Annotated in this window: 58 protein-coding genes and 1 riboswitch (2 of these 59 only partly in view); of the genes, 43 read left to right on the top strand and 15 right to left on the bottom strand. The window is 50.7% G+C overall.

The genetic code is table 11. The annotated features are described in order from the left end of the window. Positions 1-400, bottom strand: partial view of a GNAT family N-acetyltransferase gene (locus PAEVO_RS27840; RefSeq protein WP_100540729.1) — the 5' portion only. The gene continues 710 nt to the left of window position 1, outside the view; 400 of the gene's 1,110 nt are visible here — the first part of the coding sequence; its start codon is at positions 398-400; its stop codon lies beyond the left edge, outside the window. 189 nt (positions 401-589) lie between these two features. On the opposite strand from PAEVO_RS27840, the gene PAEVO_RS27845 reads away from it, so the two are divergent. The 3 genes from PAEVO_RS27845 (at position 590) to PAEVO_RS27855 (ending at position 3,826) form a co-directional block, all read left to right on the top strand. Beyond that, positions 590-2,038 carry a potassium/proton antiporter gene (locus PAEVO_RS27845; RefSeq protein WP_207797541.1) on the top strand — a complete coding sequence of 483 codons (1,449 nt, stop codon included), beginning with the start codon at positions 590-592 and terminating at the stop codon, positions 2,036-2,038. A gap of 206 nt (positions 2,039-2,244) precedes the next feature. Continuing rightward, a complete protein-coding gene (locus PAEVO_RS27850) occupies positions 2,245-2,718 on the top strand; it encodes a Dps family protein (RefSeq protein ID WP_100540731.1) in 474 nt (157 codons plus the stop codon). Positions 2,719-2,917: 199 nt separating this feature from the next. After that, complete coding sequence (locus PAEVO_RS27855) at positions 2,918-3,826, top strand: EcsC family protein (RefSeq protein ID WP_100540732.1); 909 nt, start codon at positions 2,918-2,920, stop codon at positions 3,824-3,826. A gap of 114 nt (positions 3,827-3,940) precedes the next feature. Here PAEVO_RS27855 and queF read toward each other — a convergent pair whose 3' ends face one another. The 6 genes from queF to PAEVO_RS27885 all read right to left on the bottom strand — a co-directional run bounded on the left by queF (position 3,941) and on the right by PAEVO_RS27885 (position 7,944). After that, the gene (gene queF / locus PAEVO_RS27860; protein ID WP_100540733.1) at positions 3,941-4,438 is read right to left on the bottom strand and encodes a preQ(1) synthase; all 498 of its coding nucleotides are present in this window, start codon (positions 4,436-4,438) and stop codon (positions 3,941-3,943) included. Positions 4,439-4,505: 67 nt separating this feature from the next. Continuing rightward, positions 4,506-5,297: a 7-carboxy-7-deazaguanine synthase QueE gene (gene queE, locus PAEVO_RS27865; protein WP_207797542.1), complete on the bottom strand. Its 792-nt coding sequence runs from the start codon at positions 5,295-5,297 to the stop codon at positions 4,506-4,508. Beyond that, positions 5,290-5,781, bottom strand: a complete 492-nt coding sequence (gene queD / locus PAEVO_RS27870) for a 6-carboxytetrahydropterin synthase QueD (protein ID WP_100540734.1) — start codon at positions 5,779-5,781, stop codon at positions 5,290-5,292. Before queD ends, queE begins: the two co-directional genes overlap by 8 nt. Next, complete coding sequence (queC, locus tag PAEVO_RS27875; protein ID WP_100540735.1) at positions 5,778-6,455, bottom strand: 7-cyano-7-deazaguanine synthase QueC; 678 nt, start codon at positions 6,453-6,455, stop codon at positions 5,778-5,780. The genes queD and queC overlap by 4 nt, the downstream gene beginning before the upstream one ends. A gap of 134 nt (positions 6,456-6,589) precedes the next feature. Continuing rightward, positions 6,590-6,627, bottom strand: a riboswitch (PreQ1 riboswitch). Between the two features lie 105 nt (positions 6,628-6,732). Continuing rightward, positions 6,733-7,437, bottom strand: a complete 705-nt coding sequence (locus tag PAEVO_RS27880; RefSeq protein ID WP_100540736.1) for an AIM24 family protein — start codon at positions 7,435-7,437, stop codon at positions 6,733-6,735. 54 nt (positions 7,438-7,491) lie between these two features. After that, positions 7,492-7,944 (bottom strand): cell division protein ZapB, encoded by a 453-nt coding sequence (locus PAEVO_RS27885; protein ID WP_100540737.1) that lies wholly within the window; start codon positions 7,942-7,944, stop codon positions 7,492-7,494. A gap of 222 nt (positions 7,945-8,166) precedes the next feature. Between PAEVO_RS27885 and PAEVO_RS34015 the strand changes: the two genes are divergently transcribed. The 6 genes from PAEVO_RS34015 to PAEVO_RS27910 all read left to right on the top strand — a co-directional run bounded on the left by PAEVO_RS34015 (position 8,167) and on the right by PAEVO_RS27910 (position 15,934). Beyond that, positions 8,167-8,325 (top strand): hypothetical protein, encoded by a 159-nt coding sequence (locus tag PAEVO_RS34015; RefSeq protein WP_164817240.1) that lies wholly within the window; start codon positions 8,167-8,169, stop codon positions 8,323-8,325. Positions 8,326-8,648: 323 nt separating this feature from the next. Continuing rightward, a complete protein-coding gene (locus tag PAEVO_RS27890) occupies positions 8,649-9,302 on the top strand; it encodes a hypothetical protein (protein WP_243390959.1) in 654 nt (217 codons plus the stop codon). A 382-nt stretch (positions 9,303-9,684) separates the two neighbouring features. Continuing rightward, positions 9,685-10,218: a hypothetical protein gene (locus tag PAEVO_RS27895; protein WP_243390960.1), complete on the top strand. Its 534-nt coding sequence runs from the start codon at positions 9,685-9,687 to the stop codon at positions 10,216-10,218. A 114-nt stretch (positions 10,219-10,332) separates the two neighbouring features. Then, the gene (locus PAEVO_RS27900; protein ID WP_100540740.1) at positions 10,333-10,731 is read left to right on the top strand and encodes a helix-turn-helix transcriptional regulator; all 399 of its coding nucleotides are present in this window, start codon (positions 10,333-10,335) and stop codon (positions 10,729-10,731) included. Between the two features lie 324 nt (positions 10,732-11,055). After that, on the top strand, positions 11,056-12,255 hold the full coding sequence (locus PAEVO_RS27905; protein ID WP_100540741.1) for an S-layer homology domain-containing protein: 1,200 nt from the start codon (positions 11,056-11,058) through the stop codon (positions 12,253-12,255). A gap of 802 nt (positions 12,256-13,057) precedes the next feature. Beyond that, positions 13,058-15,934, top strand: a complete 2,877-nt coding sequence (locus PAEVO_RS27910; RefSeq protein WP_100540742.1) for a DUF5704 domain-containing protein — start codon at positions 13,058-13,060, stop codon at positions 15,932-15,934. A gap of 212 nt (positions 15,935-16,146) precedes the next feature. On the opposite strand, the gene PAEVO_RS27915 is transcribed toward PAEVO_RS27910, so the two are convergent. Continuing rightward, positions 16,147-17,250, bottom strand: coding sequence for a YheC/YheD family endospore coat-associated protein (locus PAEVO_RS27915; RefSeq protein WP_100540743.1), 1,104 nt, complete (start codon positions 17,248-17,250; stop codon positions 16,147-16,149). A 291-nt stretch (positions 17,251-17,541) separates the two neighbouring features. Between PAEVO_RS27915 and PAEVO_RS27920 the strand changes: the two genes are divergently transcribed. The 19 genes from PAEVO_RS27920 (at position 17,542) to PAEVO_RS28010 (ending at position 34,233) form a co-directional block, all read left to right on the top strand. After that, positions 17,542-18,687, top strand: a complete 1,146-nt coding sequence (locus PAEVO_RS27920) for a glycosyltransferase family 4 protein (RefSeq protein WP_100540744.1) — start codon at positions 17,542-17,544, stop codon at positions 18,685-18,687. Positions 18,688-18,769: 82 nt separating this feature from the next. Continuing rightward, the gene (locus PAEVO_RS27925) at positions 18,770-19,333 is read left to right on the top strand and encodes a WIAG-tail domain (RefSeq protein WP_100540745.1); all 564 of its coding nucleotides are present in this window, start codon (positions 18,770-18,772) and stop codon (positions 19,331-19,333) included. 322 nt (positions 19,334-19,655) lie between these two features. Further along, entirely contained in the window at positions 19,656-20,369 is a 714-nt protein-coding gene (locus PAEVO_RS27930; protein WP_243390962.1) for a glycosyltransferase family 2 protein, read from the top strand. Between the two features lie 82 nt (positions 20,370-20,451). After that, positions 20,452-21,447, top strand: coding sequence for a glycosyltransferase family 2 protein (locus PAEVO_RS27935; RefSeq protein WP_243390963.1), 996 nt, complete (start codon positions 20,452-20,454; stop codon positions 21,445-21,447). Then, positions 21,444-22,205, top strand: a complete 762-nt coding sequence (locus PAEVO_RS27940) for a glycosyltransferase family 2 protein (RefSeq protein ID WP_100540747.1) — start codon at positions 21,444-21,446, stop codon at positions 22,203-22,205. The genes PAEVO_RS27935 and PAEVO_RS27940 overlap by 4 nt, the downstream gene beginning before the upstream one ends. Further along, entirely contained in the window at positions 22,202-22,933 is a 732-nt protein-coding gene (locus PAEVO_RS27945; RefSeq protein ID WP_100540748.1) for a sugar phosphate nucleotidyltransferase, read from the top strand. Before PAEVO_RS27940 ends, PAEVO_RS27945 begins: the two co-directional genes overlap by 4 nt. Next, entirely contained in the window at positions 22,930-23,661 is a 732-nt protein-coding gene (locus PAEVO_RS27950; RefSeq protein ID WP_100540749.1) for a glycosyltransferase family 2 protein, read from the top strand. The genes PAEVO_RS27945 and PAEVO_RS27950 overlap by 4 nt, the downstream gene beginning before the upstream one ends. Positions 23,662-23,732: 71 nt before the next feature. Beyond that, positions 23,733-24,023, top strand: a complete 291-nt coding sequence (locus PAEVO_RS27955) for a nucleoside-diphosphate sugar epimerase (protein WP_100540750.1) — start codon at positions 23,733-23,735, stop codon at positions 24,021-24,023. A 32-nt stretch (positions 24,024-24,055) separates the two neighbouring features. Then, entirely contained in the window at positions 24,056-24,367 is a 312-nt protein-coding gene (locus tag PAEVO_RS27960) for an alpha-helical endospore appendage domain-containing protein (protein ID WP_411829540.1), read from the top strand. Then, positions 24,367-24,681: a hypothetical protein gene (locus PAEVO_RS27965; protein ID WP_100540751.1), complete on the top strand. Its 315-nt coding sequence runs from the start codon at positions 24,367-24,369 to the stop codon at positions 24,679-24,681. Before PAEVO_RS27960 ends, PAEVO_RS27965 begins: the two co-directional genes overlap by 1 nt. A 7-nt stretch (positions 24,682-24,688) precedes the next feature. Continuing rightward, positions 24,689-24,997, top strand: coding sequence for a hypothetical protein (locus PAEVO_RS27970; protein WP_100540752.1), 309 nt, complete (start codon positions 24,689-24,691; stop codon positions 24,995-24,997). A gap of 202 nt (positions 24,998-25,199) precedes the next feature. Continuing rightward, complete coding sequence (locus PAEVO_RS27975; RefSeq protein WP_100540753.1) at positions 25,200-26,291, top strand: CgeB family protein; 1,092 nt, start codon at positions 25,200-25,202, stop codon at positions 26,289-26,291. Between the two features lie 47 nt (positions 26,292-26,338). After that, a complete protein-coding gene (locus PAEVO_RS27980; RefSeq protein WP_100540754.1) occupies positions 26,339-27,463 on the top strand; it encodes a CgeB family protein in 1,125 nt (374 codons plus the stop codon). Between the two features lie 167 nt (positions 27,464-27,630). Beyond that, positions 27,631-29,013, top strand: a complete 1,383-nt coding sequence (locus PAEVO_RS27985; RefSeq protein WP_243390964.1) for a glycosyltransferase family 4 protein — start codon at positions 27,631-27,633, stop codon at positions 29,011-29,013. A 151-nt stretch (positions 29,014-29,164) separates the two neighbouring features. Beyond that, on the top strand, positions 29,165-30,259 hold the full coding sequence (wecB, locus tag PAEVO_RS27990; RefSeq protein WP_100540756.1) for a non-hydrolyzing UDP-N-acetylglucosamine 2-epimerase: 1,095 nt from the start codon (positions 29,165-29,167) through the stop codon (positions 30,257-30,259). Beyond that, positions 30,249-31,235 (top strand): polysaccharide biosynthesis protein, encoded by a 987-nt coding sequence (locus PAEVO_RS27995; protein ID WP_100540757.1) that lies wholly within the window; start codon positions 30,249-30,251, stop codon positions 31,233-31,235. The genes wecB and PAEVO_RS27995 overlap by 11 nt, the downstream gene beginning before the upstream one ends. Next, positions 31,232-32,059, top strand: coding sequence for a dTDP-4-dehydrorhamnose reductase family protein (locus PAEVO_RS28000; RefSeq protein WP_100540758.1), 828 nt, complete (start codon positions 31,232-31,234; stop codon positions 32,057-32,059). The genes PAEVO_RS27995 and PAEVO_RS28000 overlap by 4 nt, the downstream gene beginning before the upstream one ends. Then, positions 32,041-33,000 carry an NAD-dependent epimerase/dehydratase family protein gene (locus PAEVO_RS28005; protein WP_100540759.1) on the top strand — a complete coding sequence of 320 codons (960 nt, stop codon included), beginning with the start codon at positions 32,041-32,043 and terminating at the stop codon, positions 32,998-33,000. Before PAEVO_RS28000 ends, PAEVO_RS28005 begins: the two co-directional genes overlap by 19 nt. Positions 33,001-33,171: 171 nt before the next feature. After that, positions 33,172-34,233: a YhcN/YlaJ family sporulation lipoprotein gene (locus tag PAEVO_RS28010; protein ID WP_100540760.1), complete on the top strand. Its 1,062-nt coding sequence runs from the start codon at positions 33,172-33,174 to the stop codon at positions 34,231-34,233. A gap of 98 nt (positions 34,234-34,331) precedes the next feature. On the opposite strand, the gene nagA is transcribed toward PAEVO_RS28010, so the two are convergent. Genes nagA through PAEVO_RS28025 form a run of 3 tightly spaced genes read right to left on the bottom strand, consistent with a single transcriptional unit; the run spans position 34,332 to position 37,123 of the window. Continuing rightward, positions 34,332-35,519, bottom strand: coding sequence for an N-acetylglucosamine-6-phosphate deacetylase (gene nagA / locus PAEVO_RS28015; RefSeq protein WP_100540761.1), 1,188 nt, complete (start codon positions 35,517-35,519; stop codon positions 34,332-34,334). After that, entirely contained in the window at positions 35,516-36,244 is a 729-nt protein-coding gene (gene nagB, locus PAEVO_RS28020; RefSeq protein WP_100540762.1) for a glucosamine-6-phosphate deaminase, read from the bottom strand. Before nagB ends, nagA begins: the two co-directional genes overlap by 4 nt. A 3-nt stretch (positions 36,245-36,247) precedes the next feature. After that, on the bottom strand, positions 36,248-37,123 hold the full coding sequence (locus PAEVO_RS28025) for a MurR/RpiR family transcriptional regulator (RefSeq protein WP_100540763.1): 876 nt from the start codon (positions 37,121-37,123) through the stop codon (positions 36,248-36,250). Positions 37,124-37,413: 290 nt separating this feature from the next. Between PAEVO_RS28025 and PAEVO_RS28030 the strand changes: the two genes are divergently transcribed. The 7 genes from PAEVO_RS28030 to PAEVO_RS28060 all read left to right on the top strand — a co-directional run bounded on the left by PAEVO_RS28030 (position 37,414) and on the right by PAEVO_RS28060 (position 44,233). Beyond that, the gene (locus PAEVO_RS28030; RefSeq protein WP_006208732.1) at positions 37,414-37,638 is read left to right on the top strand and encodes a helix-turn-helix domain-containing protein; all 225 of its coding nucleotides are present in this window, start codon (positions 37,414-37,416) and stop codon (positions 37,636-37,638) included. 287 nt (positions 37,639-37,925) lie between these two features. Beyond that, positions 37,926-38,186, top strand: coding sequence for a hypothetical protein (locus tag PAEVO_RS28035; protein WP_243390977.1), 261 nt, complete (start codon positions 37,926-37,928; stop codon positions 38,184-38,186). A 179-nt stretch (positions 38,187-38,365) separates the two neighbouring features. After that, entirely contained in the window at positions 38,366-40,162 is a 1,797-nt protein-coding gene (locus tag PAEVO_RS28040; RefSeq protein WP_100540765.1) for a cache domain-containing sensor histidine kinase, read from the top strand. After that, positions 40,134-40,919: a response regulator transcription factor gene (locus tag PAEVO_RS28045; RefSeq protein WP_100540766.1), complete on the top strand. Its 786-nt coding sequence runs from the start codon at positions 40,134-40,136 to the stop codon at positions 40,917-40,919. The genes PAEVO_RS28040 and PAEVO_RS28045 overlap by 29 nt, the downstream gene beginning before the upstream one ends. A gap of 115 nt (positions 40,920-41,034) precedes the next feature. Further along, a complete protein-coding gene (locus PAEVO_RS28050; protein WP_100540767.1) occupies positions 41,035-42,354 on the top strand; it encodes an extracellular solute-binding protein in 1,320 nt (439 codons plus the stop codon). Positions 42,355-42,453: 99 nt separating this feature from the next. Further along, positions 42,454-43,335, top strand: coding sequence for a carbohydrate ABC transporter permease (locus PAEVO_RS28055; RefSeq protein WP_100540768.1), 882 nt, complete (start codon positions 42,454-42,456; stop codon positions 43,333-43,335). Between the two features lie 13 nt (positions 43,336-43,348). Next, positions 43,349-44,233 (top strand): carbohydrate ABC transporter permease, encoded by an 885-nt coding sequence (locus PAEVO_RS28060; protein ID WP_100540769.1) that lies wholly within the window; start codon positions 43,349-43,351, stop codon positions 44,231-44,233. Positions 44,234-44,437: 204 nt separating this feature from the next. Here the strand turns inward: PAEVO_RS28060 and PAEVO_RS28065 are convergent, their stop codons facing one another. Genes PAEVO_RS28065 through PAEVO_RS28075 form a run of 3 tightly spaced genes read right to left on the bottom strand, consistent with a single transcriptional unit; the run spans position 44,438 to position 46,768 of the window. Continuing rightward, positions 44,438-45,823 (bottom strand): nucleoside recognition domain-containing protein, encoded by a 1,386-nt coding sequence (locus tag PAEVO_RS28065; RefSeq protein ID WP_100540770.1) that lies wholly within the window; start codon positions 45,821-45,823, stop codon positions 44,438-44,440. Next, positions 45,774-46,520: a FeoB small GTPase domain-containing protein gene (locus PAEVO_RS28070; protein WP_100540771.1), complete on the bottom strand. Its 747-nt coding sequence runs from the start codon at positions 46,518-46,520 to the stop codon at positions 45,774-45,776. The genes PAEVO_RS28065 and PAEVO_RS28070 overlap by 50 nt, the downstream gene beginning before the upstream one ends. Continuing rightward, positions 46,517-46,768 (bottom strand): FeoA family protein, encoded by a 252-nt coding sequence (locus tag PAEVO_RS28075; protein WP_100540772.1) that lies wholly within the window; start codon positions 46,766-46,768, stop codon positions 46,517-46,519. The genes PAEVO_RS28070 and PAEVO_RS28075 overlap by 4 nt, the downstream gene beginning before the upstream one ends. A 233-nt stretch (positions 46,769-47,001) precedes the next feature. Between PAEVO_RS28075 and PAEVO_RS28080 the strand changes: the two genes are divergently transcribed. The 8 genes from PAEVO_RS28080 (at position 47,002) to PAEVO_RS28110 (ending at position 57,046) form a co-directional block, all read left to right on the top strand. Next, entirely contained in the window at positions 47,002-48,072 is a 1,071-nt protein-coding gene (locus PAEVO_RS28080) for a flavin-containing monooxygenase (RefSeq protein WP_100540773.1), read from the top strand. Then, the gene (locus tag PAEVO_RS28085; protein WP_100540774.1) at positions 48,053-48,358 is read left to right on the top strand and encodes an ArsR/SmtB family transcription factor; all 306 of its coding nucleotides are present in this window, start codon (positions 48,053-48,055) and stop codon (positions 48,356-48,358) included. The genes PAEVO_RS28080 and PAEVO_RS28085 overlap by 20 nt, the downstream gene beginning before the upstream one ends. 369 nt (positions 48,359-48,727) lie before the next feature. Further along, complete coding sequence (locus PAEVO_RS28090; protein WP_100540775.1) at positions 48,728-50,452, top strand: proline--tRNA ligase; 1,725 nt, start codon at positions 48,728-48,730, stop codon at positions 50,450-50,452. 58 nt (positions 50,453-50,510) lie between these two features. Then, a complete protein-coding gene (locus PAEVO_RS34020) occupies positions 50,511-50,666 on the top strand; it encodes a hypothetical protein (protein WP_165789769.1) in 156 nt (51 codons plus the stop codon). Between the two features lie 132 nt (positions 50,667-50,798). Further along, entirely contained in the window at positions 50,799-51,821 is a 1,023-nt protein-coding gene (locus tag PAEVO_RS28095; RefSeq protein WP_100540776.1) for an MBL fold metallo-hydrolase, read from the top strand. A gap of 442 nt (positions 51,822-52,263) precedes the next feature. Next, positions 52,264-53,445, top strand: coding sequence for a glucose-1-phosphate adenylyltransferase (locus tag PAEVO_RS28100; RefSeq protein ID WP_100540777.1), 1,182 nt, complete (start codon positions 52,264-52,266; stop codon positions 53,443-53,445). Positions 53,446-53,459: 14 nt separating this feature from the next. Beyond that, on the top strand, positions 53,460-54,563 hold the full coding sequence (glgD, locus tag PAEVO_RS28105) for a glucose-1-phosphate adenylyltransferase subunit GlgD (RefSeq protein ID WP_100540778.1): 1,104 nt from the start codon (positions 53,460-53,462) through the stop codon (positions 54,561-54,563). A gap of 38 nt (positions 54,564-54,601) precedes the next feature. Further along, positions 54,602-57,046: a glycogen/starch/alpha-glucan phosphorylase gene (locus tag PAEVO_RS28110; protein ID WP_100540779.1), complete on the top strand. Its 2,445-nt coding sequence runs from the start codon at positions 54,602-54,604 to the stop codon at positions 57,044-57,046. Between the two features lie 363 nt (positions 57,047-57,409). Here PAEVO_RS28110 and PAEVO_RS28115 read toward each other — a convergent pair whose 3' ends face one another. Continuing rightward, positions 57,410-57,671: the final stretch of a phosphatidylglycerophosphatase A family protein gene (locus tag PAEVO_RS28115; protein WP_100540780.1), read on the bottom strand. 302 nt of this gene lie beyond the right edge of the window; the window shows 262 of its 564 coding nt (coding positions 303-564); its start codon lies off the right edge, out of view; it ends in the stop codon at positions 57,410-57,412.

Below are 57,671 nucleotides of genomic sequence, written 5' to 3' on the forward strand. Positions count from 1 at the left end.
GGAATGCACGGCCGAACAAACGGCTGCCTGCCCGGGTATACAGGGATCTGCCGCCGGAAATGAGGATTAAGGATGCCCCGGAAGCTTCGCCATGACGGATGCACTGTTCCAGGAGACTGCCTGCAAGGCGCTGACCCCGGTAATCCGGATCCGTACAGACGGAGCCGATGGAATAGATATTTAATCGGGCACCGCGAGTCTGGATGGAAAATGGTACGAATCCCATGAATGAGACGAGTTTGTCTTGATCCCAGGCACCGTAGGAATGGCTGATTCCCGGCGAAAATATCGGAGGAAAGGATACCCCCATCGAAGGCTGTTCCGGCTGCTTCAGAAAAATACGGTCGGACAGCTCGACAGCTTGATGTAGTTGATCGCTTTTCATAATAGAAATGTTCATTCGTTGACGCCTCCCCTATGTATGTCACTTGTTACCAGTATAAAGTCATTGGGTGTGGAATATCCAGTAAACGTTTGCAACTTCTTTGTCCGTCCGGCTCCGTCGAATCGATTCTTGAAGAGGCACTTGTTGTGTGCGAGGAAGGGATGATTTTCGGGTAATATAACTTACGAAACTGACACCGGAGGGATGAGCTTGCCAAGTTTTGTTGATTCCATGATTTTATTATGCGGCGCTTTGCTTCTGACAGGCGTACTGACCACCAAGTTTTCTTCTCGCTTCGGCATGCCCGCCCTAGTACTGTTTATCGCCATCGGGATGATTCTCAGTCGCTTCATATATTACGATAATGCGGAGCTCACACAGCTGGTCGGGATATTTGCGCTGATTGTCATATTGTTTCAAGGCGGGATGCAGACCGATTTCAAAGAAATCAAGCCGGTTATGGGGACGGCCATTTCACTTGCCACGATAGGTGTCTTGCTGACAACGGTTGTCGTTGGAATATGTGCTGCATTCATTCTGGATATTTCGTTACAAGAAGGGCTGTTAATTGGTGCGATTGTTGGTTCGACAGACGCAGCGGCCGTCTTCTCGGTTCTCGGCGCAACGAATCTCAAGAAACGGATTCGAATGACGCTGGAGGCTGAATCCGGAAGCAATGATCCGATGGCGGTGTTTTTAACCGTGTCCTTAATCGAATGGATCGAACATCCGAAACTAAATTTGATGGGTCTTATTTTTTCCTTCGTGATGGAGATGGGACTGGGCCTGGTTATCGGTGTTCTTATCGGGATGCTGGCCGTATATGTGATCAATCGCATCAATTTTGATTCCTCGGGTTTATATCCGGTGACGGCCTTGGGGTTCGCGGTGCTGACGTATGCCGCTGCCGCATGGCTTGGAGCCAGCGGTTTGCTGGCCGTATACGTTATGGCTTTGCTGCTCGGCAATACCGAGCTGACGTACCGCAAGACGATTCAAGCATTTAACCAAGGTTTTGCATGGATGATGCAGATCGTCATGTTTGTGCTGCTCGGGCTCCTTGTCTTCCCGAACGAGCTGTCGGAAGTCGTATGGCAAGGACTGTTGTTGTCCTTGATTCTCATCTTTATTGCCAGGCCGATCGGCGTGTTCAGCAGCCTGTTGTTTACCAAATTTGCCGTGCGGGAGAAAATATTAATTTCATGGGCGGGCCTTCGCGGGGCCGTACCGATCGTCCTGGCTACATATCCCGTTCTGGCGGGAATCAGGCATGGAGAATTGTTTTTTAATGTCGTGTTCTTTGTTGTGTTGACCTCAGCGGTGATCCAAGGCACCACGATCTCCCCGCTCACGCAAAAGCTTTCGTTGGTGGAGAAGGATAAAGCCAAAGCGCCGACTTTATTAGAGTTAATGGCTCTTGGAAAAGCGGATTCCGAGATCAACCACATTCTGGTGGATGGGGATATGCCCATTATCGGCAAGGAGATTCAGCAGCTGAATCTGCCGGACGATATCCTCTTTACGGCTATTATTCGGGAGAAGCGTATCATTACGCCTAGGGGGAGTACGGTTATTGAGGCAGGGGATACTTTATATGTGATGAATCCGAAACAAAAGCGGAAGGAAATGAAAACGATCCTGGGGTTGTCTTAGGGTTCTTAGCGGCCGGAGAAATATGATGCCTATCATAGCTATCGATCTTAAAAATAAATTAGGATAGGTATAAATAGGAGGTAATTTCTTCATCCTATCTTCATCTGATAAGTTTCAATTCCCTTTGCAAAAGAGACAAGAATCTGTTATGATTAATACAAGGATTTAGAATAAGTCTAAATACAATAACAAAGGAGACGATATAGATGAGTAATTTAACCCAACAAACACAAGGAACGACAACCGATGAACTTCAACAAATTTTGAACACGCAGGTAGCCAACTGGAGTTTGCTTGGCGTAAAGCTTCACCACTATCACTGGTATGTAAAAGGTCCTCAGTTCTACGTGCTGCACGAGAAATTCGAGGAGCTGTACAACACAGCAGCAGGTTATGTGGATGAGCTGGCCGAGCGGATGCTGGCCATTGGCGGTAAACCGGCAGCCAGCATGGCGCAATATTTGAAGCTGGCTACGCTGCAAGAGGTTTCCAATGAGAATACGGCTGAACAGATGGTCGGACAACTGGTTGCGGATTTTGAGCAGCTTGCCGGTGAACTGAAGGCGGGGATCGCAGCCGCGGATCAAGAAGGGGACGACGCTACATCCGATCTGTTGACCGGTATGGTCAGCGATGTACAGAAGCATTCCTGGATGCTGAATGCCTTCTTGGGTAAATAAATTTCACATTTGTATGCTTGCCGTCTCATGACGGATTGCGAATATAGGGTGGGAGATCGACGGATAGGGGTCGATCTCTTTTTTTTGTTCACCTTGCGAGTGATGTTGTAAGATTAAATTTGAAATTTATTGCGTCTTTCTTCAATGCGCAACGTATACAGTTTATAGTTATTTTTAATTGCGGATAGGAGTAGTGAGGATGACAGAGATGGAATCACGACAACAGCTGGAATCGCAGCTTCAAGAGATTTTGAAATGGGAGAAAGAGCAGAAGGACGTCATGTTCTGGGAGAAGCTCGGAAGAATTCCTTTTATGCTGCTGGATCGCCTCACGCCCAAGGCTGTTCAAGAGAAAATCGGAAGCGCCTTGAATGAGGTAGGCGGATTTATTCAGAGCGGCGGGAAACATCTGGTTCGCGAGAAGTCGGTACTGAATGTTTTGGCGCAGACAGCAGGATTGAACGGTCCGAATGTGGGTGCCGGCCCTTCCGAAAAGTCCGCTCAGGAGGAATACATGGAAGTGGAAGATGAGGACGGAGGGGTGGCAGCGGCTTCCGGGCTTACTTTGGCATCTGCAGCGAAGCTGCCGCTCCAAGTCATGGATACCGCAGCGGATACGCTGACGGTAAAACGCGTCAAATTTGCCGCAGCGCAAGGAGCAGCAACGGGAATCGGGGGCATCTTTACGATTGCGGCCGATCTGCCGATGGTGCTTGGTCAATCGCTCAAGGTGCTGCAGGAGATGGCGCTTTGTTACGGGTATGATCCGAACGATCCCCGGGAGCGGGTGTTTATCGTGAAGTGCTTGCAGTTTGCATCTGCCGATATCGTGGGGAAAAAAGCGGTGCTTGAGGAGCTCGCTAGTTTTGATGATGAACAAGTGACGGAGCAGGTATTCTCACAACTGCAGGGCTGGCGTGAGGTCGTTCAGTCGTATACCGATAACTTCGGGATGAAGAAGCTGTTTCAGCTGATTCCGATTGCCGGCATTGTATTCGGTTCGATCAGTAACAAAGGGACGATTAGCGATGTGGCTGAGGCAGGGAAAATGCTCTACAAGAAGCGGCGTCTAAATTACCGGCTTAGGAATATGGAACATCCCCTGTAACCGTTTATTCCTCCTGATAAATTAACAAAAAAAGGGTTGCCTCACCATAGGCGGGCAACCCTTTTTATCATCATTACGGTAATTAGAACGGACGTATTTCACGCAAAAGGCTTCCTATCGGTTATCCACTTTTTCCGGATACAGGTCATGATTCATCAGACGGTTCGCGGCGATCTCCTCGTATTTGGTCCCCGGACGACCGTAATTGCAATACGGATCGATGGAAATACCGCCCCGCGGGGTGAATTTCCCCCACACTTCGATATATCTCGGATCCATCAGTTTGATGAGGTCATTCATGATGATATTGACGCAGTCCTCATGAAAGTCCCCGTGATTGCGGAAGCTGAACAGGTACAGCTTCAAGGATTTGCTCTCCACCATTTTAATATCCGGAATGTAGCTGATGTAGATGGTTGCAAAGTCCGGCTGGCCTGTAATCGGGCACAAGCTTGTAAATTCGGGACAGTTGAATTTGACGAAGTAATCCCGGTAGGGATGCTTGTTGTCAAAGCTCTCCAGAATGTCGGGATCATATTCGAACGTGTATTTTGTGCCTTGGTTGCCGAGCAGGGTAACGTCTTCCATTTCTTCTTTTTGTCTTCCAGCCATATGGGATAGCTCCTTTATTCATATTAATAAATGCACAATCAAGTGTAGCGATTTTTTTATTACAACGTCACACTCCGCGTTTATTGCCCCAGACGAGCGTGTGCAATTGCGGCAGGACACGCACATCGTTCAACCGGTCGGATTGCATGACGGCATCGACAAGCCACTCGTACCGATCCAGCAGATGGGAGACCAGCGAAGCGGTATCGCCTGTACCTACATCGGGATTACCGGTCTGCAAATAAAACGGCACGTTCGGGTATCGTTCATGGACCGTTTCCGCATAACTTAAGTCTTTATCGTCAAATACGACAACCTTGAGGCTGAAGGTTCTACCGGGCGCCCGTGCGGACAGCCGGGAGACGATATCATCGAGCTTGCCCCAGTCCGTATCCATACCTGAGCTTGGCGGCTTGGGAGAGATGGTCACTTCATCGATATCATTCAGCCAATCCTGCCAGCGTGAGCCTTGGGTCTCCACGGCAACGGTAATTCCGTGTCGATGCAGCTCATCCACAAGCGTGCCGAGCTGGGAGAGAAGAGCGGGATTGCCACCCGACAAGGTGACATGATCGAAGCGTTCGCCGCCCAGCCGGTACAGCTCTTGCCAGATCTCGTCTGCGCTCATGCGCGATATGGTGTCCTTGGCGGAACCGTCCCACGTAAACGCGGAGTCGCACCAGGAACAGCGATAGTCGCAGCCCGCCGTACGAACGAACATGGTCTTGCGTCCAACGACCATGCCTTCACCTTGAACGGTAGGACCGAAAATCTCCATCACGGGAATCGGACGGTCCACTGCTATGACAGGGGAGGAGGCATTTGAATCGTTCTCAGGCTTAACATGCACATTATTCATTGATCATCCACTCCCGTCTGACCTCAGCGTAGCTGGTCGGCGTCTCGAACAGGCGAACGAATTCGGTTCGTGTGCCTTGCTGCTCGTACGACTCTCTGCTGCGGAGGGCTTCCTCCATTTTTTCAAACAGCCATACAACCATGTTCTCTGCTGTCGTGTTCATCGGCGGCAAAGTCTCGTTCAGGTAACGGTGATCCAGATACGGTTCGATACTCGTTTTCCAGCAATCCTTAATGTCCCCGAAATCCACGGTAATGCCCACTTCATTGGGAATACCGCTGATGCCAAAGACTACTTTGTACGTGTGGCCGTGCAAGTTCTTGCATTTTCCCTCATAGCAATGCAGATGATGGGCAGCATCAAAGGTAAACTCTTTGGAGACCAGCACCCGCTTCCGGTGGTAACGCAGGCTTCCGGCATCGATGTCTTCGCCAAGCTTCTGCAGATGCTCTACGATGCGGAAAGCCCCTGGCTCGCGGCTCATACCAGGCGCCCCCCATCAGATACACGGTTACGGCGCTGCATGTAGTTATCGAGCCCCGCTTTTCTCAGCTTGCATGCAGGACATTCTCCGCAGCCGTCGCCCTTGATGCCGTTATAGCAGGTTAACGTATGGTCACGAACGTATTCGAGTGCATTCATCTGGTCGGCGAGCTCCCAGGTTTCCGACTTGTCGAGCCACATAAGCGGCGTGTGAATGACGAACGGGTAATCCATTGCTAGATTTAGCGTAACGTTGAGCGATTTGATGAAGCTGTCCCGGCAATCGGGATAACCGCTGAAATCCGTCTCGCATACGCCCGTGATCAGATGTTTTGCACCGATGCCCTTGGCCAGCACAGCGGCAAAGCTGAGGAACAGCAGGTTTCGTCCCTCCACAAACGTAGTAGGCAAGCCGTCGCCTTCGGCAATTTCGATATCGCTGCGCGTTAACGCATTCGGCGCCAGCTGATTAAGCAGGCTCATATCGAGCACCGTTTGCTTCACGCCTTGTTCCTTGGCGATCTGTGCCGCGCATTCTATTTCAAGCTTATGGCGTTGGCCATAATCGAAGGTTACGGTTTCGACTTCGGCGAAGCGTTCCTTCGCCCAGAACAGGCAGGTGGTGCTGTCTTGACCACCGCTGAAAACAACGACCGCTTTTTCATTTTTAAGCATAAAAAAACCTCTCATCCTTCATAATTTAAGAGCAGCCGAAAAGGGCTGAACCTGTAGAAGAAAGAGAAGTTCATTGAACTGAATCCGTAAAAAAACAAGCCTTATTCTTAGGGTGCAGCACCGAATAAGACACGATAGTTTTTTATAGAGGGAGTTCACGAACCTCTCCCATACACCGCGATAGGCGCATGGATTGTCTTCTGTTGTCCTTGTGACCGCATGGGTGTTAAGATCCAGCATGCAGTCTGATTATGCCCTCCATTATAACACGGCTCGATTATTTGATAAACACTCCGCCAAAGGGAATTGCTTCCCGCAGAAAACGCTTGATGATGCCTTCATCATTTAATTCGTCTACGAGCCGCTGATTCTGGCGTCCCGCTTGAAACAACACATACCCGTCACCGGTCAGCTTCCAGTGATAGTTCATGTGCTGGCTGGCGAGATGATTGCCATATACGGTCAGGTCCAGTTTAGCCGCTTCGGGATAGGCGATGATGCTTCCGGCGTCCACATACAATGGCTCGGTAGGATGCAGCTTGACTTTGCATACCGGACCTTGGGTCAGAATGCCGATGCTGCCATTTCCGGAAAACTTCATCTTAATGGCATCTCGCGTGACCAGCATGTTTTTGATTTTCAGTATTCTTGTCTGCATCGTAACAAACTGGGTGTAAAAGAAAACATGACGAAAATCATAGAGCATGTCCTGTTCGCCTTCCAGCTGAATTTCATGCATGTTGAAGCCTGGGGGGAGCGCAGCCGTAAATTGGCTGGGTCCTGTAATATCGGCACGAATCCATTTTTTCTTGCGGTATATGCCCTTTACGTTCATGAGACGGTCGCTGCGTCCGGAGGAGGGACCCCGATAGGCAACGATTTGCTCAGGATGAAGGACATGGGTCGTGTCCCCTTCAGTCAGGGAGAACGTAACCGCTTGTCCCGCTCCGCTGCCCGCTGCATCTTCCATTCGGATAATCATGGCCGCGCCTCCTTTTGCCTGGTTGGATGGTGGGGATCTGGATAAAAGCTTGTCCTATTTAGAACGGTTCGTTCGGCGCATGCCGAATCGCAGGACGCGAATGATGACAAAGTATCCGGCTGCCAATGCCACGGCGGTGATCGCCACGGTCTTTAAACGCTCCGCCCCACGTTTTCGGGTGGCTTCAGCCTCTTGAAGCTGGCTTACCATTTGGGTTAATTGCTGGTTTTGCTCCGCGAGATTGGAGTTCTGCTCCGCCAGGGTCAGATTTTGCTGCTGAAGCCGTTCGGAAGCGATTCTGGCTTTATCGAGCTCCTGCAGGGCTTGGTTATAGTTGCTCTTGAGCTGGTTTATTTCATCGGGCAGTTCGGAGAACTGCTGGATATTATCGTACAAATTGTTAAAGTAATTGGCGCTGGCGGTCCGTCCACCGGCCGGCAGCGCGATCCCCGCCACCAGCAGTATGAGAGAAAGTTGGATGAGTCTGGATTTTGTCGGCTTATGCATGTGGGATCACCACCATTCGATTATTTATAGTAAATACGAATCAAATTTCGACAGGTTTCTATTAATATATATTACCCACATTCGCATGGGAAGTGAATCTATTAGAAGCTAAGTTGTTTAACTTGCTCATGTGGAGGGTAATGTAATCAAGCAAGCGCATAGAAGCCATCCCATACGAAATGAACATAAAATGAACTAGCAGATAAAAAGGAGATTTCGATCATGATGAAAGATAACAACGTGAAGAAAATTATGATTACAGTGAATGGAAAGCCCGTGGGTAACGGATTGTTAATTGATAAAGTAACGTACGCTCCCATTCAACGCACATCAAGACATATGGGGGATACCAAACCCGTTTCGGCAGCAGAAATAGGTTAATAGACGCTGTGTATGAAATCAAAAGCCTTTAAAACCCGGAGAACACCTCCGGTTTTTTTGCGTTTGATTCATAATGGAACTTCGCTCTTTTGTGCATGGGCTTGGGATAAAACAGAGAATTCGTCTGAATATGACGGTTTAGGAAAGATATCATTACAAATTTATACAATTTTCTTTTATACTAGGTTGTAAGATGATCCAATATACATAAACCATAATTTGAGAAAAGGAGTTTTGAAGAAATGGCCTATTGTATACATTGCGGTAACGAATTAAGGGATGGCCTCACACATCAATGTGTTAACGACACCTCAGGGAATCCTATGAAATACACGGCTGCAGCGGCGGAGCCGGAACAAGGGCGTCCAGATTCCGAAGCTGCCGGTGCTCCGCATGCCAAAACCTCATCCGCCGTTCAAGTCGATGGACAGGTGCTGCTGAATCTATTGAAAAATCCGATGAGTGCATTGAACATGCGAGGGGATCAGACAGGCATGCTCTACGGCATCATCGGGATGGCTTCCAGCATCATCGGTTTTTGGTTGTTTGGTCTTGGGATCAGGCAGATGTTCTATTCCGGGCTGGGCATGATGTCGGCTTTGATAAGCGATTTCGGCATGGGGAGCCGGGCGCTTTTGCTGGGATTGTTCTCAACCGTTATTTTATTAGGTTCTTTCTGGTTTACGGGCAATATGGTTACGAAGCAGAAACTTGACATGAAGGAATTCATTGCGAAGATGGGCTCTTTCCAGCTGCCGTTCGGAGCGGCGCTTATCTTAAGCGGATTGATCAGTTTCATGTCGTTAAAGCTGGCATTCCTCATCCTTGTATTGGCTTTAATGACCGGATTGGCAGCGAACAGCGCAGCCGTTATCGAATTGTACCGAATGGGATCAAGCCAATGGATTAAATTTTTTGGGGTTGCTTTAGGCATTTATGTTCTATTTCTAGCCGTTGTACAGACCGTTTTATTGTAGGAATAAGGAAATTTGAGGCAGTAAAAGATTCCCTTGTCCGAATTGTGACAAAAATCTGCATAACTAAAAGACCGCAGCTGATAGGGCTGTGGTCTTTTTTTGTCGAATTCACAATAGGAACATATGTTCCGTGACAGTAAGATGTCCATCTGTATTGGTACATTATTAGAAGAAGAGGAAAGAGGTGGATGTATTGCAGTCTGGCTTGTTTTCGGATTTTACATGGAGCCACAGCCATGTATTCGCTGGGGGGACTAGTCAAGTCTTTCTGCTGATCGAGTGGAGGGTTGGTACGTCAAAGCAAAAAACGCAGTCTCATGGCTTTTATCAGCGCATGGCTGAAGATGTCCAACTACACCTTCAATTAGGGGAACGCGTTCAAGTGGAACATATGTATGGATGCCATGGTGAGATGCTGAATGATCGCAACATGTCGTTGTCTTTAGGCTCTTTGCTGGAAGGGAGATCCAAACAGCTGGTTCTTGAGCTGAGTGTCGGAGCTAGGCAATCGGGCGTGTATCCCATTATTACCGCCCTATGGACATATATGGATGTTCAGAAGCAGAAGGTGGTTTTGCAGCCGTCCCGCACGATACCGCTTCAATTCAGCAATCATACGGCATTGAAATACCGAAGGGCAGATTATCGCGTTGAGAAGGTGCTGAAGTTATACCAGAATGCTTCCATTCTGGAGCAAGCAAGAAGAGAGCTGGAACGGGGGAAGTTGGCTCGAGGGGAAGAAATGATTCGCAGACAGGCAGATGAGATGCTTTTATACGCAATACGATTTCGGGATAGGGATTATTTGAAGGAAGCAGAAACCCTTTATCAACTAATTGGTTTGTATCTGGATACATATCGGCAATTATCTTCTGAAAATGCGAACAGAAAAAGGGACTTTAGGCTTAAAAATTAACTAGGAATCAAGAATCTGTATATAAAAAAGGAAAAATGATTTCAGGGTCGAATGTACTACTTAGCAGTCAAGCAAAATATGTCTAATTTACTAGAAAGATAGGGAGAATGCCATATGACAGACCGACTGATCCGACTAATGAGAATCATTACCCTTGTACAAGCAAGACCAGGTATACTGGCTCGAGAGCTTGCCGAACGTTGTGGAACCAGCGAAAGAACCATTTATCGGGATATGGATGCCCTCAGCGCCATGCATATTCCCATCACTCACCAAGGACGAGGCCGCGGTTACACATTTATCGGGCATTTTGCAATGTACCCGCTTGGTTTAACGGAAGAGGAGGTACAGGCGTTATTTAAACTGTTGACCATATTGGAAAAAGTCAAGCCGATGCTGCCCGATGAATTTGAAAGCGCTTATGAGAAAGTGTTGGCTGCTGTATATAAGCAAAGCGCGGAAAAAGCTGAAATTCAGGCCGGGGACCGGGATGAATCCTCCACCGGTTTATAACGGTTCCACTACGTGTAACAATTAAACCTCGAACGAAAGCACACATATTCATGTGACTATCGTCGAGGTTTTTATCAGTTTATAGGGAAATAACCATTATCTTGTGGAGATGCGAATGTACTAGTAAATTAGAATCAGGATAGGGATATTATACCAAAATAGAAGATTATATGATAATATAACTATAATTTCTCTTATCCATCCAAAAATGTAATGGATGTGTAATTGTGAGAGACGGCGGTAGATGTCCCTAAGCAAGGGCGTAGGAAGGAGATATGGAGCAAGGGCATAGGTTTATTCCACAACTTGTATAGGAGGATATTCATGAAAAAGATCTCGATCAGTCTATTAACGGCATTATCCCTGTTCGTCGGAAGCTTCTATCTGAACACGGTGGAGGCAGCGCAAGAGAGTAACGCAGACAAAATGATAGAGTCTCGTGAGAGAAAGACGAGCCATTTTGCGGATATACAAGGCCACTGGGCTCAGACAGCTATTCAAGAGGCAATACAACGAGGTTATGTGGATGGTTATCCGGATAAAAGATTCCTGCCTAACAAACAGGTAACCCGAGCGGAGTTTATTAAAATGGCGGTTTCAGCCATGAATGTTGAGGTGTCTTCCTTAAGTTCAGGTTCCTGGTATGCTCCTTACGTGGCTGCTGCAGAATCGGCAGGAATCTATAAGGCTGGCGATTTCGGAAACAGTAACTTAACGGAACGGATGACGCGTGAAGAGATGGCTAAGCTAGCGGTAAAAGCGCTGGGATATAAGAATGTGGAAGACAAGCAGTGGATGTATCTTGCATCCAAGGATGGCATCATATCGGGGACCGCGCCTGGCGTAATATCTCCTACGGGAACTACGACAAGGGCTCAAGCCATTGCGGTTATAGAGCGTTTGCTTCAGGTAAAAAGCGGCAAGGCGCTCCCCGTTGATAAATATGCCGTAGCTGCGGCTGAAGTGTATTGGCATAAAACGAATATTTTCTCGGTTGCACCGGAGATTTTTAATGGGCCTGATAATCACAATAAAAATTTTGGGATTCATTCATGGAAGACGTCTAAGTTACGGTTTGGAGCACAGGATGGGTCAGTAGTTGCTCAAGTAGATGAACTTATTGCAGTTGATTGGAATGATCCGAAAGATCCAAACCGTAAACTGCTGCCGAGTAAAAATAAACTAGTATGGAAGTTTGGTTCGAAAGAAAATGTATTCACTAATGATCTCCAAGCTTATGTTATTGTATTAAAGTCACATTTGCCGGTAAATAAAAAACCTAAGTCCTACCCAGTTAATCAATTGAATCTAGCGATTCTGGGATATAACGGTCAACCAACTGGAGAACTATTGAATATGGCCTATCTTGTTGAATCCAAAGATCCGAAAAGACATATTAATGGCCTAGTCATCCCGAAAACTGGTTTTAGCACAGATGGAAACATAAGAGTCTTGGTAGAAACAATCTCGGCGGGAGCTCCGATCTATCAAAGTACTCTATCTAAGTCAAAGCTTATTCGATAGGTAACTCAACATGATTAAGAATAGCTCTATTTATAAAATAACGGTTTTTTTTCTTTTATTATCTATTATCTCTATCTACTTTCCTCCAATTGAATCTATAGATGCCGCTGAAACTACTCAAAATATTTCGTATGATTTTATAACAACTTCTGGTGATTATGAATATAGTGGACTATTATTTTCATCTAAGAAGGAGTTAGAGACAACAAGAATTAGTGTAAACGCACCTGCAGGAAAGATAATAAAAAAACTAGAGTGGATAAATAAAAGTACAAATAACCCGATCAGATCAGTCAAAGGATTCACTGCTGGTTCTACGTCATGGGCTGGGAAGGACTCTCTAAGTGGCACAAGATTAAAGGTTTCATCCTTAGATAATACCAATTATGGTGGCGTATATTACTGGGATAGATGGTCAGTAACAGATGCAGGTCATGATTTTGGTCAGTTATGGAAAGCATCAAGTACCAATGGTACTATCATGGATAATAAGAACTGTAATGGATATGTAGAAAAAGAAACAATTCAAGGGCATCAACTTCCCAAATATCCTGGCTGTACCGATAATAAGTTATCTTTACCTATCAATCGTACTACTGCTTTTTTGATCAGTGAAGCAGGGCATACTTTGGAAGGAACATGGATAAAACATAGCGCTATTTCTACAAATGATATCAGTTCCTCAAATACTAAAATTGACAACACATCACGTGTCCCTGACGTTCATGGCTCCACCGGGACAACGGATCCAAGCACCTTAGTAGGTCAAATAGCAGATGTTACTTCAATTGATAGTATAAGGATGTATTATACTCAAACCTTTAACAATGACACTTATAATAAATACTGGGCAAATCCGGGAGCTAAGCAAGTATGGTACTTTGCTAAGTTTTGGGTGTCATTTGATTCCTACACTTATATGTACAAAGACAAACTCCTTCGAGCCACCTTTGCAGATGGAACATCAGGCTTAGAAATCACAGGCGCGACGTGCGTGCCACCGTCCGGTACCATTCAGCTCACGGCGAAATTAACGAAGGTAGACGGAAGTACATACAATCTGCAAAGACACGACAAGTTGACCTGGCGAAGCTCGGATAGTAGTGTCATGACTATCAATGCGTCAGGTGTAGTGACAGCCGTAGCAACGACAGGGCAAGCGACGATTACTGCTCATTTTAAAGATACGGCTCAGGCACTGGATGAAACCGCCGATACCTCGATTCAGGTTGGAACAGGCTCGTCTTGCGGGAATACCGGTGGAGGAGATCCGGGAGAACCAGGTAGCCCACCCAACACATGCGGAATCCAAATCGGTGCGGCGAGAAAGGGAACCATTACATCGCATACGGTGATGGATCCCGTGGCAACGGGCGTAATCAAAGCGGACAATCGAGACTCTGAAAAGTTTGATGTTCTGGACGGGATACCGACTTCGGAATCCCTATACGTCAATGTGTTCGGACTCAATTATCTGTATAAGAACCAATGGGCAAACATGTCGGGGGAAATTACCTATACTGTTCCCGTCAAAAAGACGTATATTCTCACCTGGACGATACCGGGAGAACCAAGTTCGGGTCCGGATGATCCCGGCACGCCTGATGAACCCATGGAAGAAGAGGTTCCGGTAGTAGAACAAGTTACGATAACCAGGCCGTATTCCTACTGGCAAATCGATAACCTGGAGGTATATAAGCTAGCCAAAACAACCGTTAATAATTATGCATTACCTGGCGGTTCGGTGAACCTTACTCCAACCGGCTACACCCCTCCTGTCCTTACATCCGATCATAGCGCGAACGTTGACGATCATGTGGAGCCTGCACCATGCGAAGAAGTAGATCTAGGAACAGAAACCGTTTCAGGCGGTTCGAGCAGGCCAGCATTACCGACAACGGATTTTACATCCGCAGCGGAGTCGGCTGTAGGTCAAAACCAGGTGAAAAATGATAGAGTCCTGTTTAACGGATCTACCGTAATGAATGACAGCTGGGCGCAAGGGACGGCACCAACACCAGGGATCATTCCCCCGGCTGCGACGATTCAAAGAGACGTCCTGTACGGCAGAAACTATCTCATCAGCAATACATTATTAAATAAAGCGAATACGACGAGCACAGGAACGATAAATTATGATCTCATACCCGGCAACATTAATGGCGGATCTAATCAATCCTTTCCCGTCAATGCCATTAACACCGTCACCGTCCATACGCCGGTAGTCAATTATTCGTCGGTGACGGATGATCAGGCCCACAATCAGAAGACAACCCCGAACCCGAAGCGGTCTGCTTTCATCTTGGATCGGCCGTTTACGGTACGCATCCCTACCTCGGGTCAGCATCGGAACATCCAGGGGTACGGAGACCGGGACTATGCGAAGTATGTAAGATCGAAGCAGGTGTATTTTCCGTTCGATGTCTACAGCAGCGACAGGAGCACCTTTTATCCAAAAGACACCTGGATCACAATTCCGACGGATCAGCTGGACACGGAGTTTTTCCTGCCGGTATGGGTGGATGAAGGCAATTATCAGGTATACTTCCGTACGATCGCGGAGAACGCTCCTTCCGACTTTACGACACAGCCCAGCGCAAATCTGGATTTGGCTCACCATGTGGCTACGGATATAGAACCGGTCGAAGTGATCGGACGCGTATATGATTTCCATATCACGGATATAGCCGATTATAACTGGGAGACGGTCTTCCGCAAACAAAAAGGGAGTGCGGCACCAAGCGGCGCGTCCTATTGGACAGGACTTCGCGATATTGACGGTGGAGCACGCGGGAACTCGCTGCCGTACACACTTCCCATCGCACCGGGCAAGCATCCGGCACAGGGATATAAGAATGCGGCCGTAAAGACAGGCTACCACTTCAAATTTGATTTGAAGACAAAGGGCAATATGTTTGGTGTACAAGACGGCATTTCCATTACACCGAGTTTTTATTTCGTTCATCCAGATGGCAGCGGACGGCAGCCCGTTGATCTGTATTACCATAGCGGAAATCGAAAGTTCATTCGGATCGGTTCCCCGCAGGACACGGAGAAGCGCTATGTCGTTCTGAATGAAAGGCTGCGCAATGTTCCTCAAGGCGAGCTGCAGGATAACGCTTCATATTTGTACAACCGCGGCGGAGCCCCGGCGGGAATGTCCGCGGCAGCTTACTTGAGGCAGTATTTGGAGAAGACCAGCAAGAATAAGACCTGGATAGGGCGGCTCGACTGGATGCTGCTGCCATCCGAAATACGAACACTGATCGGCCCGAAGTCAGGGTTGCCAGCCTCCGTTGACACGGAGCGGGCTAACGCGGCTATTCAGCGCTGGTACGGTGAATACAGTCTTCCTGCCGACGTGTACGTAGTGAAGAAAGGGACCGACCTGGCCGCTTATGGACGGACGAACCGACTGGACGAGAAATCCTCGGTTTTTCTGAAAAAAGGGTATATCGTGGTCAATTTCAACATCGAGACGATCCGGGAGGGCAATACGGCCAAACCCCATCTGCAATACATTCATGGCCCACTCATGAATCAATGGCAGCTTGAAGGATACAGCCGCACGTATAATGATCCATATGGTAAGCGGTTCTCTCTGATGGACGGGGATGTCATATTCTATCATGCCGATCAGTCCAGCAAAGGGGATTTTAGATCCCAGGTACCTCATTAAAGTTTTCACTTAACACCAAAACAGCCACGCCTGATTATTCTTAAAGGCAGTGGCTGTTTTGGTTGTGCTCGCTGTACTCGCAATGAAAAAGCTCTGTTGATCCAAGGCTACGCTGTTTACTCTATGGCATGAGGTTAGTTACAGACAATGGCCTGTGTATCCCGCATATGGTATCAAACCGTAAGCATCAACGCCAACGCATTCGGTTTATCTCAATGCGGGGGCCAGGTATCGTTATCGTAGAGATAGCGGACAAAAGCCATTGGATTCCGATACGAGTTCTTCCACGCTTCTCCCATGCCGGCCTCCAGGAAACCATACCGTTGATCACAGCCGTTGCACTCAATGAAATAGAGCCTTCCATCTTCGGTGATCCCAATGTCCAGCCCAAAATCGGCAGCATACGGAATAAACAGGGACAGGATCCGGGCGATATGCAGGGAGAATTCCGCAATGCGCTCGAGGGTTTCTCCAACAGGGGCATTCGGCATACAGCGGGTTAGAATGTCAGGTACCTGATAGGCGGAGCCCCCCTGCGCGATGTTGGAGACGAAGGTTTGAGGCGGCGAGGTTTTGGCAAACATGCCCGCGATTTCCCAGCTGCCGCTGCCTCCCCGCTGTACCGTGACCCTGATGTCAAAGGGACGTCCCCTGTATTCTGCCAGCGGGATCCGCTCCTGCGCCAGAAAGGGCGCACGCTTGATTCTCTGGTAAATTAGAGGATGAAGCTTGCCCTCGGCTAACGTTACGGTTCTCCATCCTTTAGCCGATGGGGAGGAGCGGGAATACGTCAGCTGACTGTGCCCGGTGCTTCTTTTCAGCCGCATAATACCGATGCCGATGCTGCCGCTGCATGGTTTTAAGACGAGGTCACCATGCTGGCTTAGCATGGATCGAATGGAGACGGGCGTTGCCTTTACCGTATGCGGCAAGGCATTCGATAATCCCGAATCCTGTTCCAGCATATGGTGTATCGTATCCTTGCCGTAGCGCGTACGGCCGTTAAACACAAAGATTCCTTGTTTGATCAGATCCTCGATCCGCTTGAGTTCGCGTCGGTTGTGGTAGATGGCGCGCATATGGATAGCCCGCGGAATGGGAATATAGACACGGCGATACCCGGATGGAATGGGTATATATCCTGTCACCATTCCGGTATCCAATGAAATATGATGAATGGTAAAAAAACAAGGAACCAGTCCGTACATGGCAGCGGCTTCTTCATAGTTAGCCAGTGATTCAGTGCCGATTCTCCCGCTGGAAATTCTGCGATACGTGTTGTTGTTGAGCAGAATGCCGACAAATTCCGGATGCATGGTCATCCTCCTTGTTACCATAGATCATGGAGTCTTTGTACCACATCCTATGCAGGAGGAAGTTTGTCCTGGATGGACGGGTGTCGCCCGTGGTTGGCCTAATCTTTACCGGAGATTAGTCACCAATTGACCCTGATTCGGTATATGTTAAGGTATCAGGCCATACACATGTCAGGTATGCGTTATTTTGAATTAGGGCAATGAAACACTGCTGGTATCAAGGGGATGGGTACCTATGATATATCAGTAGTGGTTTTTCATATAGATAAGTTGTGAGAAGGGTGTGGAGTTATGGGTTTGCGGAAGGTGGCAGTTGTGACGCCGGGGTCGTTTGTTATTCCTTCGGGGAGGAGCAGCTCGGTCGAGCGTGTAGTGGAGCAGACGATTCCATTGGCACAGGGAGCCATGGATGTGCGCATATTCGGAGTGCTTGGAAAAGGACTCCCTTCAAAAGACACGATCAACGGCGTTCCGTGTTACCGCCTGCCATCGGGAGCGAATTATTATCCTTCCCTGCTGCGGAGGCTTCAGAAATGGAGACCGGATATTATCGAAGTACACAATCGCCCGCTGTTAGCACAGCGTCTGAAGATGCATCTCCCGGATGTAAAGACTGTACTTAATCTCCACTCCAATACCTTTATATCGCCTCCGTATATGAGCGAGCAGCGCTTTGGGAACATTGCCAGGTGGATGGACGGCATCGTGGTGAACAGCCGTTTTTTGCTGGAAGATATCACGATAAGACATCCAGAGCTGTCGGATAAAATTACGATTAATCATCTCGGAGTCAGTCTGGAGCATTTTACTCCGCCCTTCAGCCCGGCAGCCAAGGCATTGCGGGAAGCCAGACTTGCTCATTACGGATGGAGCGGGCGGCGCATCATCCTGTTTGCCGGACGACTGATTCCGGATAAAGGCGTTCACCATTTGCTGGAAGCACTGCCGCAGATCATGGAGAAGCATCCGGATGTGCTGCTGCTCATTATCGGGAGCGCCGGATACGGATCGGATCGGGAAACCGCTTATGTACGGGAATTGAAAAGAACTGCAAGACCATACCAACATTGGGTAAACTTCCGCCCCTTTGTACCATACCCGGCCATTGCGGATTGGTATTCGCTTGCAGACATCGTAGTGGTTCCATCTGCACCCAGAGAGGCGTTTGGGCTTGTAAATGTGGAAGCCATGGCTGCAGGCGTGCCGGTAATCGCTTCAAGTGCCGGAGGAATTCCGGAAATTGTGGAAAACGGAGTGACGGGGTATTTGGTCCAGAGCGATGATTTTCCAGCCGGACTTGCGCAGCGGATTAACACTCTGCTACAGGACGAAAATCTTCGCAGACAGATCGGAATGGCCGGTCGCGAAACGGTGCGGCAGCGCTTCAGATGGGATCATACGGCCGAGCGCTGGGTTCATTTGATGCAAACCATCTGAGGGTATCCGATGGAACAGTGGCAGGCGCCCCCCTTGCCGAATAGGATGAAGTAACGATTAGAAGCAGAGGAGAGAGCCGACAGTGAACAAAGCCAGAAGGATGATCACCAGGGGAAGAGGGAAGAGACCGTACCGGCGATATCCTGGCCGTCTCAAGACATCCGCGTACAGAACGGGTATTGATCGTGGTGGTACGGCCGAATATGAGTTGGCCGATGATACGATTGACTCGGCTCATCTTCGACATCGCAGTGTAAGAAGCGAGGCGATTGAAGACTATTCTGTATATAGCATTCATCTATCCCCTGAATCGATTACTTCCTCTAAAATTGCAAGCCATTCGGTGGACTTGGCGCATTTGAGCTTTAATCCGGTACAAGGGATGCCTGACAGGCCGTTAATGCAGCAGTTTGGCGATATGCCCTTCATGTTTCCTGAAGGCGTGGACACCATCGATGTTGCCGTCTCGCTCCCGTCCCCTTATGCCGATGAAAATTATGTCATGGTAGTATCATGCAGCGACCCCGGGTTTCAAGCGGGGGTCAGGTCACGGAAAGAGCTTCAGGCGATGGTCGGCATCACAAGGTCCGCAGGCAATCCGCTTGCAGCCGGATGGTTATCATGGATAGCGATAGGCGGGCAATAGGGTCGTACAAAAAGGGCAGGGAGCTTACTCCCCGCCCTTTTTGTATGTACAGATAGCGGATGGGGATAAGCGTTGGGGTATAACCGTACATATGCCGTTACGGTGAAGGAGAGCAAACATACAATAGGATAGATTGCCAAGGAGCAAGTGACCGTTACGAGGGAGGAGGAGTGCAAGTATGCGCAATGTGCAGCGGTTAAGGCCCCGAAGAAGGTCGGTTTCTCGGCGTCCTTCCAGGGAATCGTTGCAGCCACCCGCTAATCCTACCACCTACCGTCCTATGGAACCACAGATCCCACGGGAGAATCATCCCCATCCTTACGTGTCTGTCATTATTCCAGCTATGAATGAAGCCGGTAAGATTTCCGCGGTCATAGCAGAAGCACGGGCGGTTCATCCCGAAACGGAGGTTATCGTTGTTGCGAACGGGTGTAAGGATCAGACCGCTGTTGTCGCAGAACGGATGGGAGCCAAGGTGTTGTCTTTTCCGGAGCCGCTTGGACACGATGTGGGACGAAGTGTAGGCGCTCAAGCAGCTAAAGGACGAATTCTTCTTTTTACAGACAGCGATATGGTTATTCCCTCCGGTGAGTTAAGGCCTTTCGTCCAGGCGGTTCAATCCGGCGTTGATGTGGCCTTGAACGATTATACCGGTCCTATCGATCGGCAGCCGGTTCACCGGGTTATTCTTGCGAAATATACATTAAATTCGATGCTTGGAAGGTCTGATTTGCGGGGTGCGTCCATGACAGCCGTACCGCATGCCTTAAGCCGTCGGGCGCTGGAGACGATCGGTGCAAGTGAGCTGTCCATTCCGCCGAAAGCGCAAGCGGCTGCAGTGAACCGGGGGCTGCGTGTGGAGGCGGTTTATCGCGTAGAAGTCGGACGCTTGAATCCCGGTCGAATCGCGGGCGGAGATCCGCTGGAAATGCTGGTGCTTGGCGATCATTTGGAAGCACTGGAAGCCGTGATGGCAGAGCGTGGTGTCCGAGGCGGATATCACGATGGTGGACGAAGACGGAGCGTGGTGAGGTGAGCACGTGCAAAGATGGGTTCATAAAAAGATAAGTCGATCAGGATCTAAAAGCCGAAGACGTTTAAGAAAAGGTTCCTCACGGGTGGTAGCGTACCGTTTAATACGGAACAGTCGTTGGGAACGGCTCGCACTGAGTGCGGGAGGTCTGTCCGGGAGAAGACGGGGAGCATCCAAAAGGGAAGCATCCATGGCTTTTGGTCAATGGCTGGCTTCCAGCGGAATTCCCCAACGTCAACTCTATCACGTTCTGCCCGGCGTGGCGGAATCGTTCCGACGCGGATACGCCAGAGGTTCCAGGCAGTCGATCCCGGCACCGCTGCTGCCGCCTCTGAAAGGGCGAGCTTCCGTAATCGTATCCGCCTGCAACGAAGCGGGTTCCATTCCGATGGTGCTGCGAGAGCTAAAACGACTTCCATTTCATGAAATCATCGTCGTCGAGAATGGGAGCCATGATCATACGTACTCGGCAGCGCGTGCATTTGAAGGAGTTACGGTGATCCACATTCCCGAACGGCTGGGACATGATGTGGCCCGTGCCTTAGGGGCCAAGATGAGCACCGGGGACATCGTTCTGTTCATGGACGGGGATATGCCGGTGCCTGCGGAAAAACTGAGTTCCTATCTGCTTGCGGCAGATCGAGGAGTGGATGTGGCATTGAACGATATCATGCCATTGCTGCCGGAATTTAGCCGCCAAGATGAGGTTACCCGCTGTAAAACATTTCTCAACCGCATGCTGGGACGTGACGATCTGGAGGCCAATTCGCTAACAGCTATTCCCCATGCGATGACAAGGCAGGCGCTGGAGCGTATCGGTTATGCGAATCTTTCTGTCCCACCCAGAGCCCAGACGTTGGCCATAAGACATGGACTTCGGATTGAAGCGGTACAAACCGTGGATGTTTTGAGCGTAAACCGGCGAAGAAAGACGAATCGGGGTAAGGACAATCCAGTGGCAAAGCTGATCATTGGCGATCATATCGAAGCCCTAGGAGAAACGATGAAAGACCTTGGCGGGCGCCTTCAATGGGGACAGGTGTCACGGGCGGAATTATCCTTACGGAGGAACAGCCTATGAGCGGACTAACGAGTATTATTATTCCCACGTATAACGGACTGCATCTGCTCCGCACCTGTGTGGACCATATCCGTGCATACACCGATGTCCCCTACGAGATTATCGTTGTGGACAACGGCTCGCGGGATGGAACCGGTGAATATTGTGTACGGGAAGGGCTTTTGCTTGTCTCGCTGCCGGAAAACACCGGCTTCCCCATCGCGTGTAACCATGGTCTCCGGTTGGCTTTGGGAGATCAGCTATTGCTGCTGAACAATGATGTATTTGTCTCGCCGCGGTGGCTGACGTTATTGCAAGAAGCGTTATACAGCAAGGAAGAGATCGGGGTCGTGGGGCCTGTAACGAATTACGCAAGCGGTATCCAGCAGGTGAAGGTAGAGTATACGGACAGAACAGGCTACATCCAGGAGGCAGAACGCTGGAATGTACCGAATCCGGGACTGTGGCACGAAGTGAATCGCATCGTGGGATTATGCTATTTGTTCAAGCGCGCGGTCATGGATCGGGTGGGATACCTGGATGAGATGTTCTCGCCCGGACACTATGAGGATGATGATTATTGCTATCGCGCTCGCCTTGCAGGGTTCAAGCTGCTGGTGGCAGGCAATGTGCTGGTGCATCATGAAGGGAGTGCAAGCTTCCGAACCCGGTTCCCGAGTGGTTTCCAGGAGTTGATTGAACGGAACCGGAGACGGTTTGTAGAGAAGTGGAATGTTGATCCATTACAATTCATCGAGGAGAGAGGTGACGCATCATGAAGGGCGTATTGCTGGCAGGGGGGAACGGCACCCGACTGCTTCCGCTGACGAAATATATGAATAAGCACCTGCTTCCGGTAGGAAAGCATCCGATGATTGCATATGGAATACACAAGCTGCATCAGGCGGGCATCGATGACATTTTATTGATTACCGGCTCCAAATCGGTTGGCCTGTACGCCGAATATTTGGAGAACGGACGGAGCTTCGGTGTCAATTTGACCTATAAGGTGCAGGAGCAGGCAGGCGGAATTGCGGAGGCGTTGGAGCTTGCGAAAGGGTTTATTCCTCACGGGGAAAAATTCGTTGTTTTGCTGGGCGATAACCTCTTTCAGGACGATTTAAAGCCGTTCATTCAGCATTATGTACAGCAGCCTTCCGGTACGGCTATGGTACTGCTCAGTCCTACAGATAGCCCGCATCGGTATGGCGTACCCGTATTTGCGGAGGATGGAAGCGGGAAATTGCTCTTCATTGAGGAGAAACCTGTAAATCCCCGGAGCCGTCATGCGGTGACGGGAATATATATGTATGATCATAGCGTATTTGATATCATCAGCCGAATCAGTCCGTCAGAACGAGGGGAATTGGAGATTACCGATGTCAACAATCTTTATGCAGCCAACGGCAGATTAATCTATGACATCCTGCAGCAGTGGTGGTGCGATGCCGGCACCTTTGAATCGTTGCAGGAGGCGGCTGTGCATATGAAGGATGAATTGCCATGAAAAAACGGCGTGCCGTACGGGTTACAGTCTATACTGGAGAGCGGCGAGAGGGGGGAGTTTCGGGCGAGCATTACCGAGCCGGTTATCAGGCCGGTTATGCTCTCGGGCTAAAGCTTGGGCAGGAGGACCGGGGCATTGTGTTCGAAGGAACAAGCATTATTATCCCCGCGGATTCTCACCATGATACAGTGGCTCAAGTCATACAGCATATTGAGACGATGACTCCCCATCTCTATGAGGTGCTTGTTGCCGATGCCGGGGCCACAGCAAATACGAGGCGGTATATTCATGATCGTAGAGGAGTCGTGCGTCACATCAAAGGGAATAGCGGAGATCATCTTGCCTGTGTAGTGAACAAGGCGATTTCAGCGTCACTTGGCGAGTACATCGCCATATTGGCCAATGTTTTACCACACATGGATAACTGGCTTGGGGTTCTGGTGAGCGAGCTTGAGCGTGAGCCTGCTTTAAAAATGGTCTATGCCAGTTCGGACGCAACGGGGTTAGGAGCAGCATGGGCGGATGAGGAGAAGTCCGCTCCGTCGGGTTCCTTGTCCAATCCATTAAGCTGTCTTCTCTTCAGGCGTTCGCTCCCGGCAGAGATCGGTATGTGGGATGAAGAGATCCTTTCCGCGGAAGACCTTATGCACAGATGGCTTGAACGGATACCCGCGGAACAAAGGTTACAGATCGAGGCGTCATCCCTATTTGCAAGCGGAAAGTTATGATTTGAATTTTGCACGGAGAATCCGTTCTCCGCATATGCTGAACCGATAGAAGAGTGAAGGGGAGTACCGACGTGGAGAGCAAAATCGATGATATGATAGCCCATCTTTCGCATTCTCAACAGCAGCTGGCCCGGATTTTGGAAGCTCAGCGCCATGCTGCTGTTCGCATGGCTCAAATTATACATTCACTTCCTGAATATGAATTTCAGCTCGCAGAAGGACCGAAATCATCAGGAGGACAGACGGTACAAATCAATCGCAGTATCGTTTCTTATTTGAACGCCATGGCGGATCTGCAGCAAACCGCAGCGGATAGCCTGGAGATCGTGTTAAAGGAACTGAGAGACCAAGAGGAAGAATAACCCGGTAATCTTACCGGATGACAGAGGCGGGAATGCAGGTGAGCAAAGAAGAGTCTTTGATGCGAATGCTGGAAGCAGCCGTTACCATTCAGCGCGAGACCTCTCTGATCCTGGAGGGGAAGGCTGTCGAAGCTGAAAAGGTTCGCGAATGGGTACTGTCGCAGGATCCCTCTACCGGCGGATTGAAGGATTCGCTGGTGATGCATGAGCAAATCGTGGAGCAGATTGAAGGACTGACCCGAATCGGATCAGGGCTCTGCCGGAATCTGCGTGTGGCTTTAGGTACCGATGAACAGGCTGCAAGCGGAGGTTTTGATGAATTTGAGTTTGGAGATTCGGACTAATGATTACACGCACCCACCGGGAACATGAAGCAAGGGTAGCTATGATTTCATCCATCGCCAGAAGCCAAGAGGCATTGGCCGGCATATTGGAGAATATCGCCGAGGTCTCGGCCCATTCCGACGTGACTTCGCGAAAGCTTGCTGAGAATATCCGGCTTTTAACCGGTTACCAGTCGGTCATGACGGAGATGCTGACAGGCATACCGCTGAACCGAACGAAACGGGGATCTCCTTCTTCCCCATGGCTTGCAGCCGGAAGGATTGCATGCAACGGTATAGTAGACCAGGAACAAACCACGCACTCGGGAGGTTAATGATAGGATGAAAGTAAAACTAACGGGTTTACGAAAGAGCGGACGTGCACGTCCTGCCGGCAGCAAGAGACGATCCTTGGCTGTAAGACGCTTGAAGGTTGTTAAAGGTGCCAGACAGCGTCGTGGCGGCAGCTTGAGTTTGCGTAAACGCCGCGGGATTCGAAGTCGCTATCGGTTACGAAGAGGAGGGCGCGTGTTCTATCCCGCCTCATCCCAAGCGTTTAACCAAGGTTATAATCAGGCATATGACGAAGGATTTAAATCGGGATTTGCAAAAGGTTATGAAGACGGGCAAACCCCTCCTGCACCCGTATGAAGGCGGACAGGGCGGCTCTCACGGAAGGCTTCGGATCCGTGAAAGACCGCTCTTTTTTATTTTTCCTTGCCGTTTTCAAGGGGGCGATACGTAAGGGCATACGCCAAATTCCCGGTCCAAGGGACAGTCGTCCATGATGCATTCGTCCTCTCGGCATATAGTTATATGAACCTTTGTAAATCCCATAAGAGACAGGGTGAAGATGGTGAGCTTATCGTTTCGTACAGGTCAGAAGGAGGGCTACCAGGCAGGTTACAGTGAAGGGTACCGTTTGGGGGGGTGCCGTGCGCTGATGGAACGTATTCCAGTCGAGCCCTCACCATATTTCGATCTGAAAATTCTGTATGTCCCCCAAGGCTTTGAGTCCATTGATGAAGGGGTGGTCAAGGGACTTGGCCGAATCGTTCGGGAATGTATCGTGGTGCCGCCGGAACAAGTGGTGGAGGTGGCCCTGCAGCAAATGCCGGATATCATTCTGGTCATGAACGGCTTGCACGTATTTCCGGAGGATTTTCGCCATTCGATGAATCAGCTTCGGAACCTCGGCTTCCGGACGGCCATTTGGTTTGTGGATGACCCTTATTTCACGGAGGAGACACCGGGGTTGGCACAGCATTTTGATGTTGTGTTCACGCACGAGCTGAGCTGTGTTCCATTGTATCAGAGCGTCGGAGTGAAAGAAGTGTTTTATCTTCCGCTTGGCGTTCATCCGGAACTGTTTACCCCTACGATGGCAGGGCCGGCTTATCGTTCTGACATTTGTTTCATTGGCAACGCGTTTCGCAACCGTGCGGCACTGTTTGATGAATTGGCCCCGTTCTTGAAAGGGAAGCAGGTTCGTATTATCGGAGGCTTCTGGGAGCGACTTGCCCGTTATAAAGAGCTCTCTCCGTTTGTGTACAGCGGCTTCATTCCGCCTGCAGAAACCGTGAAATTCTACAACGGCGCCAAAATTGTGATCAACCTGCACCGGCCGACCCATAGCGGTGACGACAACCGCAACAGCCTGAATTTTCCGGGACGTTCGATCAATCCGCGCACCTTTGAGATCAATGCTTGCGGTACGCTTCAGATCACGGATATCCGTGAGGATCTGAGCCAGTATTATACGCCAGGAATCGATATCGAGACCTTTGGCTCCGTTCCGGAATTGAAACATAAGATTTCCTATTATCTTTCTCAAGAGGATCAGCGTAGAAGTATAGCGCAGCGGGCGCTTCAGACGACCATGACAAGACATACGTATGTTCACCGACTGCCTGAACTTCTGACATTGATTGAGGCCAATCGATAGGATGAACTTGTTTTCGTTCAAGCAAATATCAGGGAGGAGCAAAGCGGATGCCTAAAAGTTTAGTTACAGGACCACGTCGGTCCGCCGTATCCGATGCATATGGACGAGGCAGGAGTGCCGGTCTTCAAGCGGGATACGATGAAGGGTATTTCCGGGGGAAATCACAAGGCATTGTCAACCGGATTGTATTCACCCCGCCTGTGCGGGAGATCCATGTTTTGTTTGTCAGCTCGGGAAAAGGATTTCCCTATTCGCCGATTGACGAGGCGATCATTGGCACGCTGCATGGCATGGTACGTCAGCTTACGCTGACAGATGCGAAGCAGGATGTAGCAGCGGAAGCAAGTCGCACCAGACCGGATCTAGTGCTGGTACTGGACGGCATGTATCTGCCGGTGGAGCAGATGGATGCCGTCCGGGCCATGGGAATTCGGACGGCCGTCTGGATGACCGACGATCCGTATTATACCGATATGACATTAGGCTGGATTCATCACTATGATTATGTATTTACGCTGGAGTTGAACTGTGTAGCCCATTATCAGAACTTGGGCTGTGCTCAGGTTCATTATTTGCCGTTCGCTGCATTTCCCGGCCATTACCGTCCGATCGCCAAGCCTGGAGCGGCAACACGCGATATCGGTTTCGTCGGTACAGCCTATCCGAAACGGATTCAGTTCTTTGAACCCATTATGGATCAACTGATGGCGCGCCGCACATTTATTAACGGCAATTGGTGGGAACGATTCCCGGGATATGGGCGATATAACAACCGAATCGAGATCAACAAGTGGATGGGGCCTGCGGAAACGGCAGACGTATACAACAGCGCCAAGATCATCATCAATCTGCATCGTGCGGTAGATGACGATGATATTAATCAAAATAGCGGTCATATTCCAGCGGCTTCCCCGAACCCCCGTACGTTTGAGATCAGTGCCTGCGGAACGCTTCAACTCTGTGATGAGCGTGCAGATCTGGCGCGTTTTTACACACCGGGGGTTGAGATCGATACGTACCGATCGCAAGGCGAACTGCTGGAGAAAATCGAGTATTACCTGACTAACGATCAGCTTCGTAAAGATATCGCCCATCGTGCGCTGGAGAGAACTTATCAGGAGCATACCTATGCACATCGGCTGAATACGTTGTTCTCGGTCATCTTCCCTTAATCGGTACACAGAAATAGATGAATGTTGGGGGAACAAGCGTCGTTGCGGTATCTTTGTCTCCCTAATATATTGTACCAACTGGGTGAAAAGGAGGTGGATCGCATCCGGTACTGCGAGAATCACGGTTACTGAAGATGCGGGCGATACCGATGGCCTTTAAACCGAAAATGTTGATTTTTTCACACGTATCCAATCCGTCAAGCATTACGGGAGCGGAGAAGCTGCTTTTGTTCTTCTGCGGGCAGTTGTCTCCATTCTTCGAATGTGTTCTGGTTGCACCCAATGAAGGCCGACTGACCATGCTGGCCAGACAATCCGGGATTTTGGTGAAAATCTACAAAATCCCATTGCTCTACAGTGTATATACACCTGGTGCCCATCTTATGAACGAAGCGGATAAGTTAATGACAACACCTGTATTCCGGGCCTTGACGAAATGGATAGCAAGTGAAGGACCTCAGGTGATCCTTACCAATACCTGCGTTCATGTTATGCCGGCGGCTGCCGGAAAACGACTCGGGATTCCCGTGATGTGGCAGCTGACAGAGAAAATTACAAATAACGGGTATGCCCATTTGTCCACTTCGTTAATCCATCAGTACAGCAGTTGGATCATCAGTATTTCCGAGTCGGTAGCCGAGAGCTTCCCGCCGGAAGTGAGGCAGTCGAAGATGACGGTTCTTCCTCCATCCTGGAGCGAGTCTGACATTCAGCAGGAAGCATGGCCGGGATGGAGGGCCGCCTACCGGGAGAAGCTTGGGATCACATCGAACAGACCCTTAATAGGGATGATCTCGTCGTTTCTGATCGAGAGCAAAGGGGTTCATCATTTCATCGACATGGCGCTTTCGCTCAAGGATGCCTATCCGGACGCTGTCTTTCTCATTGTAGGCAGCGTGCTGGACCTGGACTATGAGAGATTGTGCCGCGATCGGATTGCTTGGTCAGGGGCTCAGCACCGATTCATATTCGCCGGTCCCCAGGATGACATCTCTCAGGTGTACTGTGCGCTTGATGTTGTTGTCGTTCCGAGCGTGGTACCGGAGGGATTCGGATTGACGGCACTGGAGGGCCTGATGTACGGGAAGCCGGTCGTTGCCTATGCATCAGGGGGACTCCAGGAAGTGTTGACAGCTGTCGGCTGTGCGCATCTGCTAGCTGACCCAGGAAGCACGGACTCTTTGGCGGAGAAAGTAAGGTTCATACTGGATCAACCGGATCAGGGAGTTTCCTTGGGGATGCAGAACCGAATGAAAGCGCAGGCTGTTTATGGTCCTGTGATGTATCAGGTGCGGGTGAACGAGATGGTTTCCCGGTGGATGAATGAGCATCCGGGGTGGTTCCAGGCGACGGCAAGGACGGCGAAGCATCAGGCTGCTCCGACGAGACGGCACAACCAGGGAAGGCGAACCCGGAAGAAACGCAGCGGAGCGGGACTGCGCCGGAAATTACCTCGCACGAGAACCAGAAGAACGGAAGGAAAACCGACCAGGCGACGGGCATCAAAGCTTAGACAACGCAGAACGTCCGCAAGGCGACGGAAGGCATAAGACGAGGGAATGGTAGAGTCGGATCAGGCGTTTGACATATTTGAAAGCAGACACGCCTCCGCTCTGCCATCTCAAGAATAAGGGAAGAATGGTCGTGCTGCGGAAAGATCGCCTTCGGATCTGTGATTAACTTGGCAAGGGAGAATCCGATATGAAAGTCATGACAATCTTGGGTACGAGGCCCGAAATTATCCGATTAAGCTTGATCATTCCTCTTCTAGACCAGTATGCAACGCGGCATGTACTCGTGCACACGGGGCAAAATTTTACGAATACTTTGAGCGGGGTATTCTTCTCGGAAATGGGACTCCGCAGTCCGGATTACGTCCTTCAGGACCGCCAGGCGACGCTCGGTGGCCAGCTGTCCGTGATGTTCAGCCGCATGGAAGAAATATTGGAGCAGGAGCAGCCCGATACCGTACTGCTGCTGGGCGATACAAACAGCGCGCTTTGCGCCGTGCTGGCTGAGCGTCTGGGATACCCCGTGGTCCATATGGAAGCGGGGAACCGCTGCTTTGATCTTGATGTGCCTGAAGAGAAGAACCGTAAAGTCATTGATGCGGTATCCTCCATCAATATGCCTTACACGAACTACAGTAAGAATCATCTGCTTCGCGAGGGCGTACCGAGTCAACGCATCGTTCTGACAGGGAACCCGATCTATGAAGTAATGAAGCATTATGAAGCTCAGGTCAATCAAAGCCGGATCATGGAGCGGCTGTCATTGTCGCCTCAGCAATATTTTCTGGTTACGGTACACCGCTCCGAGAATGTGGACCGACCTGAGAATTTGAAGGAAATTTTAAATGGGTTAAACGCGGTTGCGGAAACGTTCGGACACCGGCTCATATGCAGCCTGCATCCCCGGACGGCTTCGCGCCTTGAAGGGGCGAAGGAGGTCAGTCTTCATCCGCTTATTGAATTCCACGAGCCTTTTGGCTTTTTTGATTTTGTGAGGCTCGAGAAGGACGCTCTTTGTGCCATCACCGACAGCGGCACGGTACAAGAGGAATGCTGCATCATGCACGTACCCACAGTGACGGTTCGGCGGACGACGGAGCGACCGGAGACTGTGGATTGCGGAAGCAACATCGTTTCCGGCCTGAGCGCGGACCGGATCCATGGAGCGGTCCAATTGATGACTCAATTGAGTCGCGACTGGAAGTGCCCGGAGGGCTATTTAGCGGACAATGTGTCGCGTACCGTCGTAAAATATGTGCTTGGAGGGAAAGTGAATGTTCACTAATCAACGTATTTTGGTGACTGGCGGCACAGGCTCTTGGGGACATGAACTGATCAGCCAGCTTCTGCCGCTAAATCCTAAGCAGGTCATCGTCTATTCCAGAAGCGAAGCCACGCAGGTGGCTATGGACCGTGAGTTTGAAGATCCGCGACTCACTTTCCGAATTGGAGACATCCGCGACAAGGAAGCTCTTACGGCAGCCTGCCAGGATGTTGATTACGTATTTCATCTTGCGGCGCTAAAACATGTTCCTGTATGTGAAGAGCATCCCTATGAAGCTTTGAAAACCAATGTGGTAGGCACCCAGCATGTCATTGAGGCGGCTATTGAAAATCAAGTGAAAAAAGTGATATATATTTCAACGGATAAAGCTGCAAATCCATCCAACTTTTACGGCATGACCAAGGCGATTGGCGAAAAACTGATCGTGTATGCTAATCTGTTGAGTACGCACACTAAATTCGTCTGCGTGCGGGGCGGCAATGTTCTCGGAACGAACGGGAGCGTCGTTCATGTATTCAAGAATCAGATTCGGCAAAAGGGACAGATCAGCATTACCGATCACAACATGACCCGTTTCTTCCTGACCTTGAAGGACGCGATCTCCTTGCTGTTCAAAGCGTCGATTGAAAGCATCGGCGGTGAAATCTTTGTTATGACGATGCCGACCTGCCGCATCGTGGATTTGGCGGAAGTGCTTATAGAAGCTTCGGGTCGCAGCGACGTCTCCGTGGTTGAAACCGGAATTCGTCCGGGAGAGAAGATCCATGAAATCCTCATGAGTGATTTTGAAAGCCTGACTACCGTTGTTTACGATGATGAATATTTGGTCATATTACCGACTCTCGAGATTCCTGGTCTGAATGAGCGTTATCAACACCTGTCCAAAGTGTCTTTCAACAGCTTCAGCTCAGAGCATCAATTGATGACCAAGGACGAAATACGGGATATTCTGCGCCGCGGAGGATTCTTGCCATGAAGATGCTCATTCTCGGGGGAAATGGCATGGCGGGACATATGCTTGTACAGTACTTTCGGTTATCCGGCAAGCATCATGTCTTTTATACGACCCGGGACAGAAGTGATTCACAAGGGCTGGTGCTGGATGTAACCGATATGAGTGCTGTGGAGCATATGGTTAAGGCGGTTTGGCCGGATATCATCATCAACGCCGTAGGCGTCTTGAATCAACGAGCTGAAGAAGACAAAATAAACGCATATCATATCAATGGATTTTTGCCTCATCGTCTGCGAAATTTAGCGGGTAGCATTTCAGCGAGACTTATTCATATCAGCACGGATTGCGTGTTTCTGGGTACCAAGGGAGGCTATCGGGAAGATGATCTTCCCGATGGTGCAACTTCCTATGCGGTAACCAAAGCGCTGGGCGAGGTCCAAGACCCGGATCACTTGACCATTCGAACCTCAATCATCGGACCTGAAATCCGGCAGAGCGGAATTGGCCTGTTTAACTGGTTTATGAAGCAGCGGGGCGAGGTTTCCGGCTACCGGGCCGTACAATGGAACGGCGTTACGACGCTGGAGCTTGCCAAAGCGATCGAATTCTTCATGAACAAGGACGTGGGAGGTCTCATCCATCTAGGGCATCCGAACCCGGTAAGCAAATATGAATTGCTGTTGTTGTTCAAGGACATATGGGGGAAACACGATGTGGTTGTGGTCCCGACCGACGATTTTGTTCAGGATCGGACACTGCGCAGCACGCGACTTGATGCAACATATCCATTCCCGAGCTATGTTCAAATGTTAAAGGAGATGTACGAATGGCAGCAGAAACATTAAAAAACAAAAAACTGCTGATCACAGGAGCCACAGGTTTTACAGGCTTACATGCTTGCGCTTATTTCGTTCGGCAGGGCTGCACGGTCGTTGCTGCCGGTCGAAATAAGAAAACGCTGGATTCGATACAAGGTGTCATATCCTCCGAGTGTCATCTGGAGGATCGTGAGCAGGTGAATGACCTGATCAAAAGAAGCCTTCCTGATTATATTTTGCATTTAGCCGGAAAAAATTCAGCTTCGGAGTCATGGAAGCATCCTGCCTCTTATATGGAGAGTAACGTTATGGGCACCATCTATCTGCTGGAGGCCGTCCGGCAGCACTGTCCGGACAGCCGGATGGTGATGGTTGGTTCCAGACTGAGCGTGGATCCCGCAAAAGGCGCGGCCTCCGTTCCTCACCCATACAGCCTTAGCAAAACCTTTGCCAGTTGGTCGGCAGCGGCCTGGCATAGCATGTTCAACCAACACATCGTCCTGGCAGAGCCATCCAATTTGATTGGTCCTGGAGAATCGACAGGGTTCTGCACGCTGCTTGCCCGGTATATTGCCGGTTGTGAAGCGGGCAGGCCCCTACCGCTGTTCCGTATCAGCTCCCGTTTTGAATCAAGGGACTTTCTGGACGTTCGGGATGCGGTAGCTGCATACGGCGTACTTCTGAAGAGCGGCTCTTCCGGCATGACGTATCCGATTGGATCGGGGGAAGAGCATACGCTTGGAGAGCTGGCTGAGCGCTTGCTTAAGGAGACCCAGACGGCGGTGCCCATGGATTGGGGCCCTGAATCCGCCTCTCTTTCATTGGATTCATTAAATAAGGGAACCGGAGGGCAGCAAGGCGCCGAGCTTCTCAAAGCGCTGGGATGGCGTCCGCAATACCTTCTGGAGCGATCGCTTGCCGATATTATGGATGATGCCAGAATACAGGTACAGTGCTCCTCTTCATAAGAAAATGAATTTAAACGCCGATGGATGCGATCCAATCGGTGTTTTTTTGTCCATAAAATTAGGCTTGATCATCAGTAATCTTCCATGTTAAAACCTTTCAGCATACCACCTCTGCCACAAGGTCATCCTATACGATGTTAATACACTCATTATAGAGATGGAGGATGAATCATGATTAAATCCAAGGCCCTCAACCTGACCGTCTCCACGGCATTGCTGCTCAGTATGGCTGCAGTAGCAGGATGCGGTAACGCCAATGACGGCAACACGACACGTACGAACAATGTGGACAGTGGCCGTATCGGTGTGAATTCCGTACGTAACAATCAGAATGTCCGCAGTACGCAGCAGCATGACCTGACCAACCTGAAATACAGCAAAACGCTGTCGAGAAAAGTTTCGGATATCAGTGGTTTAGGCACAGCCCATGTATTCGTGACGAACCGCAATGCGTATGTATCGCTGTCCAGGGATGGGATGAACACCAACAACATCAACGGTCATGTGACAGGTATGAGCACTGGAGCAAATCGTGCCACTGACGGAACGATGACGGGCACGAACACAACGAATGTCAGAAACCGTACCTTTGGCACTTCAGGTACAGGCAGCGTGGGGCTTCTGCGAGGAATGGCAAATGATACAAGACGTGCAGTGGACAATACAACGGGTCTTGGAACAGGCCTGGGCCGTAATGCCGATAACCGGGGCTTCGGTGTAAACGGAACGACTACCAATGGCGGATTTGGCGGCAGCAATTATAATACGTTGAACGGAACACGCACCAATGGACTCATGGGTACTAACGGCACAGGTACCAATAACCTTAACGGAACCAATGGTACGACAAATAACACTTATATGGGAACAGGCATCAACGGCGTTCCTTATGGAACCAACAATAATAACATGGGCATGATGAGCAACAATCGTGAAGAGGTACCTCAACATGTACGTCAGGAGATTACGAGCAAAATTCGCAAGACCGCTCCACATATCAGTCAAGTATATGTTTCCACGGATGAGGGTTTTTATCAGCATGCTAATCGATTTGGAACGGACGGGAATGCAGCGAACACGGTTGGAACGCTTTCGCGCGACTTCGGTACATGGATTAACCGTGTATTTCCGCTGAACCTTGGCGGTCGTGACGGCATGAACGATACCCGCGGCAACCTGATGAAAAATGATACGGATGACGGTTGGTTTGGCGGTAATCGGAACAGCCGGTAAAACCTCTACACCAAAAGGAGCTGCCCTTTAGGAATGAAATTATCCCTAAAAAGGCAGCTCCTTTGCTTTGTTTGCCATATAAGCAATAATCAATCAAATTAATGCTTGCGTTGTCCTTGAATCCAAACCCCTTGAAGCTCTAGATCACTTGAAAGCAACAGAACGTCAGCAAGCTTGCCGGCTTCAAGAGAGCCTGTAAGATCAGCGATGCCGATTTTTGTAGCGGGATTTATGCTTCCGACGCGGGAAGCCTGCTCAATGCTTAATCCAACCTCTCGGACCAACAGCTGGAAGCCTTTAATCATCGTCAGCGTACTGCCAGCCAGACTGTCTCTATTGCTCTTGAGTGTGGCGATGCCGTTCTCGACAACAACCGGCAGGTCACCAATCGTATATTCGCCGTCAGCCATACCGGTAGCGGACATCGCATCGGTAATCAGAATCAGATTTCCGTCTTGCTTCATGCGGGCTAGAATCCGAATGGCTGCGGGGTGAACATGAATACCGTCAGCGATTATCTCGCAGCTTAAGCGATCGTCACTCAGCATCGCGCCGACCACGCCAGGCTTGCGGTGATGCAATCCTGTCATCGCATTGAACGTATGCACGCCATGGCTAAGACCTGCTTCCACGGCAGCCTCGACTTCCTCATAGGTGGCATCCGTATGCCCCAGAGCAGCCACGATCCCGTGACTGTTCAGCCAAGCGATGGCTTCTAGCGCTCCCTCACGCTCCGGTGCAAGTGTCACCTGGCGAACCAGGTCAGGGTAAGTGGATACCCACTCTTCCAGCCAATCAATATTAGCGTGGACGATATGCTCCGGATTTTGTGCGCCAGGCCATTTCGGACTGATAAAAGGGCCTTCCAAATGTAGGCCTACCAGTCTTGTGTAAGGCATGTCTTGTTTGCGGTAGTCGTTAACCTCTTGCAGCACATGGTCGATGGCTGCCTTAGGGGCCGTCATCGTGGTAGCAAGCATGGCCGTGGTGCCCTGGGAGCTGTGGAACGACGTTATTTTATCCAGGACATCCTTGGTGGCATCCATGAAATCTTCGCCGTTACCCCCGTGTACGTGGATATCGACAAAACCGGGAATAATGTAGCCATCCGGTTGATGGATCACTTCCGTTGCCGCCTGCTTCAGATCGGCAGGGAGTCCTGATGCATCACCGGCGTATGAAATGCCCTCTCCTTGAATTGCCAGCACGCCGTCTTCGGAGATGCCGTTTGGCGTCAGGACTTGACCATACAGCAATTGGACAGAATCTTTTCGTTCGCCGCTCATACCAGCAGTCTCCCTGCGCCTTGATCCAGAAGGACCACCACGTTCGGATGACATTGAAGCAGCGATGCCGGACACGCTGTGGTAATAGGTCCTTTCAATGCGCGATGAACAATTTCCGCTTTATCCTCACCGCGGACGAGGAGAAGGATTTGACGTGCTTTCAGGATGGTGGCAACGCCCATCGTAATCGCATGGGTTGGCACATCATCCAGGGTAGGGAAGAATCTTGCATTGGCGTTACGTGTTTTCTCTTGCAGCTCAACCACATGCGTACCGCCGCTTAAGGATTCACCAGGTTCATTGAAACCGATATGTCCGTTATGTCCAAGTCCGAGAAGCTGGAGATCAACAGGGCCGAATTCTTCCAGCATTTTATCGTAGTTCAGGCATTCTTCTTCCGGATTGGCAGCATTTCCGTTCGGCACATGGGTCCGTTCGATCTGGATGTCCACATGATTGAAGAACTTCTCGTTCATGAAGGTGCGGTAGCTCTCCGGATGGTTCTCCGGAAGGCCAACATATTCATCCAGATTATACGTTGTGGTCTGGGCGAAGCTGACCAGCCCTTGACGGTTCATTTCAATCAGCTTGGCATAGAGCCCGACCGGCGTGCTTCCTGTTGCCAGTCCCAGCTTGGCGCGCGGATTGGTGTGAAGCAGGCTCGAGATCAGATTAGCGCCTGTTTGCACAAATTGTTCTTCATCGCGGAATGTGTAAATATTCATTGGTTATTGTCCTCCTCGGCTTTTGCGATAGTTTTGAACATTAAGATATGATTGCTCCAGACGGGGAACATACGTAGAGAAGTCCCGACTGGCCATACCCATGAACAGGATGTCAATAATGTGAAGCTGGGCGATACGCGAAGCCATGTCTCCCCGGCGCATTCCTTCCTCTAACGAGGATGAATACAGTGTAATGTCTGCCAGCGCAGAGATGGCACTGCTTCGGTACGATGTGATACTAATCGTGAAGGCGCCGGTGTCTTTGGCACAAGTTAACGCATCGATGGTCTCCGGCGTTTCGCCGGAGTATGAAACAGCCACGGCAACGTCGCTTGAAGTCAGTGTGGAGGCGGATGTGATCTGCATATGGGAATCTGCGAAAGCCGTGCAGTTTTTGCCGATCCGGATCAGCTTCTGGTAAAAATCCTGCGCCACAATGGAAGAGGTAGCCACGCCGTACAGATCAATCCGCTTCGCGCGGCATAGGGCATCTACGGCACGCTCCAGCTGACCCAGATCGAGCAGCTCTGTCGTATCCCGTATCGAAGTCAGATGATTGGATTCAATCGCCTCGACGATGCCGGCAAGCGGGTTGCCGGCAACGATATCCTGATAGCGCGTATTTCCCGTGCGTGAAGCCATTTCGGCATGAGCAATCTCGGCAGCGAGCTTGAGCTTAAAATCAGGATACCCCTTACACTGAAAGTTCTTACAAAAACGGGTTACGGTGGCAGCGCTAACCTCACACTGCTCTGCCAGATCTTTAATGCCCATATGCACAATCTCGGATGGAGCTGTCAAAATAAACTCTGCAAGCCGTCGTTCCTGACGGGGCAGACTTTCCTTTTCGACAGAAATAATATGCAAGATTGGTGTCATCACAAGCCTCCTTCAAGGTTCCCGGTGAGCTTATTGCCTGGGCATAACGAATGGGATTCCAAGTCTGAAAATTATTTTTAAAATTATGAAAAAATAAAGAAAATAATTTTTACACCCTCATCATAGACCAACCTTCGAGAGGAAGCAAGGACAAAAATCGCCAATACAGGCCAATCGCCCAAATTGTTCGACTCTTTCGCACCTTCCCCCTTGATCTTACATAAGATGAGTTGACTGTATCCCTTACCCTTGTTAGACCACACATACCCGGGCAAGGAGGGGTGACACCATTGAAGGGGACCGACCACAACAGTAAGTTCTTGTTAACCCACCGTGAACGCGAAGTTTTTGAATTGCTAGTGCAGGACAAAACGACTCGCGATATCGCCGGGCAGTTGTTTATTAGCGAAAAGACGGTGCGTAACCACATCTCCAATGTCATGCAAAAATTAAACGTCAAGGGCCGTTCGCAAGCTGTCGTTGAGTTGATAAAACTCGGTGAGTTGAAGATCTGACACCATGCCGGTTGCATGAACGAAAGCACAGCGAAAGCCTTCCTTCCCGTAGCCACGGGAGTGAGAAGGCTTTTTTGTGTTTTCCTTCCGGGAATCCGGTTATATTTGAGATTGGGAAAGGGCAGGCGCCGCCATTAAAAATAGAGATATGTTAAAATGTTCGTAGTTGGAATTAAATGTAGCGACGTCGTTTATCCGTAATCATGGAGTACAAATCTGCTGTTCGTTCTGTAGCTATTTTGTACAAATAGCCTGCACATGTCGGAGGTGAAATAAACGTGGGGTGGATGATCGGGATGGTGGCCGGAGCCGTTGTTGTCCTTCTTGTATTGGTACGGTTCAGGCGCAAGAAAAGCGGAAGTGATCGTAATGTTATCCATCTGAAAACAAAAACGCGAACCCGCAGCGGTCAGCATGGACAAGCGTGCAGTAAATGCCGCCGCAAGCGTCAATTAATCTTTTATGCGGATGATTCCGGTGCGGTAAGAGGGCTGTGCACCGATTGTAAAAAAGAGCTTGAACGGCACCAGGAATTATATCCCGTATAGTGAGATGCACGGCGGTATACAAGAGGAAGTGCGAGGGGAAACTAATCTGCGCATCTCCTCTTTTTTTGAGTCATAAAGTACATATGCTTTGAAGCTCTCCGAAAACGGCGAGGACTCCCTAACTTCAACAAGATTGTGTATAGTGAATAACAGTTCCAAATCGAAAGGGAGTGCAGAACTTGAACAGGTTTGGCAGGCTGAATACACTGCGGAATCAAATCTTCCTTGGATTTATGCTGGTGATGGTTATCGTATTGGCATTGGTCGGGGTTTTTGTATATGATCAGGTGTCGGCTTTGCTGCGCAACAGTGCGGAGAAGCATATTCAGCAGACGGCCGTTCAGGCCACCGGTAAGCTAGATGCGCTGCTCAAGCAGGTGGATACGCTGACGGCCCAAGTCTCCACGAACGCAACGGTTCAGCGCTTTCTGGCGCAGGAGACCGCAGGTAAGCCGATTACATTCGGCGAACGGCAGTCCTTGCAGCAGGAGGTTCGTAAATATGAAGCCTACGCTACGGGCATCCGGTCGCTGGAGTTATATACGAAGGATTATCGGCGGCTGTTTCCGCTGGATGAAGGAAGTCTGACCAGCCGGGTTAGGGGCGATTGGATCGCTTCGGCAGACCAAGGCATGGGGAAGCTGGTATGGTTCGGTCAGGATCCCCGGGATCCGGATGTGGTGGTAGCGGTGCGGAGAATCCGGCTGATTGATCATTCCTTTGCCCACGGCGGGTACTTGCTTGTGAAGCTGGAGAAGGACTATTTTGCGCTGGCGGATTCAACTGGCGGCATGGGCAGTGATTCGCGTGAAACGATGGGACTGTTTGATCAGGCGGGGAATGAAATCTCGTCGGATTTTGCTACCCTGGTGGATTCGAAAGAGGTTTTGCACCGCGAAGGGGAGACGGTTACGGTCGGCCATGAAGACTACATTGCCGTACAGAAACAGTCCGAGGCAACGGGCTGGAACTTGGTCATCTTGACGCCTGTCGATTATACGACTGAGGGAATATCGGTGCTGCGAACCGCGATTATCGTATCCGGGGGCGTTGGCGCGCTGCTGTTTCTGATCTTAAGCTTTATTCTGACCACGATGATCATCCGACCGATTTTGAATCTGATTAAAGCCATGCGCGGCGTAAGGCTGGGGACGTTGAAGCCCATTGCCGTCACCTCGAAGACGATGGAGATCAACGAGCTTAACAATTCGTACAACCAGATGGTGGATTCGTTGAACGAATTAATCGAGGTCGTGTATCAGAAGGAGATCATTCAGAGCCGTACAGAACTTAAAGCGCTGCAGGCGCAGATCAATCCGCACTTTCTTTTTAACACATTGGAAGCGTTTTACTGGGCGCTGGATGATCAAGGCGAAGAAGAGCTGGCCCAAATCGTGGTCGCGATGTCCGGCTTATTCCGTTATGTCATTAACCGCAAAGACGAGGATGAGTGGGTATCGGTCAGGGACGAGCTGGATCATGCCGAACGTTATTTGATGATTATGAAAATGCGGATGCTAGACCGATTATCCTGGAAAATCGAGGCGGATGAAGCCAGCAAAAGCGTGCCGATTCCGAAGCTGCTGATTCAGCCGATCGTGGAAAATGCGATCCTGCACGGGGTTGAGCAGCGTTTGGGGCCAGGCACCGTCATTGTAAGGGCAACCGCCTCCGATCACCCGGGATATACGGTCATTTCGATTACCGACGACGGTCCCGGAATGGACGAGCAGACGGTGGCAGCCCTATATTCCTCCATGGAAAAAGGATACGCGGAATCTTCTAAAAAAAGCGGTGTCGGCATTGCCAATGTAGAGCAAAGAATCCGGCTGTACTACGCTTCCGGGCAAGCCGGCCTGCGTATTCACAGCGTGGTGGGTCAGGGAACGACGATCTCATTTCAAATTCCGAATGATTTTCCGGCGAACGATGGGGAGGGAGAAAAACATGAAAACGATACTGATCGTGGACGATGAACCGAGAACGAGGGAAGGTGTAAGAAAGACCCTGGAGGCGTGGTCGTCGGGTCGCTGTAGAATCGTGACGGCTTCAAGCGGCGTAGAGGCGCTGGAGTGGCTGCGGCAGCAGGTGGCGCATCTGGTGGTGACAGATATCCGCATGCCGGAAATTGGGGGGCTGGAGCTGATTGAACGATTGCATGAACTGGAGCACCCGCCTGTCATTATCGTCATTTCCGGCTATTCGGAATTCGATTATGCCCGCAAAGCGCTGCAATACGGCGTCGTGGATTACCTTCTGAAGCCGCTGGATAAGCGGAAGCTGGTAACCGCGGTCGAATCGGCCCTGGAACGCCGGGAAAAAATAGATCGGATTGAGCGGATGGAGAAACTGGTGGATCCCAAGCTGCTGGAGGCGGCACAGCACGATAAAGGCTACAGCATCCAGGTGCAGGAAGCGCTGAAGTACGTGGATCAGCATCTTCAGGAGCCGGTATCGCTTAAGGAAGTGGCCGAAGTGCTTCATTTGAACTCCAGTTATTTCAGCGTGCTGTTCAAAGAGCAGACCGGGCTCACCTTCAGCGAATATCTGACGCGCCGCAGGGTGCAGCGGGCCAAGGAGCTGCTGGCAGGCACATCGCTGCCTGTCGCGGATATTGCGGAGAAGGTAGGATACCAAACGGCGAAATATTTCGTGAAAGTGTTCCGTGACCTTGAGGAAGTAAGCCCGAGTCAATATCGCCATAGCGTATCCGATAGCGGAGAAGAAATCTAATAAAAGTGGAATTAGTCCCAATCATTATGACCTTATACTATCATCCCCTCACTGATAAAATTTGATTAAAGCGGTTTCAATACGCGAACAACATACTAGAAAAGGGGTTGTAAACGTGTTCAACAAAAAATGGACGGTTCTGCTTCTAACATTGTGTCTCGCTCTGGTTGCGGCTGGTTGTGGATCGAGCAACAGCAGCACGGGAGATGCAGGCAACAGCGGCAGCGAAGGCGATAAAGTTACGGTGAACTTCATGCACTTATGGCCGGCAGGCGTTTCTGCAGGACAGAACAAAATCGTGAATCAGATCATCGAAGAATATCAAAAAGAGAATCCGAACGTGACGATCAAACAGGAAGTTCTGGATAATGAGCAATACAAAAATAAATTGAAAGTGCTTTCCGCCTCGAACGAGCTTCCGGACGTAGGGGTGACCTGGGCAGCCGGATTCCTGAAGCCATACGTGGAAGGCAGCCTGTTTGCACCGGTAGATGATTTGCTGGGCGGTCAGCTTAATGGCAAGTTCGTAGCCGGCACGACCGAAGCTTATGCGATTGACGGCAAAACGTATGCGCTTCCACTCGAATTTAATATCGCGCCGGTATACTATAACAAAGCGATATTCGAACAGCATAACCTGGAGGTGCCGCAAACCTACGAAGAATTCAAGAATGTCGTGAAAACGCTGTCCGATAACGGGATTGCTCCGATCGCACTGGGTAACAAGGATCGCTGGACCGGGTCACTCTGGTATATGTACCTGGCAGACCGAATCGGCGGACAAGAAACGCTGGCCAGCGCAATCAGCGGTTCGAGTTCCTTCAAGGATGAATCGCTTGTAAAGGCAGCTGCCGAGGTTCAATCGCTGGTGGATGGCAATGCGTTTGTCAAAGGGTTCAACGGCTTGTCCAACGAGGAAGCGAAATCCGAATTCCTGAACGGCAAAGCGGCCATGTACATGATGGGTACCTGGGAACTGCCGAACTTTACGACCAATGAAGAGATTCCGCAGGAATTCCGCGACAGCGTCGGGTTCTTCAAATTCCCGACGGTTGAAGGCGGCAAAGGCGATATAAACAGCTGGGTAGGCGGGCCGGGTGTCGGCTTGTTCATCGGAGAGAACTCCAAGGTGAAAGAAGAATCCAAGAAGTTCGTTGAGTATTTCGTAACCAAGTGGGGCGAGCAGTCCGTGACAGGCGCCGGCGTCATCCCGGCAACGAAGGTGGATACCTCGACGCTTGAGCTTCCGCAGCTGTACATCGATCTGTTTGATGAAATGAACCAAGCAAGCAGTATCACCCTGTTCGCGGATGTACAGATGGAGGCGAATGCCGCCGAGACACATCTGAACATGATCCAGGCGCTCTTCGGCAAAGCCGTGACCCCGGACAAATTCTCCGAAGAGCATGATGCAGCGATCTCCAAAGGGAACTAAGACTCTTTAGGACAACAAAGAAACGGGATCCTGGTTTATCCGGCAGCAATGCCGGATAAATCTTTCCTCTAGACCATATGGAGAAAGGAGTCGGACACTTTGGATAAAGTGATGTCCAACAAAAAAATCATCGCGCTGTATGTACTGCCTGCACTGCTTGTGATTATGGCCGTCGTCTATATTCCAATCCTATTGACGGCCTATTACGGACTGAACGAATGGAACGGTATCGGTGCAATGAGCTTTATCGGACTCGATAACTACCAGGCATTGCTTAAGGACGGAAAGTTCTGGGATAGTGCATGGCACTCCCTGCTATTAGCCGTATTCTCGGCTGCAAGCCTGATTATCTATCTGGCCGTGGCGATGGTGCTGGCCTCCAAGATTAAAGGCGCCAACCTGTTCCGTAAAATTTATCTCATACCCATGCTGCTGTCCTCCGTTGCGATCGCGCAGCTGTGGCTCCGCATTTATCACCCGACGAACGGGATTGTAAACAGCTTTCTGGAATCCATCGGGATCACGAACCCGCCAGCATGGCTCGCTGAGCCGTCGCTTGTATTATTCGCATTGTTCATTCCGATTCTGTGGCAGTATGCCGGTTTTTATATCTTGATCTATTATGCAGCTCTGAAGAACATCCCGGCATCGCTGGTGGAAGCCGCCAAGATCGACGGGGCAACCTCTCTGCAAATTGCGTTCCGGATCAAGCTTCCCCTCATCATGGAAGTAATTAAGGTTACGATCGTGCTGGCGGTGGTAGGTTCCTTGAAATATTTCGACCTCATCTTTGTCATGACGGACGGGGGGCCTAACGGCGCGAGCGAAGTAATGGCGTCCTATATGTATCATACGGCTTTCCGCGCTTATGATTTCGGTTACGGCAGCGCGATCGGGTTCTTCCTGCTGGTGATCTGTCTGATCGTAACGTGGATCATACGGAAATTAACGGCATCAAAAGAAACGATCCAATATTCATAAGGAGGGATGCTTCATGATATCCGGAGCCACAGGACAGCTCCAAGACGGGCGCGCCCGGTCCGGCAACGGAGTGGGAGGCAAACTGGGTTACACACTGCTGTATGTCGTGCTGATCGGCGTGGCCGTATTCCAGCTGTTCCCGCTCGTATGGCTGCTGCTGTTCTCATTAAAAAACAATCAGGAAGTATTCGATCTTCCTCCGCTGTCCCTTCCGATGAATCCGCGTTGGGAGAATTACGAGAAGGTTTGGAGTGCCGGCAACATCAGCGTCTATTTTCTGAATAGCGTTTGGATCACCGTCGCAGCAACAGCGCTAACGGTCATATTGGGAAGTCTCGTTACCTTTGCGATTACGAGAATGAAATGGAAGGGCAGTTCCTTTGTCCTTGGCTTGTTCATGGTCGCCATGATGATTCCGGTTCATTCCACCTTGATCCCGCTGTTCAGCATGTTCAACAAGGTTGGCTTGACCGATCATCCAATATCTTTGATATTGTCGTATGTGGCATTCAATATGCCGATTACGATTATGATTCTGCTCGGGTTCTATTACACGCTTCCGAAGGAAGTGGAAGAAGCGGCGGTGATGGACGGCTGCTCGGTTCACCGGGTCTTCTTCCGGATCGTGCTGCCGATGACGGGCTCAGTCCTGGCGACGACAGCGATCATTAACATGATCTACAACTGGAACGAGTTTATTTTCGTGAATACGTTCATCAGCTCGGATATGTTCAAGACGCTTACCGTCGGCGTGCAAAACTTTATCGGACAATATACAACCGATTGGGGTGCAATCGGCGCAACCTTGATGATCAGTATTTTGCCAATTCTGCTGATGTTCCTATTCCTCAGTGATCGTATCGTGGAAGGCATCGCTGCAGGTTCGGTGAAAGGTTAAGTTTCATAGAACTCATCCATTTCCGGATAAAAAAATATCGAGCCGCTTCAAGGAGACTTCTTGGAGCGGCTCGTTTGCTTTATACATCTCCATCTGCAGCACGGCTATCAGAAGAAGAAGCATCCCAAGGTTGGACCAACCTTTTGGGATGCCTCATAGAATGTAAGATTTAATTTTGCATGTGACAGATTCAAGCCCCTGTCGTTAAACCCATCCCAATGCCCGGGCCACCTGAGCGACCAGGAAGGTAACGCCGATCGCGATTGCTGTTGGGATGGCAAAGGAAAGGAACGTCCACTTCGCGCTTTTAGTCTCCTTCCAGATGTTGACGAGCGTGGTTCCGCAAGGATAGTGGAGCAGCGAGAACAGCATCATGTTCAGCGCAGTCAGCCAGGTCCAGCCTTGGTCCAGGAAGATTTGCTTGAGGGCAAACATATCGGTAACCTCGGTCAGGGAGCCTGTAGCCAAATATCCCATCAGCAGGATTGGCAGCACAATTTCATTTGCGGGAAGGCCGATGATAAAGGCCATTAGAATGAAGCCGTCGAGTCCGAGTGCGCGCGCAAACGGATCAAGGAATTCAACGAAATGAATCAGAATGCTGGAATCGCCAATATAGATGTTGGCAAGTACCCAGGTGAGTACGCCTGCAGGCGCCGCTACGATAATGGCTCTGCGCAGTACATAGATGGTTTTATCCAGGGTCGACCGGAGAATCGTATTCAGAATTTTCGGTTTACGGTATGGCGGCAGCTCCAGCGTGTAGTGGGAGGGAACGCCTTTCAAGGCAGTCTTCGATAATCCCCATGATACTGTGAGCGTTACAACGACACCGATCAGCACCATGCCCATAACCACGGAAGCCGTCACGAGCGTCTGGGTTCCTCCCGAAAAACCTGCAGCCATGAACAAGGAGGCCAGCAGGATCAGGGTCGGCCAGCGACCGTTGCAGGGCACGAAGTTGTTGGTCAGAATGGCGAGCATCCGCTCCCGCGGCGACTCGATGATCCGGGTCGACATAATGGCCGCCGCATTGCAGCCGAATCCCATCGCCATGGTGAGGGACTGCTTGCCGTGCGCACCCGTTTTTTTGAACAGGCGATCCAGGTTAAAGGCTACCCGCGGCAAATAGCCATAGTTCTCGAGCAGGGCAAACGCCGGAAAGAAGATGGCCATGGGAGGCAGCATCACACTGACGACCCAGGCGGTACCCCGGAACAATCCGAGTATCAGCACGCCATGAAGCCAATCGGGAGCATGAATGGCCTGAAAGGCCATCGTCAGGTAGCCTTCGATCCAGCCAAAGAAACTTGCCAGCAGGGAAGAAGGCACGTTAGCCCCTGCTATCGTTAAGTAAAAAATAACGCCGAGCATGGCCAGCATGATCGGAAATCCCCACAGCTTAGAGGTGAAGATGCGGTCCAAACGCTCGGAACGGTACAGAAGCTCCCGGTTGGTCACGGTGACGGCGTCACTGCACAGCTCGCGGGATTTTTTGAATAACTCGCCCACGATGTCCTCCCGAACATCCTCTACCTGCTCAGCAGGAATGGCGGCTGTTAGAGCTTCCAAGCGCTTTAGCTGTTCCAAGTGAGATCCCTCCTTTATCCGAAACCTTTAACCGGTCTTTCAGCGTCGCGATCAGCTTTTGGTCTCCATCGAGAAAGCGGATGGCCAGCCATCTGGCTGGATATTCGTCGCCGAAAATGTCTCTTAATTCGGACTCCAGGCTTGAAATTTGTGATTCCAGCTGTTCGTTATATTTCATCCGGTAAGGCATAGTCGGAGTCTGCCCTGTGCACATCAGAAGCAACTGCTCGGACAGGGTATCCAGCCCTTCGTTGTTTCTGGCCGAAATCGGAATAACGGGGACACCGAGCTGATCCGCCAGCTTGCGTGCGTTAATCTTGATTCCTTTTTTCTTCGCTTCGTCCATCAGATTCAGGCAGACGATGACCTGGTCGGTCATTTCCAGCACTTGAAGCGCAAGGTTAAGGCTTCTTTCCAGCGCCGTAGAATCCAGAACCAGAAGGGTAACGTCCGGTTTCTCAAAAATAATATAATCGCGCGCCACTTCTTCATCGGCCGAATTGGAGAACAAAGAGTACGTCCCGGGCAGATCAATAAATTGGAAGCGGGCGTCTTTGTATTCGTAAAAGCCGCTTGCGAGACTGACCGTTTTGCCGGACCAGTTGCCGGTGTGCTGCTTCAGGCCGGTGAGGGCATTAAAAAGCGTGCTTTTGCCCGTGTTCGGGTTGCCGGCCAGCGCGACGGTAAAAGTTCTCATGATGACATCACCTTACCCCAGATTAACTGACTTTCTTCTTTCCTTAACGCAATGACGGTACCTGCTACTCTATAAGAGGTGGGGTCTCCGAGCGGGCTGGCTTTCAGCACTTCGATAACGGAGCCCGGAACGAATCCAAGGTCCAGAAGGCGCCGTTTATGCTCTCCGCGGATATCCACCAGTTCAATCAGAAACCGCTCGCCGAGCGCTGCCTGATGCAAATGCTGCCTATATTTTGTCTCATCCATAAAGTTTAACCTCTCCCTACTAAATTGGGCCGAGCATATATTGTTTCCTCGAAGCAACTTTATGCCTATAGTATGACCGAATGCGTGTATTGTCAACTGGATTCATTAGATATTTATGCCATTTTCATGCGGGCGTTTGACGATCAATCACCATTTTATGCTTGAAGAGAGAACAAGATACATGTTATATCTGTATATGAACAATTATTCATATAACTTGGAGTGATACCTATATGATATGGGACGTAATCGTTATCGGCGCGGGGCAGGCAGGACTGGCAGCCGGCTATTGGCTGCAGCAGGCAGGAATGAAGTTTCTGTTGTTGGATCGGGGGACGGAGGCGGGAGATGCATGGAAGACGAGATATGATTCCCTGAAGTTGTTTACGCCGCGGACTCATAGTGCATTGCATGGAATGAGGATAGAGGGGGATCCGGACGGGTTCCCGGATAAAGATGAGGTGGCTTCCTATCTGAAATCCTACGCAGCACGGTTTGAGCTGCCCATTCAGTTTGAGACGGATGTGAAGCGCGTTCGCAAGGAAGAAGACATGTTTAACATCGATACCCATCAGGGGGAATTTCATGCGAAGGCGTTGATTATCGCGACCGGACCGTTCCGGGAGCCGCGAATTCCGACGTTTGCAGCATCGGTTCCAGATGATATTGTCCAGCTGCACTCATCCGATTACAGGAGACCCTCCCAGCTTCAAGAGGGCGGCGTTCTAGTCGTTGGCGGCGGGAACAGCGGGGCGCAGATTGCGGTTGAACTGTCTGGTGATCGGGAAACGTATTTGGCTCTTGGTCAGCAGCCGCGGTATTTACCCATGACGGTTGGGGGAAAAGGGATGTTCTGGTGGTTGGACAAACTCGGCATTTTATCAGCCAGCGGGTCCTCCTGGGTGGGACGTAAGCTGAAGCGCCGGGGAGACCCGATTTTTGGATATGAATTGAAACAAGCGGTCAAGTGCGGTAAAGTGGTGTTGAAAAAGAGAGTCGTTGATGCCGGCGCTTCCGGCATGGGATTCGAGGATGGAACGGAGCTTAAGGTTCGGAATATAATCTGGGCGACCGGCTTTGTTCCCAGCTATGATTGGCTTCATGTGGATCAAGCGCTGGATCATAAGATGGCTGTTATTCATACACGCGGAATTAGTCCGGTGAAAGGGCTCTATTATGTAGGTTTGCCTTGGCAGACGCATCGGGGCTCCGCACTCTTGGCAGGAGTTTCACGGGATGCCCGCGAAATCGTTCAAGCCATTATGGAGAAGAGGGGATTAGTTTATGGAAAAAGAGCACCATGAGCTGCTGCACGAAGACCAGGCCATGGAAGCGTCACGACTGCTGAAGGCCATTTCAGATCCGACGCGGATCCGGATTCTTCATTTGCTCTCGCAGGAAGAATGCCCGGTCGGCCATATTGCCGAGGTGCTTGGCATGAGTCAGTCGGCGGTATCCCACCAGCTTGGCTATCTGCGCAGTTTAAGACTGGTCAAATACCGCAGGGACGGAAATACATATTTTTACACGTATGAAGATGAGCATGTCATCGGGATCTTGCGGCAGGTGCTGGACCATATCGCACATTAGAAATGCCTGACCTATTCATGCTTGACATTCCGATCGTCCGGCTGTAATGTATTGGAAAATGAAATTCCCGTGAATAACGATCATCAAGGACATGAGGATGCAAGATTCAGTGAGACAGAAAAGAAGCCCCTGGCTGAAAGGCTTCCACCCGCTAGGCTGCGTCCTTCCTACCTTGTAGTTGCCCGCTGTGAACAAGCGGCGCCGGTTCGGCCCGTTACCGCCTTATGAAGCATCTTGCAAGGAGCATCTTTTGCGTCCGGCAGGATGGAATCAGGGTGGTACCACGAGCACATTCGTCCCTAGGAGCGAATGTGCTCTTTTTGCGCTCAGGCAGGTTCATTCATGGATATGAGAAGGAGTATGAGGAAGATGCGGCAAAGCCAATTATTGATGACAACGATGCGGGATGTGCCTTCCGAGGCGGAGGCACTGAGCCATCAATGGATGCTCCGCGGCGGCTATATCCGTCAAACGGCGGCAGGAATCTATTCGTATCTGCCGCTGGGATGGAGGGTCCTGCGCAAGATCGAAGCCATTATTCGGCAGGAAATGGATGCCGCAGGCGGGCAGGAGATGCTCATGCCGGCTGTCCAGCCCGCCGAGCTGTGGAAGGAATCGGGCAGGTACGATGTTTACGGTTCGGAACTCATCAGGCTGCATGACCGCCATAACCGGGAGTTCGTGCTTGGACCTACCCATGAAGAAGTGATGACGTCCATCGTTCGCCAAGAGATTTCTTCGTACCGGAAGCTGCCGGTCAACCTGTACCAAATTCAGAGCAAATACCGGGATGAGCGGCGTCCGCGTTTCGGTCTGCTGCGGGGTCGTGAATTCCTGATGAAGGATGCGTATTCCTTTGACCGGGACTGGGAGGGCCTGGATGTGTCTTACCGGAACATGTATGAAACGTATGAACGAATCTTTAAGCGCTGCGGACTGACGTTCCGGGCGGTGGAAGCGGATGCGGGTGCCATTGGCGGGCAAGGGGAAACCCATGAGTTTATGGCACTGGCGGATATCGGCGAGGATACCGTAGTTTCGTGCAGCGATTGCAGTTATGCGGCAAATCTGGAGCGTGCGGAGTCTGCGGTCCCGGCTGAGCAGGCTGATATGAAGTTCGTGGCGGCTGACGGTCATTCTGCCATAGAGCAGATATTTACGCCGAATGTGAAGAGCATTCAGGAACTGACAGACTTTCTTCAGGTCGATCCGCAAGAATTGATCAAGACGCTGATTTACCATGTAGACGGAGAACGGGTTACGGTGCTTGTCCGCGGAGACCGCGAAGCGAACGAGGCCAAGGTGAAGTCTTACCTAGAAGCGGAACTCGTTGAATTGGCGAGTGCTGAAGAGGTGATGCTGGCGACGGGCGCCCCAGTCGGGTTTGCGGGACCGGTAGGTCTAACCCTAAAAATATGGGTCGACTACGAAGTAGCAGCTATGGCAGAGGGGATCACCGGTGCCAACCAGGGAGATACCCATCTGAAGGGAGTTCGCCCAGGACATGATTTTTCGCTGGAGCACACCGGCGACTTCCGGAATGTAACCGAAGGAGAGCCTTGTCCGCGCTGCGGAGCGCCGCTCCAGTTTCATCGCGGAATTGAGCTTGGACATGTGTTCAAGCTGGGTACGAAATACAGTGACGCCATGAACGGCATGTACCTGGATTCCGACGGGCGGGAGAAACCGTTGATTATGGGCTGTTACGGGATTGGCGTCTCCCGCGTTATGGCCGCCATCGCCGAGCAGCGCATCTCAAATGAACGCCTGATCTGGCCGATGTCCGTCGCTCCGTTCAAGGTGCACATTATCCCGGTTGCGGTTAAGGATGAGGCCCAGATGAAATTGGCTGAACATATCTACAGCGAACTGAACAAGGCTGGTCTGGAGCCGTTGTTGGATGATCGGGACGAACGGGCCGGCGTCAAGTTCAAGGATGCCGACCTTGCCGGCGCTCCGCTGCGTCTGATCGTTGGCCGCGGAGCGGCTAACGGAGAGGTCGAATGGATGGGCGAGGACGGAATCAAGTTCAACCTGTCTGCTGAGGAAGCCATCCAGCGCTCACGCGAGGAGGTAGCCCGGCAGCTGGAGTGAATGCTATGGAGCCATTCAGTTTGGAGCGGCTGTTCATGCAGCCGATCTACGCTTTATGATGAACGAGCACGAAGCAGCGGAGCGGACGAATCGATTCCGGAAAAGCGGCAGCGGTCGCCTTTGCCCTCGGATTTTTACAATGGATAAATACAGTAAGGAAAATCCGAGGGCAACAGCGATTGGAGGAACGATACGTACGTGCAGCGTCCTCTAATGAAACATAGTAGTACTCTCATTTCAATCCTCTCACCAACATCAGCGCAGCCTTGTATACATATCCCGAATACAGGCTTATGATGAAGAAGTCGGAATTGAAGTCATAATGCGGATGGAGGTTGCATCTACGATGAATCAGGAAGAGAAGGGACCAAGCCCGGACATTCATCATATAGAAGAACATCAGCTCAGTCAGGTGAAGATTACATTGTCCAATCCCTTAAGATGGGTGAACAGCTATGTGCTGCGCGGAGATGACGGTATTACTATCATCGATCCGGGGCCGCGTACGGCTGCCTCGGAGCGGGAATGGCTGGCGGGGATGGAGCAGCTCGGCTTCGGGTTCAGCGACATCGCCTCGATCGTGCTGACCCATCATCATCCGGACCACTATGGGCTTGCCGGGTGGTTTCAGGAGCGGTCAGGCGCCAAGGTGTGGATGTCAGAGCGGGCGCATCGGGAAGCGATGCTCATGTGGGGAACGGATTCCACGATGGATCACGCGCTCCCGGCGTTCTTCCGACAGCATGGCATGCCGGAAGCCAAGCTTGCCCTGCTGCCGGAGCATCTGAACGGCTTCTTCCCCCAAGTCACGCCGCAGCCGGACATATCGTTTATCGGCGAGGACCTGCCGTTCCGGATGGGCAACCGGATATGGGTGCCGGTGCAAACGGCCGGTCATGCTCCGGGACATCTGTCGTTCTTCCATGCGGAGAGCGGCATCCTGTTATGCGGCGATGCCGTGCTGCCGCAAATTTCGCCCAACGTGAGCCTGCTGCCCGGCAGCGACGCCGAGCCGCTGGCGCTTTTCCTTGCAGGGCTGCGCCGCCTGCGCGAACTGCATGTCCGGACGGCGTACCCCGGACACCGCCACCCGTTCACGCATTTCCGTGAACGGATCGATGCGCTCCTCCTCCATCACGAGGAGCGCCTGGCCTCCATCGCCGGCATGCTGAGCGCTGCCGGTCGCCTAACCGCCTTCGAGGTCTGCACCGCCCTCTTCGGCGAGAAGCTCGGCATCCACCAGCTGCGCTTCGCCATGTGCGAAGCGCTGGCCCATCTCGCCGAGCTGACCCGCCGCGGGGAAGCCGAGATGATCGAAAACGAGGACGGCATGTGTTATTTTTCTGTACGGAAACAGCCGCATTCCTGATATAATCTAGACATGAATAAAACCGTCTGCTTGTACGTTGACTTCCATCATGCGTAGAAAGGGCGGTTTTTTGTTTAATAGATTCAGAGGGTTACATTGTGGAGCATCCGTTGTCTGATATCGGCCAGCTCATTATCCCCATAACCGCCGCAATCAGAATGCTTGGCAAGTGGTTCCACGGCACGCTTTCTCAATAGAGAAAAGGCGCGTTCATACCTGAGTCGGGTGCGTTTCCCTCATTCGAGTCAGAGTTTCTCTCTCCCCGCATATAGTTGATGTACCTTGCTGTTTAAGTAAGGCATTCCCTCAAGTGCTTTTTTCTTAATCACTCATCACCATGATCGACTCCACCATATTCGTATCGAAGCGTTCCCTTGGTTCAATCCGCAATTTTCATGTTATAGGATTCGTATCTCATAAAGCCCCTAAAGGAGAATCTGTCATGAAGAAAAAAGATGTGGTCGCCATGCTGCTCGCAGGAGGTCAAGGCAAACGGCTGAAAGGCCTGACGAAGACGCTGGCCAAGCCGGCTGTTTATTTTGGGGGTACATACCGGATTATTGATTTTCCGCTGAGCAACTGCTCCCATTCGGGAATCGACACGGTCGGGGTGCTAACCCAGTATGAACCTCTGGTTCTGCATTCTTACATTGGCGTAGGAAGCGATTGGGATATGGACCGGTTAAATGGGGGCGTATTCGTGCTCCCGCCCCATGAACGCGAGGACGGGACGACCTGGTACCGCGGGACGGCGGATGCGATTTATCGGAACCTCAAGTTTATTGATCAGTACGATCCCGAGCACGTTTTGATTTTGTCGGGAGATCACATTTATAAAATGGATTACGACCGCATGCTGACTTATCACAAGGAGAAGGATGCCGATTGCACCATCTCCGTCATCGAGGTGAGCCTGGATGAAGCGAAGCGGTTCGGCATGGTGAATACGGATGAGAACTACCGGATTTTCGAGTTCGAGGAGAAGCCTGCGCACCCGAAGAGCACGACGGCATCCATGGGCGTTTATCTGTTTCGCTGGAAGCTGCTGCGATCCTATTTACTGCGGAATGCGGAGCTTCCGGATACGAGCCATGACTTTGGCAAAGACATACTGCCAAGTATGTTGGCGGACGGCAAAACGCTGTACGCTTATCCTTTTGATGGGTACTGGAAGGACGTCGGCACCATCGAGAGCCTATGGGAAGCTAACATGGATCTGCTCTGCGAGCAGCCCAAGCTGGATTTAAACGATCCCCTGTGGCGCATCTACACCCGGAACCCCAATCAGCCGGCAGAGTATATTTCACCGACCGGCGTCGTCCGGAACAGCATGATTAACGAGGGCTGCACCGTGTGCGGCGAGGTAGAGCATTCGGTACTCTTTTATGGCGTGGAGGTAGGGGAAGGCAGTGTCATTACCGATTCTGTCATCATGCCCAAGGTCCGTATCGGCAGCCATGTACGTATACACCGGGCGATTGTCACTGAGGACATGGTCATTCAAGATCATACCGTCATCGGTCCCCCTGAGGAAGATCCATCCCGGATTGTGCTGGTAAGCGGTCAAGATGAAGACGTCCTGAAGCTGCTTCAGTCGTCTTCGTCCCATAATAATCAAGGTTAGGAAGGGATTCGCAGATGAGAGAACTCATGGGTATCATTAATTTGGAGCATGAACGGGATGTGCTGAGTGAATTGACGTATTACCGGTGCGGGGCCGCTGTCCCATTTGCGGGGAGGTACCGCCTGATCGACTTCGTGATGTCCAATATGATGCATGCGGGCATTGAGGATATCGCGCTGTTCGTTCGCAGGAAATACCGGTCCCTGATGGATCATCTGGGCGAAGGCAGGCCATGGGATATGCACCGCAAGCGGGGCGGCCTGTTCATACTTCCGCCGGATTGGAATGATGAAGCGGATGTGTCCGCCGGCGAACTGCGGCATATTTATAACAATCTCGATTTTTTTGAGCGGGGAGCTGCGAAGTTTATCGTGCATTCCGGCAGCCAGCATATCAGCACGGTCGATTTGAATGAAGTGTACGAGTACCATCTGGAACAGGGGGCCGACGTGACGCTTGTTTATACAAGAGTGAATGAACCACGGGAAGAGCACCGTTCCTGCACCCGCCTGGATATCGATGAGGACGGTATGGTCACGGATATTCATTATGAACACAAGCATGATGCGGTATATATGGAAATGTTCGTGATGGAGAAAGCGCGGTTTCTCGAGATGGCCGATCATTGCATCGCCCATGGGGGCAACCATTTCTTCCGGGACGCGATCATGCGTAATCGGCACAAGCTGAACATTGCGGGATATGAATACCTTGGGTATCATGCGGTGATCAACTCGCTTGAAAGCTATTACCGTACCAGCATGAATCTGCTGAACCCGAAGACTTACGACAGCCTGTTCCGCAAGCAGGCGGTTCACACCAAGATCAAGTACGAGGTTCCTGCCAAATATTTAAATTCGGCCGATGTGAGCAACGCACTGGTAGCCAACGGCTGCCAGATTGACGGGGAAGTAAAGAACAGTATTCTGTTTCGAGGAGTACAGGTAAAACAAGGCGCAAGCATCCATAACTCCATCATCATGCAAAAATGCGTCATTGGCGAGAACGTGAGGCTGGAGAACGTCATACTCGATAAAGATGTGATCATTTCGCGGGATCATAAACTTCAAGGGGATTTTCGCAAACCATTTGTCATAGCCAAGGACATCTCGATTTGATCGCAAAATAATACGAATCCGTCAGGAGGAACTTTCTTTTGTTTAACAACAAGGAAACATTCAAGCAGGTCTTTACGGAGCAGTTGGTGAGTCGGTTGGGAAAAGGGCTGGAGGAAGCGACGGCTGAGGATGTATACAAAACACTCGGAGGGATGATCCGGGAATACGTCGGGCGGGAATGGGCGGCAGCCAACCAGATATACCGGGATACCGGGCAGAAGCAGGTATATTATTTCTCGCTTGAATTTTTGATTGGCCGGCTGATGGGGAACAATCTGCTGAACCTGGGTGTGCTGGATATGGTTCGCAGCGGCCTCCTGGACCTCGGATGGAATTTGGAAGAGATTGAGGAGCAGGAACCGGACGCAGGCCTCGGCAACGGGGGGCTCGGACGCCTTGCGGCGTGTTTTCTCGATTCGTTGGCATCGCTTAGCTATGCAGGCCATGGCTGCGGCATCCGGTATAAGTACGGATTGTTTGAACAGAAGATTATTGACGGCCATCAAGTCGAGCTGCCGGACAACTGGCTCCAGCGGGGCAACGTCTGGGAGGAACGGCGGGCTGACAAGGCGGTGGAAGTGCACTTCTGGGGCCGCGTGGAGGTGGATGTGCAGGAGGGGCGGACCGTGTTTCACACGATGGACTACGAACGGGTTCTGGCCGTACCCTACGACGTTCCGGTGATCGGGTACGGTGAGGGTCAAGTTAACACGCTGCGGCTGTGGAGCGCCGAGTCCGCTTCGGATATATCCAGAATCCGTTCGGCCAATCATCACAACAGTTATTATAAATTTTTGGAATATAACCGTTCGGTCGAATCGATATCGGAATTTTTGTACCCGGATGATTCGGCATACGAAGGCAAGCTCCTTCGACTGAAGCAGCAGTACTTCCTCTGTTCCGCAGGCGTTCAGAGCATTCTCAGAACGTTCGACAAGCAGGACCGGACGTATCATGAGATTCCCGAGCATGTCGCCATCCATATCAATGATACGCATCCGACGCTGGTGATTCCGGAGCTCATGCGGATTTTGATTGACGAGAAGGGTCTGGGCTGGGATGAGGCTTGGGACATCACAAGCCGGACCGTGTCCTACACGAACCATACCCTGCTTAGCGAAGCACTGGAAAAATGGCCTGCCGGCATGGTCAGGGAGCTGCTGCCGCGTATCTATATGATGATCGAAGAGATCAATAAACGATTTTGCGGGATGCTGCTGGAGCGTTATCCAGGCGACCATGAGCGCATATCTCAGCTCGCCATCATTGAGAGTGACCAGATTCGAATGGCCAATCTGGCGATTGTGGGAAGTTATCACGTGAATGGCGTCGCGGCACTGCATACGGAGCTGCTAAAGACCCAGGTTATGAAACTGCATTATGAGCTGTATCCTGAGCGATTCAGCAATAAAACCAACGGGATTACCCACCGGCGCTGGTTGATGCACAGCAACCCCGGCTTAAGTCAATTCATCAGCGATGGTATTGGCACTTCATGGATCACGGATCCTCATCAATTGATCCAGCTCCAGTCACTCAAGACCGACCCCGCCTTTCAGCAGGGGATTCAGCGGATCAAACGGAACAATAAAGAACGGCTTGCCGAATACATTGCGAATAAGCAAGGGATCGTGATCAATCCCGATTCCATATTCGATGTCCACGTGAAGCGGCTGCACGGTTACAAGCGGCAATTGCTGAATATTTTACGAGTGATGCACGTGTATAACGAGATTAAGGATCAGCCAAGCGCGGATCGCGTTCCCCGTACCGTCATTTTTGGGGCGAAGGCAGCGCCGGGTTACTATCTGGCAAAAAGCATCATCAAACTCATTAATGTCGTTGCCGAAGTCGTAAATAAGGATCCGCAGGTCCATGACAAACTCCAGGTGCTGTTCCTGGAAAATTACTCGGTGTCTCTGGCGGAGAAGATTATTCCCGCAGCCGATGTGAGCGAGCAGATTTCCACGGCTGGCAAGGAGGCATCCGGTACGGGAAACATGAAGTTCATGATGAACGGCGCGTTGACCATCGGCACGCTGGATGGGGCTAACGTGGAGATGTTCGAGCTGCTCGGCAATGAGAATATGTTCCTGTTCGGTTTGAAGCTGGAGGAAGTGCTCGAGTATTACAGGACGGGAGCTTATGTATCCAGGGAGCGGTATGAGCAGGATCCCAGAATCGCCCGCGTGCTGAATCAGTTAATATCCTCAGGACCGTTCTGCTGTCACGAGTTGGAGTTTGGCCAAATTCTCCAGTCCCTGCTGGATCATAACGATGAGTTTTTTGTATTGGCGGACTTTTCCAGTTATGTGGCAACCCAGTCGGAGATCGATCGTGCTTATTTGAATACCGGAGCCTGGACCGAGAAATCGATTATGAATATGGCGCACGCTGGACATTTCTCCAGCGATAACACGATTCACCGTTATGCATCCGACATCTGGAATGTTACTCCTGTTAAGGTTGGTGTGAACAGGTAATCTATCTCTATTACAAACTCTAAAAAAAGAACCCCGCCATAGGTTTGGCGGGGTTTCCATAGGTGCTCTATTGGAATGTTCTTCATCATAGCATATGATGGATGCTTGCAAAAATGACTAGATAGATTTACCGATTTACGTGAATGGACAGCCCGTTTTTTCATAGGTGAGAGGAGCCTACTTATTTATAGAAGAAACTCATCATTCCGGCCCGTAAAGATGGACGCTTTCTAACTGCAATCGTCTATGATTCTTTGAAATCACCCAGTTCGGCTTGGAATAGGTTTCGGTGAGTTCCTTCCTTCTGATAGGCAGGCAAAAAGGAGATTCGCATTCTGCGCGAATCTCCTTTTTTGGAGTGGTTTATTCTTTTGGAAGCTCTTCGGTTGTGCCGAACAGCTCGATCTCCCGCTCCGCTTGCTTGCGATGGGCGATACGGCTGCTGGCGGCCGCGGCAACCGCGCCGACGATATCGTCGAGGAAGGTATGTACACGACCGCTTGATTTATCATTCAACTGCTCAAGAATGCCGGGCTTGAGCTTATCGATATACCCGTAGTTGGTGAAGCCGATGCTTCCATAGACGTTAACGATGGAAAATGCCAGGACTTCATCCACGCCGTAT

This window comes from Paenibacillus sp. GM2FR, assembly GCF_002803325.1.
Lineage (GTDB): Bacteria > Bacillota > Bacilli > Paenibacillales > Paenibacillaceae > Paenibacillus_AQ > Paenibacillus_AQ lautus.

What these genes read in the sequence shown, in the direction of transcription:
- PAEVO_RS28010 (WP_100540760.1), top strand. Translation starts at nt 33,172, where the DNA reads ATGATTAAATCCAAGGCCCTCAACCTGACCGTCTCCACGGCATTGCTG.
- PAEVO_RS28100 (WP_100540777.1), top strand. Translation starts at nt 52,264, where the DNA reads ATGAAGAAAAAAGATGTGGTCGCCATGCTGCTCGCAGGAGGTCAAGGC.
- queD (WP_100540734.1), bottom strand. Translation starts at nt 5,781, where the DNA reads ATGAGCCGCGAGCCAGGGGCTTTCCGCATCGTAGAGCATCTGCAGAAG.
- PAEVO_RS27980 (WP_100540754.1), top strand. Translation starts at nt 26,339, where the DNA reads ATGCCTAAAAGTTTAGTTACAGGACCACGTCGGTCCGCCGTATCCGAT.
- queF (WP_100540733.1), bottom strand. Translation starts at nt 4,438, where the DNA reads ATGGCTGGAAGACAAAAAGAAGAAATGGAAGACGTTACCCTGCTCGGC.
- PAEVO_RS27985 (WP_243390964.1), top strand. Translation starts at nt 27,631, where the DNA reads ATGTTGATTTTTTCACACGTATCCAATCCGTCAAGCATTACGGGAGCG.
- queE (WP_207797542.1), bottom strand. Translation starts at nt 5,297, where the DNA reads ATGAATAATGTGCATGTTAAGCCTGAGAACGATTCAAATGCCTCCTCC.
- PAEVO_RS27975 (WP_100540753.1), top strand. Translation starts at nt 25,200, where the DNA reads ATGGTGAGCTTATCGTTTCGTACAGGTCAGAAGGAGGGCTACCAGGCA.
- PAEVO_RS28005 (WP_100540759.1), top strand. Translation starts at nt 32,041, where the DNA reads ATGGCAGCAGAAACATTAAAAAACAAAAAACTGCTGATCACAGGAGCC.
- PAEVO_RS28070 (WP_100540771.1), bottom strand. Translation starts at nt 46,520, where the DNA reads ATGAGAACTTTTACCGTCGCGCTGGCCGGCAACCCGAACACGGGCAAA.
- PAEVO_RS28095 (WP_100540776.1), top strand. Translation starts at nt 50,799, where the DNA reads ATGAATCAGGAAGAGAAGGGACCAAGCCCGGACATTCATCATATAGAA.
- glgD (WP_100540778.1), top strand. Translation starts at nt 53,460, where the DNA reads ATGAGAGAACTCATGGGTATCATTAATTTGGAGCATGAACGGGATGTG.
- PAEVO_RS34015 (WP_164817240.1), top strand. Translation starts at nt 8,167, where the DNA reads ATGATGAAAGATAACAACGTGAAGAAAATTATGATTACAGTGAATGGA.
- PAEVO_RS27995 (WP_100540757.1), top strand. Translation starts at nt 30,249, where the DNA reads ATGTTCACTAATCAACGTATTTTGGTGACTGGCGGCACAGGCTCTTGG.
- PAEVO_RS28090 (WP_100540775.1), top strand. Translation starts at nt 48,728, where the DNA reads ATGCGGCAAAGCCAATTATTGATGACAACGATGCGGGATGTGCCTTCC.
- PAEVO_RS28080 (WP_100540773.1), top strand. Translation starts at nt 47,002, where the DNA reads ATGATATGGGACGTAATCGTTATCGGCGCGGGGCAGGCAGGACTGGCA.
- PAEVO_RS27845 (WP_207797541.1), top strand. Translation starts at nt 590, where the DNA reads ATGAGCTTGCCAAGTTTTGTTGATTCCATGATTTTATTATGCGGCGCT.
- PAEVO_RS27905 (WP_100540741.1), top strand. Translation starts at nt 11,056, where the DNA reads ATGAAAAAGATCTCGATCAGTCTATTAACGGCATTATCCCTGTTCGTC.
- PAEVO_RS28000 (WP_100540758.1), top strand. Translation starts at nt 31,232, where the DNA reads ATGAAGATGCTCATTCTCGGGGGAAATGGCATGGCGGGACATATGCTT.
- PAEVO_RS28085 (WP_100540774.1), top strand. Translation starts at nt 48,053, where the DNA reads ATGGAAAAAGAGCACCATGAGCTGCTGCACGAAGACCAGGCCATGGAA.
- PAEVO_RS27945 (WP_100540748.1), top strand. Translation starts at nt 22,202, where the DNA reads ATGAAGGGCGTATTGCTGGCAGGGGGGAACGGCACCCGACTGCTTCCG.
- PAEVO_RS27890 (WP_243390959.1), top strand. Translation starts at nt 8,649, where the DNA reads ATGAAATACACGGCTGCAGCGGCGGAGCCGGAACAAGGGCGTCCAGAT.
- wecB (WP_100540756.1), top strand. Translation starts at nt 29,165, where the DNA reads ATGAAAGTCATGACAATCTTGGGTACGAGGCCCGAAATTATCCGATTA.
- PAEVO_RS28035 (WP_243390977.1), top strand. Translation starts at nt 37,926, where the DNA reads ATGATCGGGATGGTGGCCGGAGCCGTTGTTGTCCTTCTTGTATTGGTA.
- nagB (WP_100540762.1), bottom strand. Translation starts at nt 36,244, where the DNA reads ATGAATATTTACACATTCCGCGATGAAGAACAATTTGTGCAAACAGGC.
- PAEVO_RS27970 (WP_100540752.1), top strand. Translation starts at nt 24,689, where the DNA reads ATGAAAGTAAAACTAACGGGTTTACGAAAGAGCGGACGTGCACGTCCT.
- PAEVO_RS28045 (WP_100540766.1), top strand. Translation starts at nt 40,134, where the DNA reads ATGAAAACGATACTGATCGTGGACGATGAACCGAGAACGAGGGAAGGT.
- PAEVO_RS27915 (WP_100540743.1), bottom strand. Translation starts at nt 17,250, where the DNA reads ATGCATCCGGAATTTGTCGGCATTCTGCTCAACAACAACACGTATCGC.
- PAEVO_RS27910 (WP_100540742.1), top strand. Translation starts at nt 13,058, where the DNA reads ATGTATTATACTCAAACCTTTAACAATGACACTTATAATAAATACTGG.
- PAEVO_RS27965 (WP_100540751.1), top strand. Translation starts at nt 24,367, where the DNA reads ATGATTACACGCACCCACCGGGAACATGAAGCAAGGGTAGCTATGATT.
- PAEVO_RS27920 (WP_100540744.1), top strand. Translation starts at nt 17,542, where the DNA reads ATGGGTTTGCGGAAGGTGGCAGTTGTGACGCCGGGGTCGTTTGTTATT.
- PAEVO_RS34020 (WP_165789769.1), top strand. Translation starts at nt 50,511, where the DNA reads ATGAACGAGCACGAAGCAGCGGAGCGGACGAATCGATTCCGGAAAAGC.
- PAEVO_RS27885 (WP_100540737.1), bottom strand. Translation starts at nt 7,944, where the DNA reads ATGCATAAGCCGACAAAATCCAGACTCATCCAACTTTCTCTCATACTG.
- PAEVO_RS27950 (WP_100540749.1), top strand. Translation starts at nt 22,930, where the DNA reads ATGAAAAAACGGCGTGCCGTACGGGTTACAGTCTATACTGGAGAGCGG.
- nagA (WP_100540761.1), bottom strand. Translation starts at nt 35,519, where the DNA reads ATGAGCGGCGAACGAAAAGATTCTGTCCAATTGCTGTATGGTCAAGTC.
- PAEVO_RS27855 (WP_100540732.1), top strand. Translation starts at nt 2,918, where the DNA reads ATGACAGAGATGGAATCACGACAACAGCTGGAATCGCAGCTTCAAGAG.
- queC (WP_100540735.1), bottom strand. Translation starts at nt 6,455, where the DNA reads ATGCTTAAAAATGAAAAAGCGGTCGTTGTTTTCAGCGGTGGTCAAGAC.
- PAEVO_RS28075 (WP_100540772.1), bottom strand. Translation starts at nt 46,768, where the DNA reads ATGGATGAGACAAAATATAGGCAGCATTTGCATCAGGCAGCGCTCGGC.
- PAEVO_RS28060 (WP_100540769.1), top strand. Translation starts at nt 43,349, where the DNA reads ATGATATCCGGAGCCACAGGACAGCTCCAAGACGGGCGCGCCCGGTCC.
- PAEVO_RS27940 (WP_100540747.1), top strand. Translation starts at nt 21,444, where the DNA reads ATGAGCGGACTAACGAGTATTATTATTCCCACGTATAACGGACTGCAT.
- PAEVO_RS27960 (WP_411829540.1), top strand. Translation starts at nt 24,056, where the DNA reads ATGCAGGTGAGCAAAGAAGAGTCTTTGATGCGAATGCTGGAAGCAGCC.
- PAEVO_RS27900 (WP_100540740.1), top strand. Translation starts at nt 10,333, where the DNA reads ATGACAGACCGACTGATCCGACTAATGAGAATCATTACCCTTGTACAA.
- PAEVO_RS27850 (WP_100540731.1), top strand. Translation starts at nt 2,245, where the DNA reads ATGAGTAATTTAACCCAACAAACACAAGGAACGACAACCGATGAACTT.
- PAEVO_RS28025 (WP_100540763.1), bottom strand. Translation starts at nt 37,123, where the DNA reads ATGACACCAATCTTGCATATTATTTCTGTCGAAAAGGAAAGTCTGCCC.
- PAEVO_RS27880 (WP_100540736.1), bottom strand. Translation starts at nt 7,437, where the DNA reads ATGATTATCCGAATGGAAGATGCAGCGGGCAGCGGAGCGGGACAAGCG.